Source organism: Phytopseudomonas flavescens (genome assembly GCF_900100535.1).
Lineage (GTDB): Bacteria > Pseudomonadota > Gammaproteobacteria > Pseudomonadales > Pseudomonadaceae > Aquipseudomonas > Aquipseudomonas flavescens.
Genome location: NZ_FNDG01000012.1, coordinates 1 through 56779, shown reverse-complemented (window position 1 = coordinate 56779; position 56779 = coordinate 1). Strand labels below are relative to the sequence as shown.

At 64.7% G+C, this 56779-nt stretch carries 49 protein-coding genes (1 of these 49 cut by a window edge); 17 read left to right on the top strand and 32 right to left on the bottom strand.

Annotation, left to right across the window (positions count from 1 at the left end):
- Together BLR94_RS16110 and BLR94_RS16105 are read left to right on the top strand one after the other, a co-directional pair.
- Positions 1-3083, top strand: the 3' end of a protein-coding gene (locus BLR94_RS16110; RefSeq protein ID WP_084307221.1) for a non-ribosomal peptide synthetase. The gene continues 8662 nt to the left of window position 1, outside the view; 3083 of the gene's 11745 nt are visible here — the last part of the coding sequence; its start codon lies off the left edge, out of view; its stop codon occupies positions 3081-3083.
- 70 nt (positions 3084-3153) lie between these two features.
- A complete protein-coding gene (locus BLR94_RS16105; protein ID WP_084307222.1) occupies positions 3154-4119 on the top strand; it encodes an alpha/beta hydrolase in 966 nt (321 codons plus the stop codon).
- Between the two features lie 144 nt (positions 4120-4263).
- On the opposite strand, the gene BLR94_RS16100 is transcribed toward BLR94_RS16105, so the two are convergent.
- The 9 genes from BLR94_RS16100 to azu form a co-directional block, all read right to left on the bottom strand.
- Positions 4264-6612, bottom strand: a complete 2349-nt coding sequence (locus BLR94_RS16100; protein ID WP_244158196.1) for a TonB-dependent siderophore receptor — start codon at positions 6610-6612, stop codon at positions 4264-4266.
- Between the two features lie 249 nt (positions 6613-6861).
- On the bottom strand, positions 6862-8535 hold the full coding sequence (locus BLR94_RS16095; RefSeq protein WP_084307224.1) for a cyclic peptide export ABC transporter: 1674 nt from the start codon (positions 8533-8535) through the stop codon (positions 6862-6864).
- Positions 8536-8553: 18 nt separating this feature from the next.
- Entirely contained in the window at positions 8554-9879 is a 1326-nt protein-coding gene (locus BLR94_RS16090) for a lysine N(6)-hydroxylase/L-ornithine N(5)-oxygenase family protein (RefSeq protein WP_084307225.1), read from the bottom strand.
- On the bottom strand, positions 9876-10952 hold the full coding sequence (locus BLR94_RS16085) for a GNAT family N-acetyltransferase (RefSeq protein ID WP_084307226.1): 1077 nt from the start codon (positions 10950-10952) through the stop codon (positions 9876-9878). Before BLR94_RS16085 ends, BLR94_RS16090 begins: the two co-directional genes overlap by 4 nt.
- Positions 10953-11548: 596 nt before the next feature.
- Positions 11549-12412 (bottom strand): dihydropyoverdine dehydrogenase, encoded by an 864-nt coding sequence (pvdO, locus tag BLR94_RS16080; protein WP_090423723.1) that lies wholly within the window; start codon positions 12410-12412, stop codon positions 11549-11551.
- 79 nt (positions 12413-12491) lie between these two features.
- Positions 12492-13838, bottom strand: coding sequence for a dipeptidase (locus BLR94_RS16075; protein WP_175154239.1), 1347 nt, complete (start codon positions 13836-13838; stop codon positions 12492-12494).
- A gap of 209 nt (positions 13839-14047) precedes the next feature.
- The gene (locus BLR94_RS16070; RefSeq protein WP_084307227.1) at positions 14048-15241 is read right to left on the bottom strand and encodes a hypothetical protein; all 1194 of its coding nucleotides are present in this window, start codon (positions 15239-15241) and stop codon (positions 14048-14050) included.
- Between the two features lie 17 nt (positions 15242-15258).
- Positions 15259-16962: a gamma-glutamyltransferase gene (gene ggt / locus BLR94_RS16065; protein ID WP_084307228.1), complete on the bottom strand. Its 1704-nt coding sequence runs from the start codon at positions 16960-16962 to the stop codon at positions 15259-15261.
- 352 nt (positions 16963-17314) lie between these two features.
- Positions 17315-17779, bottom strand: coding sequence for an azurin (gene azu, locus BLR94_RS16060; protein WP_084307229.1), 465 nt, complete (start codon positions 17777-17779; stop codon positions 17315-17317).
- 143 nt (positions 17780-17922) lie between these two features.
- Between azu and pvdP the strand changes: the two genes are divergently transcribed.
- Complete coding sequence (gene pvdP, locus BLR94_RS16055) at positions 17923-19539, top strand: pyoverdine maturation tyrosinase PvdP (RefSeq protein ID WP_090423722.1); 1617 nt, start codon at positions 17923-17925, stop codon at positions 19537-19539.
- A gap of 191 nt (positions 19540-19730) precedes the next feature.
- Here the strand turns inward: pvdP and BLR94_RS16050 are convergent, their stop codons facing one another.
- The gene (locus tag BLR94_RS16050) at positions 19731-20693 is read right to left on the bottom strand and encodes a FecR family protein (RefSeq protein ID WP_084307230.1); all 963 of its coding nucleotides are present in this window, start codon (positions 20691-20693) and stop codon (positions 19731-19733) included.
- A 54-nt stretch (positions 20694-20747) separates the two neighbouring features.
- Here BLR94_RS16050 and BLR94_RS16045 point away from each other — a divergent pair, with 54 nt between their 5' ends.
- Positions 20748-21416, top strand: a complete 669-nt coding sequence (locus tag BLR94_RS16045; RefSeq protein ID WP_084307231.1) for a sigma-70 family RNA polymerase sigma factor — start codon at positions 20748-20750, stop codon at positions 21414-21416.
- A gap of 188 nt (positions 21417-21604) precedes the next feature.
- Positions 21605-23848 (top strand): bifunctional acylase PvdQ, encoded by a 2244-nt coding sequence (gene pvdQ, locus BLR94_RS16040; RefSeq protein WP_084307232.1) that lies wholly within the window; start codon positions 21605-21607, stop codon positions 23846-23848.
- 68 nt (positions 23849-23916) lie between these two features.
- Here pvdQ and BLR94_RS16035 read toward each other — a convergent pair whose 3' ends face one another.
- The 3 genes from BLR94_RS16035 to BLR94_RS16025 form a co-directional block, all read right to left on the bottom strand.
- Positions 23917-24468, bottom strand: a complete 552-nt coding sequence (locus BLR94_RS16035; RefSeq protein ID WP_084307233.1) for a flavin reductase family protein — start codon at positions 24466-24468, stop codon at positions 23917-23919.
- 99 nt (positions 24469-24567) lie between these two features.
- A complete protein-coding gene (locus BLR94_RS16030) occupies positions 24568-25374 on the bottom strand; it encodes a hypothetical protein (RefSeq protein WP_084307234.1) in 807 nt (268 codons plus the stop codon).
- A 27-nt stretch (positions 25375-25401) separates the two neighbouring features.
- Positions 25402-26295 (bottom strand): LysR family transcriptional regulator, encoded by an 894-nt coding sequence (locus BLR94_RS16025; protein WP_084307267.1) that lies wholly within the window; start codon positions 26293-26295, stop codon positions 25402-25404.
- A 156-nt stretch (positions 26296-26451) separates the two neighbouring features.
- On the opposite strand from BLR94_RS16025, the gene BLR94_RS16020 reads away from it, so the two are divergent.
- Positions 26452-27654, top strand: coding sequence for an MFS transporter (locus tag BLR94_RS16020; RefSeq protein ID WP_084307235.1), 1203 nt, complete (start codon positions 26452-26454; stop codon positions 27652-27654).
- A 31-nt stretch (positions 27655-27685) separates the two neighbouring features.
- Here the strand turns inward: BLR94_RS16020 and BLR94_RS16015 are convergent, their stop codons facing one another.
- From BLR94_RS16015 to BLR94_RS15995, 5 genes are read right to left on the bottom strand one after another with little or no spacing between them, the layout of a single operon-like run.
- Complete coding sequence (locus BLR94_RS16015) at positions 27686-28117, bottom strand: hypothetical protein (RefSeq protein WP_084307236.1); 432 nt, start codon at positions 28115-28117, stop codon at positions 27686-27688.
- A 1-nt stretch (position 28118) separates the two neighbouring features.
- Complete coding sequence (locus BLR94_RS16010; RefSeq protein ID WP_084307237.1) at positions 28119-28718, bottom strand: hypothetical protein; 600 nt, start codon at positions 28716-28718, stop codon at positions 28119-28121.
- A gap of 29 nt (positions 28719-28747) precedes the next feature.
- Positions 28748-29260, bottom strand: a complete 513-nt coding sequence (locus BLR94_RS16005; protein ID WP_084307238.1) for an O-acetyl-ADP-ribose deacetylase — start codon at positions 29258-29260, stop codon at positions 28748-28750.
- A gap of 47 nt (positions 29261-29307) precedes the next feature.
- Positions 29308-30624: a WD40 repeat domain-containing protein gene (locus BLR94_RS16000; protein ID WP_084307239.1), complete on the bottom strand. Its 1317-nt coding sequence runs from the start codon at positions 30622-30624 to the stop codon at positions 29308-29310.
- Between the two features lie 24 nt (positions 30625-30648).
- Positions 30649-31131, bottom strand: a complete 483-nt coding sequence (locus tag BLR94_RS15995; RefSeq protein ID WP_084307240.1) for a L,D-transpeptidase family protein — start codon at positions 31129-31131, stop codon at positions 30649-30651.
- Between the two features lie 415 nt (positions 31132-31546).
- Between BLR94_RS15995 and BLR94_RS15990 the strand changes: the two genes are divergently transcribed.
- Complete coding sequence (locus tag BLR94_RS15990; protein ID WP_084307241.1) at positions 31547-32242, top strand: GntR family transcriptional regulator; 696 nt, start codon at positions 31547-31549, stop codon at positions 32240-32242.
- 70 nt (positions 32243-32312) lie between these two features.
- Here BLR94_RS15990 and BLR94_RS15985 read toward each other — a convergent pair whose 3' ends face one another.
- From BLR94_RS15985 to BLR94_RS15955, 7 genes are all read right to left on the bottom strand, one after another.
- Positions 32313-33134 carry an ABC transporter ATP-binding protein gene (locus tag BLR94_RS15985; RefSeq protein ID WP_084307242.1) on the bottom strand — a complete coding sequence of 274 codons (822 nt, stop codon included), beginning with the start codon at positions 33132-33134 and terminating at the stop codon, positions 32313-32315.
- The gene (locus BLR94_RS15980; RefSeq protein WP_042552718.1) at positions 33131-33895 is read right to left on the bottom strand and encodes an ABC transporter permease; all 765 of its coding nucleotides are present in this window, start codon (positions 33893-33895) and stop codon (positions 33131-33133) included. Before BLR94_RS15980 ends, BLR94_RS15985 begins: the two co-directional genes overlap by 4 nt.
- An 11-nt stretch (positions 33896-33906) precedes the next feature.
- Complete coding sequence (locus BLR94_RS15975; protein WP_084307243.1) at positions 33907-34929, bottom strand: ABC transporter substrate-binding protein; 1023 nt, start codon at positions 34927-34929, stop codon at positions 33907-33909.
- A gap of 169 nt (positions 34930-35098) precedes the next feature.
- Positions 35099-36316 carry an amidohydrolase family protein gene (locus BLR94_RS15970; RefSeq protein WP_084307244.1) on the bottom strand — a complete coding sequence of 406 codons (1218 nt, stop codon included), beginning with the start codon at positions 36314-36316 and terminating at the stop codon, positions 35099-35101.
- A complete protein-coding gene (locus BLR94_RS15965; RefSeq protein ID WP_084307245.1) occupies positions 36313-38805 on the bottom strand; it encodes a branched-chain amino acid ABC transporter ATP-binding protein/permease in 2493 nt (830 codons plus the stop codon). Before BLR94_RS15965 ends, BLR94_RS15970 begins: the two co-directional genes overlap by 4 nt.
- Complete coding sequence (locus tag BLR94_RS15960) at positions 38802-39671, bottom strand: branched-chain amino acid ABC transporter permease (protein WP_084307246.1); 870 nt, start codon at positions 39669-39671, stop codon at positions 38802-38804. The genes BLR94_RS15965 and BLR94_RS15960 overlap by 4 nt, the downstream gene beginning before the upstream one ends.
- 47 nt (positions 39672-39718) lie before the next feature.
- Complete coding sequence (locus BLR94_RS15955) at positions 39719-40903, bottom strand: ABC transporter substrate-binding protein (RefSeq protein WP_084307247.1); 1185 nt, start codon at positions 40901-40903, stop codon at positions 39719-39721.
- Between the two features lie 187 nt (positions 40904-41090).
- Between BLR94_RS15955 and BLR94_RS15950 the strand changes: the two genes are divergently transcribed.
- The 3 genes from BLR94_RS15950 to BLR94_RS15940 all read left to right on the top strand — a co-directional run bounded on the left by BLR94_RS15950 (position 41091) and on the right by BLR94_RS15940 (position 43015).
- Entirely contained in the window at positions 41091-41489 is a 399-nt protein-coding gene (locus BLR94_RS15950) for a nuclear transport factor 2 family protein (RefSeq protein WP_084307248.1), read from the top strand.
- Positions 41490-41738: 249 nt separating this feature from the next.
- Positions 41739-42617, top strand: a complete 879-nt coding sequence (pdxY, locus tag BLR94_RS15945; RefSeq protein WP_084307249.1) for a pyridoxal kinase PdxY — start codon at positions 41739-41741, stop codon at positions 42615-42617.
- Complete coding sequence (locus tag BLR94_RS15940; RefSeq protein WP_084307250.1) at positions 42614-43015, top strand: hypothetical protein; 402 nt, start codon at positions 42614-42616, stop codon at positions 43013-43015. The genes pdxY and BLR94_RS15940 overlap by 4 nt, the downstream gene beginning before the upstream one ends.
- Before the next feature lie 18 nt (positions 43016-43033).
- Here BLR94_RS15940 and BLR94_RS15935 read toward each other — a convergent pair whose 3' ends face one another.
- Positions 43034-43288 carry a hypothetical protein gene (locus tag BLR94_RS15935; RefSeq protein ID WP_084307268.1) on the bottom strand — a complete coding sequence of 85 codons (255 nt, stop codon included), beginning with the start codon at positions 43286-43288 and terminating at the stop codon, positions 43034-43036.
- A gap of 275 nt (positions 43289-43563) precedes the next feature.
- Here BLR94_RS15935 and BLR94_RS15930 point away from each other — a divergent pair, with 275 nt between their 5' ends.
- From BLR94_RS15930 to rbsD, 6 genes are read left to right on the top strand one after another with little or no spacing between them, the layout of a single operon-like run.
- Entirely contained in the window at positions 43564-44520 is a 957-nt protein-coding gene (locus tag BLR94_RS15930) for a sugar ABC transporter substrate-binding protein (protein WP_084307251.1), read from the top strand.
- Entirely contained in the window at positions 44517-46085 is a 1569-nt protein-coding gene (locus tag BLR94_RS15925; RefSeq protein WP_420895750.1) for a sugar ABC transporter ATP-binding protein, read from the top strand. The genes BLR94_RS15930 and BLR94_RS15925 overlap by 4 nt, the downstream gene beginning before the upstream one ends.
- Positions 46082-47062 (top strand): ABC transporter permease, encoded by a 981-nt coding sequence (locus tag BLR94_RS15920; protein WP_084307252.1) that lies wholly within the window; start codon positions 46082-46084, stop codon positions 47060-47062. Before BLR94_RS15925 ends, BLR94_RS15920 begins: the two co-directional genes overlap by 4 nt.
- 6 nt (positions 47063-47068) lie before the next feature.
- Positions 47069-48067, top strand: coding sequence for a LacI family DNA-binding transcriptional regulator (locus BLR94_RS15915; protein WP_084307253.1), 999 nt, complete (start codon positions 47069-47071; stop codon positions 48065-48067).
- A gap of 44 nt (positions 48068-48111) precedes the next feature.
- A complete protein-coding gene (gene rbsK, locus BLR94_RS15910) occupies positions 48112-49020 on the top strand; it encodes a ribokinase (RefSeq protein WP_084307254.1) in 909 nt (302 codons plus the stop codon).
- Positions 49017-49421 carry a D-ribose pyranase gene (gene rbsD / locus BLR94_RS15905; RefSeq protein WP_084307255.1) on the top strand — a complete coding sequence of 135 codons (405 nt, stop codon included), beginning with the start codon at positions 49017-49019 and terminating at the stop codon, positions 49419-49421. The genes rbsK and rbsD overlap by 4 nt, the downstream gene beginning before the upstream one ends.
- 231 nt (positions 49422-49652) lie before the next feature.
- Here rbsD and BLR94_RS15900 read toward each other — a convergent pair whose 3' ends face one another.
- The 6 genes from BLR94_RS15900 to BLR94_RS15875 all read right to left on the bottom strand — a co-directional run bounded on the left by BLR94_RS15900 (position 49653) and on the right by BLR94_RS15875 (position 55300).
- On the bottom strand, positions 49653-50306 hold the full coding sequence (locus BLR94_RS15900) for an HAD family hydrolase (protein WP_084307256.1): 654 nt from the start codon (positions 50304-50306) through the stop codon (positions 49653-49655).
- 262 nt (positions 50307-50568) lie between these two features.
- The gene (locus BLR94_RS15895) at positions 50569-51555 is read right to left on the bottom strand and encodes an ABC transporter ATP-binding protein (RefSeq protein WP_084307257.1); all 987 of its coding nucleotides are present in this window, start codon (positions 51553-51555) and stop codon (positions 50569-50571) included.
- Positions 51552-52340: an ABC transporter permease gene (locus tag BLR94_RS15890; RefSeq protein ID WP_084307258.1), complete on the bottom strand. Its 789-nt coding sequence runs from the start codon at positions 52338-52340 to the stop codon at positions 51552-51554. The genes BLR94_RS15895 and BLR94_RS15890 overlap by 4 nt, the downstream gene beginning before the upstream one ends.
- Positions 52341-52461: 121 nt before the next feature.
- Positions 52462-53310 (bottom strand): ABC transporter permease, encoded by an 849-nt coding sequence (locus BLR94_RS15885; RefSeq protein WP_084307259.1) that lies wholly within the window; start codon positions 53308-53310, stop codon positions 52462-52464.
- A complete protein-coding gene (locus tag BLR94_RS15880) occupies positions 53307-54113 on the bottom strand; it encodes an alkaline phosphatase family protein (protein ID WP_084307260.1) in 807 nt (268 codons plus the stop codon). The genes BLR94_RS15885 and BLR94_RS15880 overlap by 4 nt, the downstream gene beginning before the upstream one ends.
- Positions 54114-54241: 128 nt before the next feature.
- Positions 54242-55300: an ABC transporter substrate-binding protein gene (locus BLR94_RS15875; RefSeq protein ID WP_084307261.1), complete on the bottom strand. Its 1059-nt coding sequence runs from the start codon at positions 55298-55300 to the stop codon at positions 54242-54244.
- A 314-nt stretch (positions 55301-55614) separates the two neighbouring features.
- Between BLR94_RS15875 and BLR94_RS15870 the strand changes: the two genes are divergently transcribed.
- On the top strand, positions 55615-56331 hold the full coding sequence (locus tag BLR94_RS15870; protein ID WP_084307262.1) for a UTRA domain-containing protein: 717 nt from the start codon (positions 55615-55617) through the stop codon (positions 56329-56331).
- The last annotated feature ends 448 nt before the right edge of the window (positions 56332-56779 follow it).

The window sequence follows — 56779 nt, the reverse complement described above, 5'->3', positions numbered from 1 at the left end:
TGGCGGGGCGTCCAGCCGGGCTGGCCGGCAGCCAGGAGATGCTTGGCCTGTTCATCAATACGCTGCCGGTGATCCAGACCCTGGAGCCGCAACGGCCGCTGGGCGACTGGCTGCGCGCCTTGCAGGACTACAACCTGGCGATCCGCGACTACGAGCACACGCCGCTGGCGGACATCCAGCGCTGGGCCGGGCAGAGCGGCCAGGGGCTGTTCGACAGCATCATCGTATTCGAGAACCATCCGCTGGACAGCGCGCTGCGCGGTGAACAGGACGGTGAACTGCGCTTCGCCGAAGTGGGAAGCGGCGGCGTCACCAACTTCCCCATGGACTTGATGGTCAGTGTCAGCGAGCAAGGCCTGGAGATCGAGTATCTGTACTTGCGTGAGCACTTCGGCGACGTCGAGGTGGAGCGCATCCGTGCCCAGCTGGAAGGCCTGCTGGCCGAGTTGCCCGGGAATGCTGCACGCACCATCGGTACGTTGGGGCTGCCCGGTGCGCGTGTCACTCTGCCCAGCGCAGGACAGCAGGAAAACGAACTTCTGTGCACCTTCGACCGCCATGTTCGGGAACGGCCACAGGCGCTGGCCGTGCTCTGTGACGAGCGCCAGTTGAGCTATGGCGAGTTGGATCGCCAAGCGAACCGTTTGGCCGGGCGGCTGCGTGAGCGTGGCATCGGCCCGGAATGCCTGGTGGCGGTCGCCTTGCCGCGTTCGGAGCAGGTGCTGGTGGCGTTTCTCGCCGTGCTCAAGGCCGGTGCGGCGTACCTGCCGCTGGACCTGGACTACCCGGCGCAGCGCCTGGCCTATATGCTCGACGATTCCCGGGCCAGCCTGCTGCTCTGTGACGGGGAGCTGGAGCGACGTGCTGTCCTGGACGCTGGTATACCTCGCCTGCTTATAGACCAGGTACAGGCGTCGGAACATCCCGATTTTCCTGTACAGGCCCATTTACCGGGGCACCTGGCTTATCTGATCTACACCTCTGGTTCCACCGGCCAGCCCAAGGGGGTGGCCGTGGCACGGGGAGCGATCACCCGGCACTGTCACGCCATCATCGAGCGCTACGGGCTGGACGCGACGAGCCGCGAGCTGCACTTCATGTCCTTCGCCTTCGACGGCGCCCAGGAGCGCTGGCTCAGCGTTTTGCTGGCCGGTGGCAGCCTGGTGCTGCGCGATGACGTGCTGTGGACGCCGGAGCAGACCCTGGCCGCGCTACACCACTACCAGGTGACCGTGGCCTGCTTTCCACCGGCCTACTTGCAGCAGTTGGCCGAAGTGGCCGAGAGTCAGGGCGAAGCGCCACCCGTACAGACCTACTGTTTTGGCGGCGATGCGGTGCCGCAGGCCAGCTTCGAGCGGGTCAGGCGTGCGCTGCGGCCGCACTGCTTGGTCAATGGCTATGGTCCCACCGAAGCGGTAGTGACGCCGCTGCTGTGGAGGGCCGAGGCTCGCGATGTTTGCGCGGCGGCCTATGCACCAATCGGCTATGGCGTGGCCGGGCGAGGCCTGTATGTCCTGGATGCTGATCTCAACCCGTTGCCGCCAGGTGTTGCAGGCGAACTGTACCTTGGCGGGGAGTGCCTGGCGCGGGGTTACCACCGGCGCCCTGGGCTCAGCGCCGAGCGTTTCATCGCCGATCCTTTCGAGGCGGCCGGGGGGCGCATGTACCGTACAGGCGATCTGGTGCGCCAGCGCGAGGATGGCCTGATCGATTACCTCGGCCGTCTCGACCAACAGGTGAAGATTCGCGGTTTCCGCATCGAGCTGGGCGAGATCGAGGCGTGCCTGCGTGCCTGCGTTGGCGTTCGCGATGCCGCGGTAGTCGTGCGTGAAGCTGCCGGCGGCAAGCAACTGATCGGCTATGTGGTCGGAGGGCGGGAGAGTGCGCTCAGGACAGCGCTGCAGGATCGCCTGCCCGACTATATGGTGCCGGCGCAGATCGTTGAGCTGGAACGCCTGCCTCTGTCCGCCAACGGCAAGCTGGATCGCAGTGCGCTGCCCGAGCCGCAATGGCGCGCCGAAGGTTATCGGGCTCCGCGCAATGCACTGGAGCAGGCACTGGCTGTCATCTGGCAGGAGGTGCTGGGAATACCTCGGGTGGGTATCGACGACAACTTCTTCGAACTGGGCGGCGACTCGCTGCAGGTGTTGAAGGTCATCTCTCGGGTGCGCGGCCAGTCGCAACTGGGTTTCGAACTGAAGCTGCGGGATCTGATGCAGAAGCCCAGCATCGCTGAACTGTGTGCCGAGCGGCCTGCGGCGTCCGCGCCGGATCCGCTGTTGGCGCTCAATGCCCCTATCACCGGTGTGCCGCCGCTGTTCTGTCTGCATGCCGGTTTCGGCACGGTGTTCGACTACGAACCGCTGGCCCGCCGTTTGGAGGGGAAGCGCACGGTCTACGGTGTGCAATGCCGTATGTTGCTCGACCCTGACTGGCGCGATGAAGCGCTGACGACCATGGCCGAGGATTATGCCCGGCGCATTCGCCAACAGCAGCCCCAGGGGCCATACCACTTGCTGGGCTGGTCCCTGGGCGGTGCCCTGGCCCTTCTGGTAGCGAAGGCCCTGGAGGCACAGGGGCAATCCGTGGCGTTCACCGGACTGGTGGACAGCTATGTGGCGGGCGTCGCCCGGGCTGGTGACTGGCGTGAGGATCTGCGCGACTTCCTGGTGTTCGTTCTCGGCCTGTCCGTGGAGTGTGCCCATTCGCTGAGCGTCGATTTGGCCGTGGGCCTTGACGAAGCCGAAGCCGCTCGACAGGCGATTGCGGCGGCCATGGCCATGCCACGTGGGGATCAGGTCGATCTGGCATTGCCGGCAGCTGTCGAGCTGGGCCAGATTTTCGCCGTGGGCGTTCGTCTCAAGCGCTTGGCGTTTGCCCAGCAGCGCCTGCCGACAACCCAGGTGGCCAGCCATTGCTGGTGGGTGGCGGGCCGCGAAGACGAGCGACTGCAGTTCGACGCGCAGGTCATCCGGCGCAGCCGGGATCGGCTGCTGAGCGCTGGGCACTATGAAGTGTTGCGCAGCGCCGAGCTGCTGGACGAGCTGGAGGCGCTGCTGCGGCCCAGCCTGGAAACCGCATGACCCATTGACCCATCACCCGGTCGGGCGCGTTTGCGCCCGGCCTTGCGAACACTCCTGGCAAGGACAGACCATGGCCGTACTCCCCGAACTCGAAGCCTTTCTCCAACTCGTCGAACTGGGCCGTTTCACTGGCAAAAGCCGCCCCATGCACGAGCAAACCCCGGCCCAGGCCCGAACTGATTTCGAAATGGCCTCGCTGGCGCTCGATCAGCCGTCGGACGATGGTGTCGTCTGCGTTCAGGCGAGTATCGCCGCGCGCGACGGCTGGATGCTGCAGACACGGCTCTACCGTGGAGCGGAGCTGGGGCCGGCACCCCATCCGACGTTGCTGTATTTCCATGGCGGCGGCTATGTGGTAGGTAGTCTTGACTCCCACGACGCCTTATGTCGCCGGTTGGCGGCACAGGGACGTTTTGCGTTGCTGGCGGTGGATTATCGCCTGGCGCCTGAATGGCGCTTTCCGACCGCGCTGCACGATGCTCTGGATACGACCGACTGGTTACTGCGCGAGGGCGCCGGGCAAGGACTGGACCCGTCTCGAGTGGCCTTCGCTGGCGACAGCGTAGGTGCCAGCCTGGCTGCGGTACTATCGATCATGGCTGCCCGAGAGCCGCAGAGTCTGGCGCTGCGTCCCAGGGCACAGGTACTGGTCTATCCGGTAACCGACGCTAGCAGCAAACGTGCTTCGCACCAGGACTTCGCCGAAGGCTACCTGCTGGAGACCGCTACCCTGGACTGGTTCTACCGGCATTATGCGCGTACCCCCGCTGATCTTGCCGACTGGCGCTGTTCGCCCTTGCTGGCCGGGGATCTGTCCGGCCAGGCCCCAGCCCTGGTCTATCTCGCCGGGCACGATCCGCTGCATGACGAGGGCCTGGCCTACGCGCAGCGGCTACAGCGAGAGGGCAACGAGGTTCGTGTGGTGACGCAGCATGGCATGACCCACGACTTCCTGCGCATGGCTGGGCTGCTCGATGAGGTCGGTGCCATCCATGTCGAGTTGGCGCAATGGTTGGGCGAACGATTGAGTGCGTAAGCCTGGCGGGAAGTGCCTGGAGGTGCCCGTATTGTCATGAATAGGGGCGTTTCCTGAGTCAAGGCCGTTCTCGCAAGCGCGCTTTGCTCGGCCCTGAACACAAATGCCCCGAACGGGTCGGGGCATTTGCGCAACCGAGGATTTCTAGAAGTCCCAGCGAGTGGTCAGCATCATATTGCGTGGCTCACCGTAGTAAGTGGTGTCGAAGTTGCCGAGACCTACCAGGTACTTTTTGTCGAATACGTTGTTGGCGTTGAGGGTAAAGCTCAGGTGTTCGTTGTGCTGGTAGCGGGTCATCAGGTCGACCAGCGTGTATGAACTTTGCTTGATGAGGGTGTTGTCGTCGATGGTGGCGTTATAAATGTTGCCGTAGAAGACACTCTGCCATTTCACTCCGCCGCCGATGGTCACCCGGTTCAATTCGCCTGGCAGACGGTAGGTGGTGAACAGGCGCACCAGGTGTTCGGGTTGGTTGGTGGCCAATGGAAAACCGAAGATCCGCTGCTCGTCGGCATCGCGACTACGGGCGTAGGTGTAGCCCGCCGAAACATTCCAGCCTTCCTGCAGTTCGCCGCTCAGCTCCAGCTCCACGCCCTTGGTGGTGGCGCCCTCTATGGCACGGTAGATACCCTCGCCGGTAACGGGGTTGGTCCCTATGTTTTCCGCAACGTTATCCTCTTCGATACGGAACAAGGCCAGGGTGGCATTCAGCCTGTTGTCCAGGTACGCGGCTTTCAGACCGACCTCGTAGCTGTCGCCTTCAACCGGCGGCAAGGTCGAACCGCTGATGTCCTTGTTGATCTGTGGCTGGTAGATCGAGGTATAGCTGGCGTAGACCGAGTAGCTGTCGTCAAGGTCATACACTATGCCGGCGTAGGGTGTGACGACGCCGTGTTCCTTGTAGCCGGTGCGGACGTCCTGCTGGCTGGAGGTGGCGAAATAGTCTTCGTCATTGTCGTACTTGAAGGTGCTGACCCGGGTGCCAAGGATCAGACTCAGATCGTCGGTCGGGCGCAGGCGGGTGGCCAGGTAGACGCCATTCTGGCTCTGGGTGGTCTCATAGTCGCCGTTCACCGGGAAGTTCTGCTCCGGCAGGTTGCCGTCCCAGTCGAAAATACTGCCCGGCACCATGCTGAAGGCGCTGCCGTCGAAGGTGTCGCCGGTCAGTTTCGAATGGGAAGCCATGAAGCCTGCGACCAGTTCATGCTCGCGACCGAACAGATTGAAGGGCCCGGAAAGGTTGAGGTCGGCAGTGTTCTGTACGCGATGACCTTCCCAGCGCCCCCAATACAGGAACATGCCTTCGCCAGTCACGGGGTCAGGATTACCACCCCCGGCCGAAGCCAGGCGGGTATCGTGATCGGTTTCCAGGTGGTTGACACTGACCTTGAGGTTCCAGTCATTGGCCAGGGCCTGTTCCAAGGTGGCGAAGTACGTCGTGGCCTCAAAGTCGCGGCGACTCCAATCGGCCCCTGGGTTGTGCGATCGCGAAAAATTGGTGCGCGAACCATCGGCGAAGTACACCGGGTTGCCGGTCCAGGACACGCCACGTGGTGTCTTGGTATATCTGTCGATGCCTACGGTCAGCAAGGTATCCGGGGTCAGATCGGCCTCAAGGACGCCGTAGAGCGCGTCGTTCTTCTGCTGGTAATGATCCAGGTAGGATTTGCGATCCTGATAGGCACCCACGAGGCGGCCTCGCACGGTACCTGTGTCGTTCAACGGTCCGGAGATATCACCTTCAGTTCGGTAGTTGTCCCAGGAGCCAGCGATGCCGGTGATCGACGCCTTGAAATCGGAGGTCGGTTTTTTGCGTATCAGGTTGACGGTCGCCGACGGGTCCCCCGAGCCGGTCATCAGACCGGTAGCCCCCTTGATCACTTCCATCCGGTCATAGGCGACCGTATCGCCGAGCGGGGAACCTTCGTAGATGTTGTCGACGATGGTGTTGACGCCATCGTATTGGTAATTGGTGATGTCGGAGCCGCGGGTGAAATACAGCATTCGGTCGCTGTCAAAGGCCTGCACCGAGATGCCTGGCGTGTTACGCAGTGCATCGCCGATGTTGATGACACCCTGATCGTCCATTTGCTGCCGGGTGACCACGGTAACCGATTGTGGCGTTTCTCTGATGGTCAATGGGAGTTTGGTCGCCGTGGTGGTCGCTCCTGTTGTGTAAGAGCCGGTGCCTTCTGTAATCAGTCCCAGGCGCTCGCCAGATATGGTAGTGGCACCCAGGTTGAGGCTTTGAGGGGTAGCCTGCGCCAGGATTACGCTGTTTCCACTCACTTGAAAGCTTATGCCACTGCCTTGCAGCAGTATCGCCAACGCCTGTTCGGGCTCCAGAGAACCGGAGACCTGGCGAGATTGCAAACCGGCGACCTGGTCCGGGCTATAGAGTATTTGCAGATTGGCTTGCTTGCCGAACTCGGTTAAGGCACTGCCCAGTGGTTGAGGGGCAATGTTCACGGTTACTGGCACTGCGTGCGCCATCGAACTCCCCAGTACGGCCGCGCTCAGCAAGCTGCGCAAAAAAAAGTGGGTGCGTATGGTGGTCTTGACAAGGGAGGAAATACCTGGATTCGTTTGCATCGCTTGTAGGTGCTCCTGAGAACAAGTGGCAGCGTCTTGTTAATAAAAATTATTACTCTTTAGACGTGTGTCGATTGAAACCCGGAAACAGATTTTTTGGCGACTCTGCACAATGTTGCGAGTCGCGGGCAAATGATAGAAGAGCAACGGTCAACTGAATGGTTGGGCAAGGGCATTAGCCTGAGCCGATTCGGCTGAGAGCCGGCCTGCGTCGAGCCGCACCAACTGATCAGCCATATCGAAGTAACGATCATCGTGGGAGATGACGATGATCGTCTTGCCCAGTCGCTTCAGATCGGGCAGCAGTTCGGTATAGAAAATCCGCCGGAAGGTCGGGTCCTGGTCGGCGGCCCATTCGTCGAACACCAGCACCGGACGTTCTTCCAGCCAGGCGTTGATCAGCGCCAGCCGCTTGCGCTGGCCGGTGGACAGGTCGGTGGTGGTGAAGGCGCCGTCCTGCACGCTCACCTTGTGGGCGATCTCCAGGCGCTTGAGGTAGCGATTGGCATCGTCCGGAATATGGGTGTCGCCTTGGACTACCTCGTCGAACAGGTAGTAATCGGCGAATACGGTGGTGAACAACTGGCGGTAGTCATCGCGGTTTTCGGCGTCGACGGCCTGGCCGTTGAGCAGGATCAGCCCTTGCTGTGGCGTGTACAGACCCAGCAGCAGCTTGATCAGGGTCGTCTTGCCGCAGCCGTTCTCGCCGACGATGAACACGATGTCGCCCTGCTTGATTCGCAGGTTGACCGGGCCCAGTCGGAAGGGCGGTGCATCGCCCACCGCAGGAAACGCGTAGCTGACGTCTTTCAGGGTCAACTCGTGCACGTCGGGTGCCGGGGCACCTCTGTCATCGAGAAGCAGGTGGGGCTCGGGCGATGAGAACTGCTCCGACAGTTGCGCAATGCGGCGGAAGGCGATCTGCGCGCGGCTGACGATCGGCAGTGTGCCCACCAAGTGCTCGAGAGGGCCTTTCATGTACAGCAATACCAGCACGAAGCCGCTCATCGCCGCCGGGTTCGTGTTGGGCCATAGCGCGTGCAGGGCGAGGGCAAGACCGATGACCACGAAGAACAGCATCGAGCCGAGGCTCTTGGCGATCACGAAGGTATTGATCGAGCGAATCTGGGTGTCACGAATCAGCTCGGCCGTCTGCTGTATGCCTTGGGTGAACATGCGTTTACGCCGCGGACGGTGGATACGCAACTCTTTGGCGCCTTCGGCGATGGCGTTGTAATGCTTCTGCAACTGGTCTTCTGCATCCCGGGCCTGCAGGAAACCCTGTATGCCGCGGGCTTGTGCGATGTACTGGATCACCGTGCCGATCCCTATCGCTATCACTATCAATAGGAACATCGGCCAGGACAGGACGGCGAGATAGCCGAGGCAGCCCAGGGTGACCGTCAGCGAAATCGCCAGCGGCGTGAAGGCGAACGCGAAATCGCTGATGGTGTCGACGTCGTGGGTCAGCACCGGGATGAGCCGATGGCTGCGGTAGCGCTCGATCTGTTCGATCGGCGCGGACAGCACCTTCTCGCCCAGTTCCTTGCGCAGCGCCGCGATGATGCTCTGGCCGACCCGGTTGCTGCCGATGTCGGACAGGATCGAGCAGCAGAGCGCCAGCAGGCAAAGCCCGGCAAATCCCCAGACCAGGCCCTGGCTGAGGCCATTCTCGGCGTGCAATGCGTCGTTGATGGTGGCCAGCAGCAGGGTGATGCTGAGACCGCCGACCATGCCCAGTACGATGGAACCCGCCACGATGAACTTGAACGGTCGTAACAGAATGAACAATTCGTGCAGCGGGCCTTTTTCGGGCTGGGACATGATCGCTCCTCGGGGCAGTCAGACGCTGGCCAGTGCGCTGGCCTTGGATGGTTTGGCGGCGGTAGAGATGTTCAGCGCCTCGTAGAGGGCTCTGCCGATTTCCTCGCTGCGCATGGGCAGTACCGACAGCAAGGTATCGCTGAGGCCGTGGGTCGTCTCGCAGAAGCCTTGCAGGAACACCGGGGCCAGGAGTGGCGGGGTGGCCAGGGCACGGTAGTTGCGATCGACCTCGAGACCCGGCAGGTAGGCCTGCAGCGGGGCGAGCAGGCGCTGGTGGCTCTGGCGTTCGTAGCCGGTGGCGAGGATGACCGCGTCGTAGCGATGGGTGCGCCGTTGCTGGGTCGCCAGGTCCAGCAGGGTGAGTTCGATACCGTTCTCGCTGGCCAGCGCCTCTTCGACCTGCTGCCGGCAGAGCACGGCGTGGCGGAATTGGCGGGCGACCTTCTGGCGATAGAGCACGCCGTAGATGCGCTCGATCAACTCCGGGTCGACCACCGAGTAGTTGGTGTTGTGGTATTCCCGGATCAGTTTCTCGCGGTCAGGCGCGGCCTGCTGGAAGACCAGGTCGGTGTATTGCGGGGCGAAGATCTCGTTGACGAACGGCGTATCGTCGGCCGGTTTGAGTGCGGTGCTGCGCAGGATCATGTCGACCTTCACCGAAGGGAAGCTGTCGTTGAGGTCGATGAAGGCCTCCGCTGCACTCTGGCCTGAGCCGATGATGGCAATGCGCATCGGCTTGCCTGCGCTGCAGGGCAGTGTCTTGAGGGCGCTCAGGTACTGGGAGTGGTGGAACACACGCGGATCGTCGCGGAAGGCGGCGAACAACTCGGGAATCTTCGGTGATCCACCGGTGCTGATCACCACCGAGCGAGCCCGCCGTACCTGTTCCTGGCCCTGGGCAGTGCGGGAGACGAGTTTCAAGTGGTGGATGGTGCCATTGTCGAGTTCCGGTTCCACGCGAACCACTTCTTCCCCATAGGCCGCTTGGTCGGCGAATCGCTCGGCGACCCAGCCGAGGTAGTCGTTGAATTCCAGGCGGCAGGGATAGAAGGTGCCGAGGTTGATGAAGTCGATCAGGCGATCCTGTTGCTTCAGGTAGTTGACGAAGCTGTAGGGACTGGTCGGGTTGCGCAGCGACACCAGGTCCTTGAGAAAGGAGATCTGCAATTCGCTCTGGGAGGAGAGCGTGTCGCCATGCCAGCGGTAGTGCAATTGCTTGTCGATGAACAACGCTTCCAGGCTCTTGCCGCTGTGCTGGGCGATTTCCTCGAGGGCGATGGCCAGGGCCAGGTTGGAGGGGCCGAAGCCCACACCGATGACGTCATGAATCTTGCTGGTGCTCATGCGATGGTTCCTTCATGCGATGACTGGACGACGTCCAGGGGCGTGTACAAACGGTCGAAAAAGAAGCGCTCGCGGGACAGCATCACCAGCAGCGCACGTTTGTGGGGGAAGTCGAAGTGCTTGACCTTGGCGAAGCCGCTGCGATCGAAGTTGGCGATCTGCCGCTGATTGTCGTGCCGCGGCTCGCAGACGATGCGCTGGGTACGCGGATCGTCGAGGAACAGGTAGTGGCAGATCGAGGAAAACCAGGCGGTGTAGAAGCGCTTGCCACGAAAGGCTTCTTCGCCTACCAGCAGGTGCAGGCCCCGGTCGTAGTCATGTGCCTCGTAGAAAGGTGCGATACGGTCCTCCTTGGCCCAATAGACCTCGAAGTAGCCGAAGGCCTGGCCATCGAAACGACCGATCACAGGGAGCGTATGGGGAGCATCCAGCTGCTTTTGCAGGTAGGCGCCGTGCGCTTCCAGGCTGCCTTGCTCTTCCCAGAAGCGGGCGACGCGCGGGTCGTTCATCCAGCGATTGAACGCTGACAGGTCGCGTTGCGGGTCGGCCAGCTCCAGGGTCAGGGTTTGCCCCAGCCAGGGGATGAAGCGGCTGTAGAGTGTGCCCGGCAGTACGGCAGGTCGTCGCGGATGGCGGGCACAACCGCTCTGTACGAAGTGTTGGGGATAGGCCGCGGCATTACCCTTGTTTAACCAGGGAAGGGGCTGTTGCCACAGCGCATGGGCCGAGCAGACGACCGTATCCACCGCAACGCGCTGGAACAGACCCTCGGCCACCAGGCTGTCGATCGCCGCGTGGGGGGGCGCTACCGCCAAGCGCAGCTGATCGAGGGCCGGCCAGTGGACGAATGCCGCCTCGCAGGCAGCCAGGATCACGTGCTTCTGTAGCGCTTCGTCTCCCGAAAGGTGGTCGAGGGTGCCCGACAGCGACCGCCCGGATGCAGGCTCCAGCAGAAGCTCCAGGTGGGACACGTCATTCAGCGACACACCAATGCGTTGGTCCGTGCAGTGCGCTCGCAACTGGCGATCGGGGTATAGGCTGGTGAGGACCGGAAGGGGGGTATGAGCGTTCATCTGCACGTCCGCACGATAGGGCTTTAGCTGTCAGACGAGGACGGAAAGGGTGGATTTAAAGGGGCGATAACTTTCTCGGAGTCCATCATGGTCGTTTGACGGGGTTCCGCCTGCCCTGTCATGACGGCCAGAGCGGATATCCGATGGTCCTCATGAAATGCTAGAGGGGGCGCCTTCGGCCCGGATTACGCCGTCGGCTAATCCAGGCTACGGTCTGTTCACGATGTTCAGAAAAAAGACGAATAGATGGCAGTAAGGCGTTAGCGGTCATTTGTAGGGTGGACGACGCTTCACCTACGCGGCCCGACCCGTCCACCGCTCTGCGATCGCGATGGTGGATGAAAAGAGCGCCAGCTACGCGCCCCGATCCACCCTACGGCTGCTTACGCCTCTATGCGGCCATGGCAAAAAAACCTATTGCCTGAAGGTCGTGAGCACGCTCCAAGGCTGAATACGGCCTGGAGCGTGCCTGAGGTTGACCCTGGCTTGTGGTCTTTCTGCGAGTTGACTGTCCAGCGTAGCCAGGCGGCAGTCGGGTTCACTGAGGCCGCGGTGGTTCACCTGTGGATACCGACCGCCGATCGCACGATGGCCGATCACAGCTCGCGCGCCACCCTGAAGCCCAGCCAGTCGCCGCGCGTGCTCCTGTAGGCGTTGTTGCGGTTACCCGAGCGGGAGAAGATCGGCGGTTCGCCCCAGTCGTTGCCGCGAATCTGCACCAGTTGGCACTGGTCGTCGTCGATCCAGGCGCTGCCATCCTGGGGGGCGCCGTTGTAGTGCTCGTGCCAGCAATCGGCCACCCATTCGTATACGTTGCCATGCATGTCGTAGACGCCGAAGGCATTCGCCGGGTAGCTGCCGACGGGCGAGCTGTAGGCATGGCCATCCTTGGGGCCGTAGGTATTGGCGTGTTTGCTGATCTGGTACTCGCCTTCTGCGTCGAAGGGGAACGGGAAGGGGCCGGTCGAGCCAGCACGGGCGCCGTACTCGCGTTCGGCCTCACTGAGCATGCGATAGGATTTGCCGGTCTTCTTCGACAGCCATTGGGTATAGGCCCGTACCTCGTCGTAGTCGATGCAAACGGCTGGCTGTCTCGGCCCTTGCTCGTAGCTGGGCTTGCCCGCTTCGCACCAGCGTCCGGGGCGCTCGTCACCGCTCTTGAGGGTCACGCCTGAGGCCTTGAGGTAGGCATCCAGCTCTCCGGCGGTCACCGGGTAGCGGCTGATGGCGAAGGGTTTGGCGAAGGTCACGCTATGCTGTGGACCTTCGTCGGGCTGGCGCCCCAGCTCGTCGTCCGGTGTGCCCATCACGAAGCTGCCGGCCGGCAGCATGACCATTTCCGGGCAGTCCTGGCAATCCTTGAAGACGCTTGCGGGGGTGGTGGTCTGTTCCGCTGCCTGGGCGGACGAGGCAGCGGTCAGGCAAAGCAGCAGGTGGCCAAGGAGGTAGGTGGAGCGCATCTGGTTTGATCCTTGATGAGGGTGGATTTTCCTGGTCGCGGTGGATGGGTGAAACCTCGGCAAGGCGCCCCGATCCATCCTACGGCTGGCCGCCTTTGCCGGCATGTGCCTGCACCGCTTCCCAGGCCCGCAGGAAATTGCCGCCCCAGAGTTTGGCGATGTCCTCGTCCGAGTAGCCGCGCTGGATGAGTTCGGCGGTGACGTTGCGGGTGTCGGCGACGTTTTCCCAGCCGATGATGCCGCCGCCATCGTTGAAGTCCGAGCTGATGCCCACGTGGTCGATGCCGATCTTCTTCACCGCATAGTCGATGCTGTCTCCGAGCGCTTTCAGCGAGGCACGCGGGTCGGCTTCGAGGATCGGATAGAGGCGGCTGGCGTATTCGCCGAAGCGTTGTTCCGGCCAGATCGAGAAGACCGGGTCGGCAGGCATGCTGGCCTGGGACAGGTTCTGCACCTCGGGCAGGTCGAACTCGGCGCGCATGCGGTTGACCTTGTCCAGGGTCTCGCGGGAAAAGGCTTTGAGCTGGGAGGTGAAACCGACGATGTGCACCACGCCGCCTGTATCGCGGATCAGGCGCATTTCCTTGTCGGTGAGGTTGCGCTGCAGGTCCACCAGGCCGCGTACGCCGGAGTGTGAGGCGATGATGGGGGCGCGGCTGAGCTGGGCCGTCTGCTCCAGCGCGGCGGTGGACATCTGCGACACGTCGATGACCACGCCAAGCTCGTTGAGGCGGCCCACCGCCTGGCGGCCCAGGTCGGAAAGGCCGCCCAGTTCGTCGGGCGAGTCGCCGAAGAACGGCATGGGCCGCGACGAGTCGGCCCAGGCATTGTTGGCGACGTAGCTGAAGCCGAAGATCCGCATGCCCCGGGCGGCCCAATCGTCCAGCCGCGACACGTCGTTGCCCAGCGGGTAGGCATTGAGCATGCTGATGACGATGGCGAACTTGCCTTCGTGGGCCAGGCGGCGGAAATCGGCCGGGGTGTAGGCGATGCCCGCGCGCTCGGGGAAATCGCGGGCGATACCGGTAATGATGCGGTAACGGGTTTCCTGCTCGTGGCGCGCCGCCTCGACGAAGCCGGCGTTGGGGCGGTGCGGGCTGTTGGCGCCGGTCCAGAACTCGGGCCAGGCGAACACCGCCAGGGCGGCGCCGCTCAGGCGTCCACGCTCGGCCTTGATCAGGTCGAACTGCCCGGAGCCGTCGCGGTTCGCCTCCGCGCCCTCGCTGCCGAAATCGGGTGGGATATCCAGATGGGCGTCGAACGACAGAATGCGCTCCTGCAGTGCATGGGCACGGGCGATGACGTCCTTCGGGTAAGGCGCGGTCTCGCGGACCAGGAACCACCAGGCCAGCACTGCCGCTGCCGTCAGGAGCAACAGCGACAGAATCAGCAGTGGCCATTTCCAGATGGTGCGGCTCGTACTCATGGGGCTCCTCAGGGGCGTCGTGGTGCCGACAGCGGTGCCGGCGACTGTTGGGAGAACGAGCAGGGTTAGCGGAAATTTACCCAACCCGCTGGCGTGCAGCGGCCGATGGCACGGTGCCGGAGGGCCGCCGGCCGCGCACGATGGCCTGTGCGATCCGGCGGCCGGCGGGTGTCGCTAGGTGTCTATCGTGACTGTGCACGACACGTTGCTCACAGCGAGTAGAGCCAGTTGAGGTTCCTGTAGCTCAAGTCCGAGGTGAAAGGCCCCAGCGCCAGGCCGAAGCCGATGGCGAAGACGATGAACCACTTGTAGCGATTGACCACCGCGGTCATGGCGCCCGCCAGTACCGGGTCGCGCATCAGCAAGGTCAGGGCGATGGCCGTGTTGCTGACGGCGATGCTCCACCAGCGGGTGTAGTCCGATGCGATCAGGTACAGGGCCAGCGGCGATACGGCGCTGGCGAGCAGGAACGACTCGTAGGAGATCAGCCTGATGTGGCCCGCCAGGGCCTTGAACAGTTTCGCGCCGATGAAGAAGGTTGGGATCAGTCCGAACAACATGTTCAGGTGGAAGTTGAGGTACAGCACGCTGAGCATGACGCTGGCCGTTTCCGACGAGTTTCCATGCAGGGTGTTGAACAGGATGCCGACGGCTTCGATGTCGATGGGTTGGGTGGTCGAGAGCAGGTGTTCGTAGTAGTGCTGCAGGGAAATCCGCGATCCGGGATTACTCGTGCCGATGGTGACCACCTCGGCCACCAGCACCGCGAAGACGATCAGGATCAGGACACTGTCGACACTCACCACCTTCGGCCGGTGGGTATAGGACCAGATGCCGATGAGCAGGGGAACGAACATCACGAAGCTGGCTTCATGGATGGGGATGATCAGGCCACCGGCCAGCAGCACGGCAAGGGCGCCGAGCTTGGGCGGAGCCTTGAGAATGGCGGCGATGCCGAGGATGACGATCAGGTAATTGATGTTGTCCAGGAATCCGGATGCCTGGGCGAAGTGCAGGACGATCAGCGGGTGGCAGATGAAGAACAGCGCCAGCAAAAAGGCCGCCGTGCTCTGTTTGCGGTAGGAGAGTGCTGCACGGCTCAGCAGCCAGAACAGCGCGCTGCACACGGCAAGCGAGAAAAGAAAGGCGGCGACCATGTAGAAGTGAGGGCTCGGCACATAGCCGAATGCTTTGAGCAGGCCGCCGACCAGGCCTCTTCTGACCAGGCCGAAGTCATAGTTGAGAACCCATTGGGTGTACACCCATTCATCGAAATGGTGCTCGTAGGAAGTGAAGAAAACCACCACGAAGGTCAGCAACAGAATGCAGAATTTCTGCGTGTGGTTGTCCGAATATTCCTGATCCAGCCAGTGGCTGTCAGGTGTTATCTGTCCTGCTGACATTGGTTATCTCCAGTGTTTTAGCGAGGTGAGTGCTGTGTCGCCGGTACTGTCTCGGTCGTGCCCATGCCGCGAGGGTCGCTGGCCCCTTCGACCTTGCCGCTCGACTTGTGCCAGTGGATGGATTGCTGGTTGCCGTAGGTGGGCTCCTCTTCGAGGGTGTAGCCACGCGCGGTCAGTGCATCGCGTTCGGCCTGGCTGAAGGCTTCCGCTTCGTGGCTGATCACGTCCGGCAGGTACTGGTGGTGGTAGCGCGGCAGGCTCACCCAGCGTGAGGCCGGCTGGCCTTGTTGGTGGGCGAGCAGGGAAAGCAGCAGCATGCTGGGGATCTGGCTGCCACCGGGGGTGCCGAAGGTCACGAAGTCCCGATCGGATTCGACGAAGGTGGGCGCCATGCTGGAGATCGGGCGCTTGCCGCCGGCCAGGGCGTTGGCGGCGGTGCCCTGGAGACCGTAGGCGTTGCTGCCGCCGACGTCGATGGCGAAATCGTCCATTTCGTTGTTCAGCAGGATGCCGGTGCCCGGCACGCTGAAGGCGGCGCCGAACATGCTGTTCAGCGAAAGGGTGGCGGCGACCGCATTGCCTTGTGCATCGAGCACCGTGAAGTGGGTGGTGTGGTCACCCTCGCGCCAGGGTTGTGCTGGGGGCAGGCTGCTGCTGGGGGTGGCGCGTTCGGGGTCGATGCTGATCGCCTGTTGCTGCAGGTAATCCGCGGCAGTCAGTCGCTTCAGGGGCATTTCGACGAAATCCGGATCTCCCAGTGCGCCGCGGTCGCGGTAGGCACGGCGCAGCACTTCCACCACGTAGTGGGTGCGCTGCACGGGTTCTGCCTGTTGCCACGGCAGCGCGTGCAGCATGCCAAGGCTCTGCAACAGGACCAGGCCGCCAGCCGAGGGTGGCGGTGAGGTGATCAGCTCTTCGCCGTCGGGAAGTTTCGAGCGTAGCGGTTCGCGTTCGACGACCTGATAGCCGTTCAGGTCCTCCAGGGTCCAGGCGCCTCCACCCTTGCGTACGCCGTCGACCAATTGCCTGGCCAGTTCGCCGCCATAGAAGCCTTCGCGGCCTTGATCCGCCAGGCGTTGCAGGCTGGCCGCCAATTCCGGGTACTTTATCCGTTGGCCTTGGGCAGGCAGTTCGCCGTCGTCGAGAAACAGCCGGGCGCTGCCCGCATCCTGGCGCAGGGCCTGCAGCCGGTAGCCCGCCCACTTGCGAAAGTGCTGGTCGACCTCGACGCCATCGCGGGCCAGGCGGATGGCCGGTTGCAGGCTCGCCCCGAGGGGCAGGCGGCCGTACTGCTCGGCCAGTTTGACCATGGCCGCGGGTTGGCCGGGTATGGCACTGGCCAGGGCACCGTCGACCGAGAGGTCGGCCTGTATCTTGCCGTCGCGCAGGTAATGCGCCGGCGTGATGCCCTGGGGCGCACGTTCGCGGGCATCGAGGAAACGATAGCCAGGCGAATCGCCTGCGATGCGCAGGAGGAAGAAGCCGCCGCCGCCGAGGCCGGAGCCATAGGGCTCCACCACGGCCAGTACGCCGGCGATCGCCACGGCGGCGTCGAAGGCATTGCCACCGGCCTCGATGATCTGGCGTCCCGCTGCAGTGGCCAGCGGGTGAGGGGTGGTGACTGCACTCTGCTCGGGCGCCTTGGCCTGGGCAGCGGGCGCCAGTGCCCATAAACCGAGGGCGAACAGCGGCCATGCGCGGATGAATCGGTTGGTCTTCATAGGGTTTCCTGTGGCTGCACCTGCTGCGGCGCAACGCCGCCGACTCAGGGGAGAACGAGCTGCGCAGCGGTGAATTTACGCTGGCTGTGCTGCCTGATCTGCGCGGGCAGCACGCAGCTGCTCGACGACCAGGGGAGGTGAAAGGGGATGGCCGTCAGTCAGGTGCTCGGCTGCGCAAAACGGCCACTGGTGCGGGTCTTGTCGGAGCCCCGTCGATGCGATTGCGATGCTTGCCGGCCCGAAGGTCTGGGGTGCATCCGCCGCAAGGTCACGGCGCCTACGGCATCGAGGTGGCCGTAGAGGCTCGTCTGAAGCCATTCGTACAGGCGCCGCGCCCCGGAGTGAATCCCGCTTACCCACCGACCTTGAGACGACCCTTCATCAGCGCCGAGTGGGCAGGGAAGGAGCAGAAGAACTGGTAATCGCCATCTGCCTTCAGTGCGCTCGTATCGAAGGTCACGCTGTCTTCTTCGCCGCCGCCGAGCAGGCGGGTGTGGGCGATGACGCGAGCGTCGTCGGGTTTCAGGTAGCCCTGTTCGACGCCGGCTGCGCTGCCGTCGGCGAGGATGGCTGGCATGTCGCTGGCCGTGCTCAAGACCCAGTTGTGCCCCATGACTTGCTTGGGCAGGGTGCCAGGGTGTTTCAGGGTGATGGTGAATTGTTTGCAGCTGGTCGGTACCACTATTTCGTTCTTGTCGAAGGTCATCTGGTCGGTGCCATGGATGTCGATGGCGCAATCGTCGGCCGACCAGGCAAGGCCGGGGAGGCCGGGGAGGCCAAGGCCAAGGCCAAGGGCCAGAAGCAGGGCTCGTTGCATGGGGTTCTCCGCTGGGGGGATCAAGGGTTCAGCCGAATGAACGAGTGGTGCCGGCACGGCTTTAGGCCAGTGCATAAATTCCATGCCGAGGCATTCGTTCTTGGGGCATACGCTCATGGGAGCGGACAAGCGGATGGGTGCAGATGAAGGTTTCTCGGCGTGGATTGCTGGCGGGCGCGGCCGCCGTGGCTGCGACGGCGGGTGGGATAGGGTTGCCGATCGCCGGCTACCGGCACTATCGCGCCGTCGAGGAAGCTGCGCTGGACGAGGAGCCCGCCCTGGATCCGCCGACCCTCGAACAGAACCTGTTGGCCGGGCGCCTGGTGGGTATCTGGGATTTCCGCCTGCTCGACGGGCACTCGGATTATGCGGGTTTCGCCGGTGACGGGCTGCAACTGCTGCTCGATGTCGGGCCGTCCGGTCGTGCGCTGCGCGGGCATCTCGGGCAGCGGCCCTTTTCCGCAGGCGGCTTCGAGCTGTTCGGCCAGCTGTCCACCGACCAGGGTGCCAACCTGCGCTGGAAACTGGTCGATGAGGCTGGCCAGGCCTACGAATGCACGGCGATCTTCGACGAGATCTGGGATGTCTGGAGCACGGGTGGAGGGGAGGCGACGCTCACCGGCAAGCTGCGCCGGCGTGGCAGTCAGCCGGGCTGGTCGGCATTGCAGGCCGGCTTTCTCGCCAAGCGGCGTCCCTTCGTCCAGGCTCGCGAGCGCTTGCCCTACGTGCCCGAATTGCACGCCTGGCTGGTGTCGCCCCGGCACCGCCTGTTCCACCAGCTGTGGCACGCCAGCCGCGATCGCTGGCATCGCCTCGATGAACAGCGACGTCAGTCGCTGCGCGGCCTGGGCTGGCAGCCGGGGCCGCTGGGTCGGGAACGCGATGCCCGTGGCAAGCGACGGCACCGCAATGGCTCGGGTGAGGATTTCCTGTTCATGCACCGGCAGATGCTGGGGCACGCACGCAGTTTCCAGGATTTGAAACCCTGGAAATGCCTGCCGCCGCCCAGGCCGTTCATCGGCCACGGTATCCAGCCGTTCGTGGACTACCTGGAGAACAAGGATGGCTACTCGGTGCCGCCGGCCTGGGAGGCGCCGGGCGACGACGCCTTCAATCAATGGCTCAGGAACGTGAAGAGCAGCGAGGGGTTCTACGGCAATTTCCAGCTCTGGGAAGCGCAGTACCAGGATCCGGATTACCTGGCCACCCTGTGCCTGGGGGAGCTGGGCAGCCGTATCGAACTGGGGCTGCACGACTGGCTGCACATGTGCTGGGCGGCGGTGGGCCGCGATCCGAACAGCCTGTACCCGATGATCTACGACCGGGCGCCCAACGATTTTTCCGAACGCTGGTTCCGCCCGCAGAACGACTACCTGGCCGACGCGTTCTCGTCCCATGTCAATCCGGTGTTCTGGGCCTTCCACGGTTGGATCGACGATCGTATCGAGGACTGGTTCCAGGCCCATGAGCAGGCTCATCCGGGGCAGGTTCAGCGCCGCGTGATCGACGGTGTCGCGTGGTTCGCCAAAGGGCGCTGGGTGGAGATCGACGCACCCTGGCTGGGGCCGGCCGAGGCTGGATGCGGCGCCTGGGGGCGGGGCAACGGTGGCGGTGGCGGCGAGCTGGATATCGAGACCATGAAGCTGGCGCTGCACGTCATCCACGATGCCGACGAGGAGGCCAGGCGTCTGGCCGGACGCATCCCGCGCCGGCCCTGGTACGCGCGCCACCTGGCGGCGGGGCCCAAGGTGTCTGGTTGATGACGGGCATTAGAACCTGTTCACGGTATTCCGACGTAGTTCCCTGTGCGATGACCGCAACGGGGGGGCGAAAGCGGCCGCTCACCCCGTAGGGTGGATCGGGGCGCGTTGTCCACCCTACGAACAGCCGCCTCCGCCTTATTTCCCGTCGATCCGCAAGAACAGGGGCCACCCGCCAGGCCAGGCGCTGTTCAGCGGCGGCGGATCACGGTATCGCCGGCGTCATTCTGGCTCAGGGCGATGGGCAGCACCTTCGGCAGCATACGAACCAGCCCGGCCACGTCATTGGTGTTGTAGATACCGCCGATACGCATCTCGGCCACTGCGCTGTCGGCCAGCACCACCGGTTTGTCCAGGTAGCGGTTGATCTGCGGGAGCGCCTCGGCCAGGGTCAGGTTGTCGAGGATCAGCTTGCCGTCTCGCCAGGCCAGGGCAGACGCGCTGGCCGCGGCAAGTGTCGGCAGCTTGCCGTCGGCCCCGTAGCGGGCCTGCAAACCCGGTGTCAGGTAGGTGGTCTGGTCGCTGCGATCGGAGCGACTCTGTACTTTGACCGAACCTTCGCTCAGGGTCACCACCACCTGGTCCTGGTATTTCCACACGTTGAAGCGCGTGCCGGTCACCGTGACACTGCCGGCCCCGGCATGCACCACGAAGGGGTGCTCGGCGTCGTGGCGGACCTCGAAGAACGCCTCGCCTTCCTTCAGCGTGACGCTGCGCTGGTCGCGAAAGTTGGCGAACCACAGTGTGGTACCCCGGTTCAGCTCGACCCGGGAACCATCCGCCAGGGTTACCTGCTGAACCTGGGTATCGGCTTGCAGGCGTTGCACGTGGTCGGGCAGCAAGCCCTGTTGCCAGCCCAGCAGGCCAGCCACGGCCAGGCAGAGTACGGCGGCGCAGGCCATGGCCGGGCGGCCGAGCCGCTGGCGACGAGGCGGTGCCGCACGGTGGTATTGCCTTGGCAGGTGTTCGCTGACTTGCCAGATTTCCAGCATGGCACGGTATTCCGCGGCATGGCGCGGGTCGCTGTGCAGCCACTTGTCGAAGTCCGCGCATTCCTCTGGCGTGCGGTCATCGGCGTGCATGCGCGTGCACCAGTGAGCCGCCTCATCGATCAGGGGCTCGCTCGCAAGGACAGTGGAGGGCGGGAGGGTCATCGGGCTACCGGGAATGGAGAGTGGGCAGGTGGATCCAGGGGCCTATCGCTGCTGATGATAATTATTATGATTTGGCCCTTCGCCAGTATAGAATGCGGGGCGCACCGGCTCAAGGTGCGGTTCGAGGGTAGGTTACAGGCATGTTGGCCTGAGGGTGAGCACGGATACGGGCGCAGGATCATGGAAAAATACTACCAGCAGTTGGTGCGCTACCTTACGGCTCGTCTGCGCGACAGCCACCTGGCTGCGGATGTGGCCCACGATGCCTATGTCAAGGTACTGGAGGGCAGGCGTGGCGATACCCTCGACTATCCACAGGCGTATCTGTACCGCACAGCGCTGAACCTGGTCGTCGACGTTCACCGCCGTGCGGCGGTACGCCGCAGCCAGTCGATCGATGACCTGCAGCCCGAGGCACAGGCGACGGAAGGTCGGCACGCGCCCCATGAGTCCCTGTACCTGCAGGAACGCGTCGAGCTGGTCGGCAAGGCACTGAGCGAGCTGTCCGAGCCTTGCCGCAAGGCATTCCTGTTGCGCAAGCTCGATGGTCTGGCGCACCCCGAGATCGCCGCACGCATGGGGATTTCCAGGGACATGGTGGAAAAGCACATCGTCAACGCCATGCGCCACTGCCGTATCCGGGTCAGGGAAATGGAATACTCCATCGCCGACTCCGATGACGCCAAACACCGCTACAGCCGCGTCTGCGCCAAAAGAACCTGACAGCTTCCCTGCGCCGGCCCGCTCCGGCACTGCTGGCCACTGCCTCGCGCGGCCTTTTTCAGGTGTCGGCTTAAATTTTCTCGCCACCTCCGCGTTTTCCTTGTGCCGCGCTTCGGCGCGTTCCTGCACTGCGGTAACGGGGGGTGAACGTGTACAAAGCAATTGCGCTGGGCATTGGCTGCCTGGCAATGGCGAACCTGGCGGGCGCCGCCGGGGCGGCAAAGGGCGCCCAGTCGGTGGAGATTCGCTGGACGTCGTTCGGCGTTCCGCATATCCGCGCGGCCGACGAGCGTGGCCTCGGCTATGGCATCGGTTATGCCTATGCCCGTGACAATCTGTGCCTGCTGGCCGACGAAGTGCTCACCGTACGAGGCGAGCGCGCCCGCTTCCTGGGGCGTGAAGGGCATTCGTCGAGCGGCCTGGATAACCTGTCGTCGGACCTGTTCTTTCGCTGGCTCAATGGTGATCAGGCCCTGGCCGAGTTCCGCGCGGCGCAGAGCCCGGCGGTGCGCCAGTTGCTGTCCGGTTACGTCAAGGGATTCAACCGTTACCTGGCGGACGCCGACCAGCCGGCAAGCTGCCGCGGCGCCGCCTGGCTGCGGCCTCTGCAGGAGGACGACCTGGTGCGCCTGGTGCGCCGCCTGTTGGTCGAGGGCGGGCTGGGGCAGTTCGCCGAGGCGGTTGTGAGTGCCGCACCGCCAGGCGCATCAGCGGCCCGCGTCGGTGAGTCACCCAGCCTGGCGCGCCTCGCCGACTTCCGCCTGGAGCGTGGCAGCAATGCCATCGCCGTAGGGGGCCAGCGCACCGAGAATGGCAAGGGCCGGTTGCTGGCCAATCCGCATTTTCCCTGGTCCGGTGGCCTGCGCTTCTACCAGATGCACCTGACCATACCGGGGCGCCTGGATGTCATGGGCGCCGCTTTGCCGGGCCTGCCGGTGGTCAACATCGGCTTCAACCGTCACCTGGCCTGGACTCACACCGTGGACAGCTCCAGCCATTTCACCTTGCATCGCCTGGCGCTCGACCCCAAGGATCCGACCCGCTACCAGTTCGATGGGCGCAGCCTGCCGCTGACCAGGACCAGGCTGCAGGTCGAGGTACGCGAGGCCGACGGCAGCCTGTCGATCGAGCACCGTGATCTCTACGAGTCGCGCTTCGGCCCGCTGCTGAACTGGCCAGGCAAGCTCGACTGGAACCATGAGCAGGCGTTCGCCCTGCAGGATGTCAACCTGGCCAACAGCGCTGTCCTCGAGCAATGGCTGGCGATGAACCGCGCCACCGACGTGGATGGCCTGCGCACCAGCATCCAGGGGCACCAGGGGATTCCCTGGGTCAATACCCTGGCAGTCGATGATCAGGGGCAGGCCCTGTATTTCAACGGTTCGCGCATTCCGTACATACCGCTGCAGCGCCTGCCCGCCTGCGCGTTGCCGGCTCTGGTCGCCGAAGGGCTGCCGGGCCTGGACGGCAGCCGCAGCGAGTGCGACTGGCAGAACGATCCGGGCGCCGCAGCCCCCGGCGTGGTCGCCGGGCGTCATCTGCCGCTGCTGCAGCGAAAGGACTTCGTGCAGAGCTCCAACGACAGCGCCTGGCTGAGCAATCCGGCACAGCCCTTGAGCGGCTTCTCGCCGCTGATCAGCCGGGATGCCCGCCCGCTCGGATTGCGTGCCCGTTATGCCCTGGAGCAGTTGGCCGGGCGTGGCGAGCAGCCGTTCAGCGAAGCCTTTCTCAAGCACCTGGTGGACGACAACCGGGTCTATCAGGCCGATCTGCTGCTCGACGACCTGCTCGCGTTCTGCGCGGACCATGCGCGCGATGCGCAACTGGCACCGGGCTGCACCGCCCTGGCCACCTGGAACCGCCGGGCGTCACTGGATGCGGGCAGGGGATGGCTGTACTTCCAGCGCTTCATGGCTGCCCTGGGAGCGGACGGGGTGCCCTGGCGCGTGCCGTTCGATCCCGCGGATCCGCTGAATACGCCTCGCGGACTGGCCTGGCAACAAGCGGGGGTCGCCAGCCGCCTGGCCGACGCCCTGCGCCAGGCCAGCCATGAGGTTGCCGATGCCGGCCTGGCCGCGCAGGCGACCTGGGGACAGGTTCAAGGGGTGCAGCGTGGCAGCACGTGGATCCCGATCCCCGGCGGCGATGGGCGCCTCGGCATCTACAACGCGATCCAGAGCGAACCCCAGGCGGATGGCCGCCTGGCCGTGGTCAGCGGCAGCAGCTACCTGCAACTGGTCAGTTTCGATGACCAGGGGCCGGTGGCCCAGGGCCTGCTGGCGTTCTCCCAGTCCAGCGATCCGGCATCGGCGCACTTCAAGGACCAGACCGAGCTGTTCAGCCAGCAGGCCTGGCGGCCCCTGCCGTTCACCCGTGGGCAGATCGACGCCGATCCTGAGCTGCAGGTGCTCGAACTGCGCGTGGATGACTGAGCGGCCGGGCGGGGCCGTGTCGGTCGCACGCGACGCGCCGGGCGCCGCTGAGGGCATCGCCTCAGGCCCTAAAGCATCTCTGGTTTGAAGCGACCACGGCGGCTGACCCAGTCGCCGGCCACCATGAATTCGCCGTCGCCACGATAGTGCACGGTTTTCGGCCGCCGGGGTGTATGGGCCACATGGGCCTTGACGATGTCCCAGATGAACAGGCCGTGGCGGTCGACCTGGCTGGCATCGGCCAGGCGGCATTCGAAGCTGGCGTAGCACTCGGCGATCAGGGGGGCATCGACCTGCGTGGCGGGCTGCGCGGTGAGGCCGAAGTGCGCGAACTTGTCGACCTCGGCACCGCTGCAATTGCCGATGTCGACCAGGGTGTCGAGCAGCTCCAGGGTCGGCAGGTTGACCACGCAGGCTTCGCTGTTTCGGATCATCTCGAAGCTGTGGTTGGCTTCCCAGATGTAGCAGGCGAACGCTTGAAAGCCGATCATCATGTGCCAGCCCAGGGTCATCACGTTGTGCCGGCCCTGCCAGCTCGAGCTGACCAGTACGATGGGGCCGGGCTCGAGGTAGCGGCGTACGTCGTCCAGCGGATGATCGGTCTTGCGGTAGCGTTTCATCGGTCGGCTCCCAGGTGCCATGCAGGCCGTCGAGACAGTGGACCCGCGAGCGGCCCTGGCGTTCGGCCGAACGCCGGGCCACCCGGCTGGCTGGCGGTCTCAGCGCGGCCCCGTCGCGTCGGCGAAGGTACGCGGATCGACAGCGCTCCCCAGGGCGTGCTGCAGCGATTCATACAGGCGCCCGGTAAGCGTTTCGTAGCGCAGCAGGGCGTCCGGGTCGCGCAGTGCCACGTCGTTCCAGGAGCCCATGCCGCCGAACACCCAGGCCTGCCGGCAGGCGTTGATAAGGCGTTCGGCGCGCGGGTCGAGCAGGCCAGGCGGGGCGATGCCAGTGTCTGCCACGGGGCAGGAGCCGCGCAGCGTCGCAGCGGCTCTGGCGAAGCAGCGGGCGAAATTGGCGTAGCCCTGTTGGTCGGCGAAGGCGGCGATGTCGACGAGCTGGCCGGTCAGTTCGTCGAACAACACCGGGATCTGCAGTTGGGCGTCGCCCAGCGGTGCGGCATCCCGTGCCACGCGCCGGTAGTCCACCTGCCAGGGCCGCTCGCGCGGAGCGCCGGCAGGCTGTTCCCAGTGCCCGATCCAATGATCCGCCGTGGCGCTCTTGCGGCATTCGATCAGCCAGCGGCTACCGCCGCCGAGGTAGGGCAGGCTCAGGCGCTCGTCCCGGGATTGCTGCGCCACGGGCAGGTAGCAGGCATGCAGTTGCCGGACTCCGTCCCTGGCCAGGGCCTCGAACCAGCCTGCCGGGTCGTTGGCCAGGACGACCCGGTCGCCGCCCCGCCGTTCGCTGAAATGGATCGCCAGGCAGGTGGTGAAGACCGGCTGTGCTGGCATGACGCGGCGGCCGGCGAGGGCAGCGTTGCCCTGGCAGACCAGGGCCAGCAATTGCAGCAGGGTGCTGGGCATTGAACGTCTCCGTGGCGAGGGCCGGGCTCAGCCCCGGGCGGGGAAGAGGCCGCTGCTCATATGGTCGATGAATGCCCTGAGCTTGGGCAGGGCGTACTTGCTGTTGGGCCAGAGCAGCCAGAAGGCCCCACGCTGCTCCATGTGGTCGCTCAACAGGGGATGCAGGCGGCCGGCCGCGATATCCTCGGCGATCAGGAAGTCCGGCAGGCAGGCGATGCCAAGCCCTGCCCGGGTGACGCGCAGCAGGCTGTCCAGGGTATTGCAGATCGCCCTTTGGCGCAGCGCGCCTTCCAGGTCGGCAGGGGCCTGGCGCAACGGCCAGCGTTCGAGTTTGCCGCTGGCATGGAAGCGGTACAGCAGGCAGGCATGCCCGAGCAGGTCGACGGGCAGGTCAGGGGTGCCGTGGCGCTGCAGGTAGTCGGGGCTGGCGACCAAGCGCTGGCCGAAGGTGCCGAGCGGGCGTGCGCTGAGTCGCGAGTCCTGCATGGGGCCGGTGCGGATCACCGCGTCGAAGCCCTCTTCGAACACGTCCACCATGCGATTGGACAGGTCGATGTCCAGCTCGATCTGCGGATGGCGTTGCATGAAGTCGATCAGCACCGGCATCACCAGTTCGCCGACCCGCGGCATGCTGATGCGCAGGCGCCCGGCGGGCCCCTGGGCGGCCTGGGTCAGTTCCAGCTGCGCCGCCTCGAGTTCGCAGAGCACCCGGCGGCAGCGCTCGAGAAAGCGCTGGCCTTCGGCCGTCAGCGTCATGCTACGGGTGCTGCGATGCAGCAGGCGTACCGCCAGGCGCTGTTCCAGGCGGGCGATGCTCTTGCCGACCGCCGAGGCAGAAACGCCGAGCAGGCGGCCCGCCGTCGTGAAGCTGCGGGTATTGGCCACCTGGACGAATACCGCGATACCACTGAGGTTGTCGATCCTGCTGTCGATCATGGGGGCGCTCGCGATGGATTGAGGACATCCAAGTCCGCTAAGTCGCGAACTCTAGCCTGTTTTTCTCAAGCGTGTCGCTGCCTACCCTGTTCGCGTCGATCGGCCGCCTCCCGCCACGCCGAGATGCCCACGGATGCCCCCATGCCTGCAGAACAACCGCTTTCCTGCCGTGCCGAACCAGACGGCGATAGCCGGCGATTGCCCTTCAATGGCCTGCTGGTGCTGGCCGGCGCGGGCTTCATCACCATCCTCACCGAAGCGTTGCCGGCCGGGCTGCTGCCGCCGTTGAGCGCAGACCTGGGGGTCAGCCAGGCCATGGCCGGGCAGTTGGTGACCCTCTACGCGCTGGGCTCGCTGTTGACGGCCATTCCCCTGGTGGTGCTGACCCGCCACTGGCGCCGGCGGCCACTGCTGCTGCTCGCCATCGGCGGTTTCGCCGTGGTCAACCTGGTCACTGCGCTGTCCAGCCACTATCCGCTGACCCTCGTCGCTCGCTTCTTCGCCGGTGTCTGCGCCGGGCTGCTCTGGGCGCTGCTCGCCGGGTACGCGGCGCGTATGGTCGCGCCTGGTCAGCAGGGGCGGGCGATCGCCGTGGCGATGGTAGGGACGCCGCTGGCACTGTCCCTCGGCATACCGGCAGGGACCTTTCTTGGCGGTCTGCTTGGCTGGCGCGGCACCTTCGTGTTGATGAGCCTTTTGACGCTGGTGTTGCTGTGCTGGGGGCGCGGTACCTTGCCGGATTTTCCCGGGCAGCGGGCTGCCGGCCCGCTGCCCATCGGCCGGGTGTTGCGCCTGCCCGGGGTGCGCCCGGTGCTGCTCACCATCCTCACCTATGTGATGGCCCACAACCTGTTCTACACCTATATCGCGGCCTTTCTGACCCCCCTCGGCCTGCTCGCGCAGGTGCAATGGGTGCTGCTGGCATTCGGCCTGGCAGCGCTGCTGGGGATCTGCCTGACCGGCCTGCTGATCGACCGCTGGCTACGCTGGTTGAGCCTGTCGAGTGCGGCTGTGCTGGCGCTGGCGTGCGCGCTGCTGGCCGTGGGTGGCGCCTGCGCGCCGCTGGTCTATGCCGCCGTGGCCGCTTGGGGCCTGGCGTTCGGCGGCGTGGCCACGTTGTTCCAGACCGCCTCCATGCGTGCGGCGGGGGAGCAGGCGGACGTGGCGCAGTCGATGTGCGTGACTGCCTGGAACCTGGGTATCGCCGCAGGTGGCCTGGGGGGCGGGGTGGTGCTCGATCGCCTTGGTGTCGCGGGGTTGCCCTGGGCGGCGGCGGCCGGTGCTCTGGTGGCCCTGGCAATCATCGGTACGGCCCGGCGGCATGGCTTTGCCGGCAGCCCTTGAAGGGCCCGTTCGCCGGCCTCGTCCAGATCGGTCAGTCGGTCAGGGGCAATGCGTCGCCGAGCAGCCGGCGGGCGTCGAACACGGCCTGGCCGGTGACGAACACTCGATGGCGCAAGTCCTGCTTTCCACCGTAGGGAATCTGGTCGCAGTGCGGCGACAGGCCAGCCTCCAGCAGGCGCTGCGCCAATGCCTCGGCGCGTTGCGTGCTGCGCAAGAAACCCACGCAGTGCAGGTGCTGCATGGCCATCACCGCGTCGAAGAAGAACTGGCAGGCCTGCGCTTCGTCAGCCGTTCTCAGCAGCGGCGCGGCATCCTGGCCGCGTTCGCTGTATTGCACCGTCCAGCGCCGGCCGTCATGGCGCAGCGTCAGGGCGTCGTTGGCCGGGTGGGCGGTGCCGATCGCATAGTTGATCGGGTTGCAGCCGGCTTCCTCGAGGCGGCGAGCCAGTTCGCCCGCGTCCACGTCAGGCGATCCGCTCGAGCCGGCAGCGCTGGCACAGCGGGTAGTTGCCGAGGAAATCGCTGATCGATTCGCGCATCCGGTCGTGGGACGTGCCATACAGGTACAGCGCCGTTTCGGTCGGCCCCTGCCAGTAACTGAAGATCTGCCCCTGGCCCTCGATCAGGCGCTGCAGTTCGTCGTACACCACATTGATGTCGCAATCGGCGTAGACCTCGTCGGGCAACTCGGTGCCGTTCAGGTAGATGGCCAGCCCCTCGAGGGTGCCGAATGGCACTTCGCGCCGCTCGCTTTCGATGATCAGGCTGGAGCCGTTCGGTGCACCGAGGCGTTCCAGCTCGGCGATGATCGGCGCGACCTTGTCGGCCGTGTCGCCGTTCACCGCGATCTCGATATCGCACCATTCGACCTCGCCCTCTTCGCCCTGCGCCGTGCCGCCACCGCTGACCCGGCCCAGGGCCGCCCGGCCGAGGGCATCGTCGAGCGGATCCTCGAACAGTTCGCCGCGGTGCAGGGGCTGCAGGCGTGCATTGAGCCTGGCGCGCAGGTACTGCGGCGGCGTGGTTTCGCTGGCTGTCTGGGCGGTGGCCGGTGTACTGGACATGGGGCTCCTGAAGGTCATGATGGCAGGGATCAGGCTAGTGCCAGCAGGCGCTGGTAGACCGCCAGATCGTTGTCGGAAAAACAGCAGAACAGCACCGTCTCGATACCCGGGTAAGCGGGAGACTCCGTTCGCACCGTGGCGATCGCCAGCGCCGCCGCCTGCTCGATGGGATAGCCGTAGATGCCGGTGCTGATGCTGGGAAAGGCGAGGCTGGCGAGCCCGTTCTCGGCGGCCAGGCGCAGGGCGTTGCGGTAGCAGGACGCGAGCAGCTGCGCCTCGCCCTGACCGCCGGAGCGCCATACCGGGCCGACCGTATGGATGACGAAGCGGGCGGGCAGGCGATAACCCCTGGTCAGTTTGGCTTCACCGGTCTTGCAGCCACCGAGTAGCCGGCACTCGTGCACCAGCTCGCTGCCTGCGGCGCGATGGATCGCACCATCGACGCCGCCGCCACCGAGCAACGAGGAGTTGGCGGCGTTGACGATGGCATCCACGTCCAGTCGGGTGATGTCGCCCAGCAGGGCAGTAAGGGTGGCGGGCATGGTGTGGCTCCCAGGTTGACGTGCAAGCGGTCGTGGCGCGCGCCGGTTCACCAGCGCAGCGGTTTGCTCTGGCCTTTCCAGAACAGCCAGCGTTGCCGTTCGTGGTGCTCGCCGGTACCGATCTGCCAGGCCGGGCGACCGGCGTCCAGGTCGATCAGGCAGACGAAACCGGCATGGCTGGACACCGCCAGGGTGTTGCCGTCGGCCGACAGGTCCATGGCGCAGATGGTCGAGCCGATGTGATGCTGCCAGCGCTCGTTGCCCTGTTCGTCGAAGGCCCGCAGGTAGCCGTAGGCATCGCCGACGATGAAGGTATCGCCACGGGAAACGCCAGCGTACACGCGGGCGCCGTCCTGCACGACGGGGGTGCGTTGGTCTTCGCTGTAGAAATCGGTCTGCATGCCCGGCAGGTCGGCGACCGCGACGCACAGCGTCGCACCGCTGTAGAAATGGCAGGCATTGAGTATCAGGCGGTCACTGCGGCGGTTGAACAGGGCGAAATGCGGATACTCGCCTGCCGGGCCTACATCGGCGACCTGTTGCAAGGTGCTGTCGAACACCAGATGACTGCCACATTGCTCGCCCACCGCGAGCCAGCGGCCATCCGCGGAGACGGCGCCGTGTTCCATGGACAGCCCCAGGGCGATGTCGTCGACGGGGGTGCCTTTGTGCAGGTCCTTGCAGATCTCCGCCGGGCGTGGCAGCAGGCGTGTGGTGGCGTCCTCGGCGAGCACGAAGATGCCGTCCGGGCTGACCAGCAGCACACGTTGGCCATCCGGGAAGGGGATCAGCGCGGTCGGCGTCGCAGGCTGTTCCAGCGCCTCGAACCCGGCATCCTCCGGCAAGCCTTCCAGCCCCGTTGGCCAGTCGAACCGGGCGACCTGCGGGCCGTCCCAGCCATCATGGACGCTGATGCCCGAGGCCCTGGCCAAGGCGAAATAACGGCGTGCCGGGCAGCGCCCGAAAAAGTCGATACCGATCACCTCGTGCCACTGGTCGCCTTGAATGCGCACCAGGCGTCCTCGCTCGTAGGAGCTGCCGATGCGTGCCAGCAGGCTGCCGTCGTCGAGAAGCGCGAGTGCGCTGATGGCCTGCGCCTGTTCGTCGAGCAGCGGCACCAGCGGCAGATGGGCCGGTGGCCAGTCGGTACGCAAGGTGGCGTGGCTGGCGTCATCCGCATTCGTTTCATTAGCGGCCTGCAGCGCCTCCAGCAGGGCCGGCAGCAGGTGCTCGGTCGCTGCCAGTTGCGGTTCCTCCAGGCCGTCCCAGCCCTGGCTCTGGCCTTGCTCGACGTAGCGATTGACCTGCCGGGCATAGTCGAGCACGGCGGCTTGCCATTGCTGTTGGGGAGTTAGCGTCGTCATAAAGCGCTCCTTCGGCTGCCAAGCTCAGGGCAGAATTTCAATCGGTGTGCCGGGCTCGACGGCCTGCCAGATGGTTTCCATCGAGGCATCGTCGACGGCGATGCAGCCATTGGTCCAGTCGAACTGCTGGGTCAGCCAGGACAGCCAGCCCATGCCGTTGCGTTGGCCGTGGATCATGATCAGGCCACCTGGGTCCACCCCCCGGGAGCGGGCGTTGGCTACGTCCGCAGCGTTCGGATAGGACACATGAATGGCCTTGTAGTAACCCGAGTCGGCTTTCTTGTAATCCAGGGTATAGCGTCCTTCCGGGGTGCGCTCATCGCCTTCCTGCTGTTTGTGGCCATCGGGATTGGCGCCGAATACCACATCGAAGGTCGCGAAAGGCTTGCCCTCGGCGATCAATTGCAGGGTGCGTGCGCTCTTGTCGACGCGCACGGCATCGGTCTTGGGCATGGCGAGAACGGTGCCGCCGTACAGCAGCAGACAGAGAAACAGAACAGCTTTCATGGGGGCCTGTGGTGAATGGGGGGAGGGTCATTCTCGCGTTGCCGGAGGGCTTTGTGCGCTAATCCAGTCAGTAGTCTACCTGGCCAGGAATCTGCAGGGCGCCAACTGCATCGCGTTCGCGCCAAGGTAGAGCATAGCGGCAGGCATTCGTTCCAGGCGGATGCCGTAACACTGCAGGCCTTGTTGTTAGCATGGGGCTTGCCTATCGCTAGCAACGTTCCGCCTTGAACACTCCAGCGGCCCATTCGGCCTGGGCGTTACCCCTCTTTTTCACCAGCCGGCGGCAATTTGCACAGCGCTAGCGAATCGGTCGCCGTGGCGTATTTACCCCACCCATGTGGCTGGCGGATAATGCGCCAGTGGAAGCGCTCGCGACGGGCCATCAGGGCTCGTCGAGGTTGGATCAGAGGACAGGATGGCTGCGAAGACCGTCACCAGCAAGCAAGCCGAAGTGCAGCGCATCGTCGATGTCCTGTTCAAGGCCATCGCCCAGCATCGCCTGCCCCCCGGGACGCGTCTGATCGAAGCGCAGATCGTCGAGACCCTGCAGGCCAACCGCAACCATGTGCAGGTGGCGCTGCAGCGCCTGGCCTTGCAGCGGGTCGTCAGCATCGAGCCGAACCGTGGCGCGATGGTCGCCCAGCCCAGCGCCAGGGAGGCACGGGAGGTGTTCGTGGCACGGCGCGCCATCGAGCGGGCGATCGTCGAAAGCATCACGCCGGCGATCATGCACAAGCAGCGCCAGCGGGTGGCCACGCACATGAGCAACGAGCGCAAGGCCACCAGCGCGACCGATCGCCGCGCCATCGTTCGCGAGCTGAGCGAGTTTCACCTGATGCTCGGCGAGATCAGCGGCAACTCGGTACTCAGCGAGATGCTCGCCAACCTGATGGTGCGCAGCTCACTGATCGTCGCCCTCTACCAGCGCAATGACGTACCGTCCTGCGCATCGGACGAGCACCAGCAGATCATCACCGCGCTGGAGAACGGCGACCATGAGCGGGCTGCCGCCGTGATGATCGAACACCTGGGCGAGCTCGAGGGGCAGCTGGATCTGGACGACCAGACCGAGCCCGAGATCAACCTGCGTCAGGCCCTGGCAGGGCTTTGACGCGGCCGTCCATGGCGCTGCCCTGAGTGCGGCAGATCGGCGCCTTCGCCGTTGCGCGATGGGCTGCGACTCAGAGCGCCATCTCCCGCCTGAACACCTCCAGCGTATGCGCCTTGACCCGCACGAACTCCGGGTGGCTCATGATCTCCGCCCCCCGTGGCCGGGGCAGGTCGAAGGGGACGATTTCGGCAATCTGGGTGGGGCGCCGGGTCAGCAGCAGGATCTCATCGGCCAGAAACACCGCGTCTTCCAGATCGTGAGACACGATCAGCATGGTGACGCCGGTCGCCAGTTGCACCTCCTGCAATTTGTCGCGGATGAACAAGGTCATCTCGAAGTCCAGCGCGGAAAACGGCTCGTCGAGGAACATCACTTCCGGGCGCGGGGCCAGCGCCCGCATGATGCACACGGTCTGTTGCTGGCCACCTGAAAGCTCGTACGGATAACGGTTCAGATCGAAGCGGATATCGAACATCTGTGTCAGCTCATCGACACGTGCGGCCACATCCGCCTTGCGCATGCCCTGACGAACCAGCGGGTAGGCGATGTTGGCGCGGGCACTCATCCACGGGAACAGCGCATCGCGGTAGTTTTGGAACACGTAGCCGATCCTGGTCTGGGCGAGCGTCTTGCCATCGAAGAGAATTTCGCCTTTATCCATCGGCATCAGCCCGGCGATCATGTTCATCAGTGTCGACTTGCCGCAGCCGTTGGGGCCGAAGATCGAGACGATCTTGCCGCGCGGCAGGTCGAGATCCAGATCGGTATACAACGGCTGGCCGGCAAAGGCTTTGCTCAGGCCGCGAAGGGTGACATGGGTGTCGGCACGCGGTGCCGCACCGGGTACCTGTGGTTGGTCGAGGGCTGGGGCGAGGGAAAGCGCGTGCGTCATGCCTGGCTACTCCAGTGGACGGTTTTTTTCTCGATCAGCAGGAACGCCAGGTTCAGCAGATAGCCGAGGGCGCCGGTGATCAGGATCGAGGCATACATGTCTTTGATGTTGAATACCTGTTGCGCATCGATGATCCGGTGCCCCAGGCCGTTTTCCGAGCCGATGAACATTTCCGCGACGATCACGATCACCAGGGCGATGGACACCCCGGTACGCAAGCCGACGAAGGTTTGCGCGAGGCTTTCCATCAGCAGGATGTCCTTGAAAATGTGCCAGCGGGAAATGCCCATTACCTTGGCGGCCATCAGCCGGGTTTTCTTGGCGTTCATCACGCCGTAGGCGCTGTTGAACAGAATCACCAGCACGGCGGCGAACGCGGCGATGGCGATCTTGTTCGCATCGCTGATGCCGAAGATCAGCATGAACAGCGGGATCAGCGCCGAGGAGGGCGTCGAGCGGAAGAAGTCGATCAAAAATTCCAGGCTGCGGTAGACCTTTTCGCTACTGCCCAGAATGACGCCCAACGGTACCCCCACCGCGGCCGCGAAAGCGAACGCGGCCAGGGTTCGGTACAGCGTCGAAGCGATGTCGGTACGCATGGACGGCTCGGCGAACGACTGGAACATGAAGCCCAGCGTCTCGAGCGGCGAGGGCAGCAGAACCGGATTCAGCCACTGCGCACTGACCGCCAGCTGCCACAACAGAAACAGCAGCAGCGGGCCGATCAGCGGCAGCAGGCGCGAAGACCAGTGTGACGTCATGACGATTCTCCTCAGCCCTGATAGATCAGCGCAGCCACGTCGATCGGTTTGCTGAAGATTTTCCGCTCTGTGAACACGTCATAGAACTTTTGGAACCACTTCAGGTTGTCGCCCTGCAAGTCGGAATACATGACGAAGCCCGGCAGTGGCACCTCGTTCACCAGGTCCGATTCGATGCTGGTGTAGCCGGCGATGTTCTTGCGTGCCTGCTGCGGCTGCGAGGCGATGAACGCCACGGCCTTCTGGTAGGCGGCGATAAAGGCTTTGGTCTGTTGCGGCTTGCTGTCGATGAAGCTGCTGTTCAGTGCGGCGGCACCGCCGAACCAGGGTGCGTCGGCATTGCCGAGCACGTATTTGGAGATGACGCCGGTTTCCAGCGTGCGCGACAGGTTCTTCATGCGCCCCACGGTGCCGGTCGGCTCCAGGGTATAGACCCCGTCGATCTGGCCGGCCGCCAGGGCTGGCGCGTGCTGGCCGACAGGCAGTTCGATGACCGAAGGATCGCTGAAGCCGTTTTTTTCCAGAATGATCTTGGCCATGGTGACGTTCTGGATGCCCGGGCCGCAGGCGATTTTCTTGCCTTGCAGATCGCTGATGCGCTGCGCGGTGCTATCGAGCGGAACCAGAAACTCATCCAGAACCAGTCGATGGTTCGACGGGTTGGAGCAGATGATCTTGAACAATCCCGGCATGGTGATCGCCCCCAGGCCGAGGGCGCCGGTCGCGGTGCCGTTTGCACAGCCGTGGATTCGGCCAGTGATCATGCCCTCGACGATTTGCTGCGGGCTGGAGAACTTGACGCCTTTGACGTTCAGCCCCGCTTCCTTGAAAAAACCTTGCTCCAGGGCGACATACAGGGGCAGGCCGCCAACGATGGGCCAATAGCCGATACGGATTTCCTCGTCATCGGCGGCAAACGCGCCAGCAGGAAGCAGGCTGCCAAGCGTCATGGCGCTCCCCGTCACGGCCAGCCACTTCATCAATTGGCGACGATCCGGATTGAGTGGAGGGTTTTCAGGTTTGACGTCTTTCATCGGTTTTTCCTGTTCTCGGATTGGCAAGGTGGCGTGTACATCGCTGCAAGCACATGCCGTTCCAGGTTGATAACTCTTTTTAAATCAGTGACTTAATGTATTCTTTGGCGAGTGAGCGGGGCGATATCCGCGCAGCGCTGATAAACAGGCTCCAGGTTGGAGCGGGTGGTCACGGCCTGAGCAATCGTGCCTGTGCGCGCTCGAAGGTCTTGCGCCCGGCCTTGTAGCCCATCAGCGGCGGGCTGATCTCGGCCACCACGGCGGCCGGCGAGGGCGCATCGAAGACGATGAAGTCAGCGCGGCAGCCGGGTGCCAGGCCATAGTCGGGCAGGCGCAACAGGCGTGCCGACTCACTCGACACCCAGCTCAGGCAACGCAGCAATTCGGCCTCGGTAGCCAGTTGGGCGACGTTGGCGAACAGGTTGGCCTGGCGCACCAGCGACGCGTCTCCGTAGGGGGTGAAGGGGTTGCCGATGTTGTTGGTCGACAGCGAACAGGTCACGCCACAGGCGTGCAGGTGCTGCAGGGGCGCCAGGCCACGGGGCCGGTTGTGGAAGTGCTCGCGCCCGGTGAGGAACAGATCGGTACTCGGCAGGCAGGTGACCTGCACGCCGGCTTCGGCCAGCGATTCGGCAACCGCCAGCAAGGTGTCCCTGGGCAATGCCGACAGCTTGGTCACATGGCCGATGGTTACCCGGCCAGCCCAGCGGTGCTGGTGAGTGCAGCGGATCACCTCGCCGATGGTCATGCCCTCCGGGTTCAGGTCGAAGTCCAGATGCAAGTCCAGGTCACGGTCGAACGCCACCGCCAGTTCGAACAGCCGGCGAATCTGCGCGCCAGGATCGCTATCGGTGTAGGGGCAGCCGCCAAGCACCTCGGCGCCCCGCGCCAGCGCCTCGCACAACAGGGCTTCGGTGCCCGGGTTGTTGAGCAAGCCTTCCTGGGGGAACACGCAGATTTCCAGGCTGATGGCCCAGGCGTAGTCCGCCTGCAGGCGGCGCACCGCGTCGAAACCGATCAGGCCGATCTGCGGGTCGATCTCGACGTGGGTGCGCATGTGCGTGGTGCCCTGGGCGATGGCCTTGTCCAGCACCTGGGCGCCGCGCTGGTAGACGTCCGCTTCGCTGAAGTCAGCCTTGGCCGAGCGGGTCTGGGCGATGGCCTCGGCCAGGGTGCCCTCGCTGAGTTGACAGCGCTGCATGATGCAGGCCTTGTCCAGGTGGATGTGGGTCTCCACCAGGCCGGGCAGCAGCAGTTTGCCATTCAGGTCGAGGATCACGGCGGTGGCACCGGGCGCACTGACGAAGCGGCCATCCTTCACGTACAGGGTCTGCAGCGCCTGGGTGTCATCGCCGAGGCGGGCGTTGATGAGGGTCAGCGCACTCATGCCGCGGCTCCTCCCAGGTAGGCCGCTTCCAGTTCCGGGTCGCCGCGCAACGCTTCGGCACTGCCGGATTTGACGATGCGCCCGGTCTCCAGCACGTAGGCGCGGTCGGCCACCTGCAGGGCGAGGTTGGCCATCTGGTCGACCAGCAGCAAGGTCACGCCTTCGTCGCGCAGGGCAGCCAGGGCGTCGTACAGTTCACCGATCATGGCTGGCGACAGGCCCAGGGAGGGCTCGTCGAGCAGCAGGATCTTCGGCTTGGCCATCAGCCCGCGACCCACCGCCACCATCTGCTGTTCGCCGCCCGAAAGCAGGCCGGCGGGGCTGTCGATACGCTCGCGCAGGCGTGGGAAGCGGCGCAGGATGGCTTCGATTTCCGCGTCGGCATCGAAGGCCTCCTTGCGTGAGTAACCGCCGAGCAGCAGGTTGTCACGCACGCTGAGCTGGCCGAACACCTGACGGCCCTCCGGCACCAGGGCCAGGCCCCGGGCGGCGATGGTGCTGGCATCGGCGTGCTCGATGCTCTCGTTGTCGAGCAGGATGCTGCCGCCACTGGCTGTGTGCAGCCCGGCCAGGCATTGCAGGATGCTCGACTTGCCAGCGCCGTTGGCGCCCAGAATGGCGACCAGCTCGCCAGGGTTGACCACGATATTGACCCTGTCGACCACCGGTGCGGCACCGTAGTCGATGACCAGATCCTTGATGTACAGACGTGCATCGCGCGAACCGTCCCAGGCTTCGGCCCGTGGCGTGGCCTGGTAGCGGGTGCCGCCCAGATAGGCGGCGATGACCCGTTCGTCCTTGCGCACGTCGTCCGGTAGGCCCCAGGCGATGGGCTTGCCGGCGTCGAGCACCAGCAGGCGCTCGGACACGGCCATCACCAGGCCCATGTCGTGCTCGACCAGGATGACCGCGATGCCGAACCCGGCGAGGGCTCTGAACAGGCTGGCCAGGCGGTCGGTGTCGCTGCGGCTGAGCCCGGCCGCCGGCTCGTCGAGCAGCAGTACGCTGGGCCGGGTGGCCAGGGCGCGGGCGATTTCCACCAGGCGCCGGTCGACGTGGGCCAGGTCATCGGCCGGGGTGTTCACCGAGCCCTGGTAGCCGACCAGGGTCAGCAACTGCAGCGCCAACTGGCGTCGGGTATCGCTGGCACAACTGAAGGGTAGGCCGAGGCGCCCCTGTTGCATGGCCACCAGCAGGTTTTCCAGCACCGACAGCTCGCCGAACAGCTGGGTGGTCTGGTAGGTACGGGCGATGCCGGCTCGGGCGATTTTCCAGGCGGGCAGGCCCGCCAGTGGGCGACCCAGGTCGATGCTGCCGCTGTCCGGCGCATAGAAGCCGCTGATCATGTTCAGCACCGTGGTCTTGCCCGCGCCGTTGGGGCCGATGATGCTGGTGATGCTGCCCGGTGGCGCCTGCAGGCTGACGTGCTGTGCCGCCTGGACGCCGCCGAAGCGAATGCCGATGTCCTTGACCTGCAGGCCGTCGCGGGCGGCGGCGTCCTGCTGGAAGAACGCGCTCAATTGCGCCGGGTCGTAGGCCGCCGGGGCGCCCTGGTGGGCTGGCCGCAGCCACAGGCCGGCCAGGGTGCCGAGCAGACCCCGTGGCGCTGCCCAGAGCACGCAGAGCAGCAGCACCGAGAAGATCAGCAGGCGGTACTCGGCGAAATCCGAGAGCATTTCCGGCAGCAGCACGATCAACAGGGCGCCGAGCAGTGGGCCGAACAGGGTGCCGCTGCCGCCGACGATCACCGCCAGCACGAACAGGATCGACTGCGAGAAGGGGAAGGAGGCCGGGTTGATGAACATCATCAGTGGCGCCACCAGCGAACCGGCCAGGCCGGTAAGCAGGGCGGACAGGGCGAAGGCCAGGGTCTTGGTCTGCACCGGGTTGAAACCGAGCGAGCGGGCAGCGATCTCGGTGGATTTCACCGCGCGCATGGCCAGGCCCCAGCCGCTGTGGCGCAGACGCTGGAACAGGGCCAGGGCGGCGATCATCAGGCCGGTGGCGATCAGCGCCATGCTCACGCTCGGATCGAGGCTGCCGATTTCCGGCATGGGAATGCCCATCAGGCCGTTGGCCCCACCGGTCAGCGAGCGCCATTCGATCAGACCGTGGTGCACCACCAGGGCAAAGGCAATGGTGATCATCGCCAGGTACGGGCCGCTGACGCGCAGAGCCGGGATCGCCAGCAGCGCGCCAATGGCGCCACAGGCCAGGCCAGCGGCGATCATCGCCAGGCCCAGGGGCAGGCCGGCCAGGGTCAGCAGCGCCGAGACATAGGCGCCGATGGCGTAGAAGGCGATATGGCCGAAGGAGATCTGCCCGCTCAGGCCGATCAGGATGTTCAGGCCCACGCCGACTACCACGGCCAACGCGCAGAAGGTGAAGACCAGCAGCGAGTAGCTGTCGAGCAGCAGCGTGGCGGCGATGCAGGCCAGCGTCAGCAGGGCGAGGGAAACGGGGGCGAACAGCGAATGCTTCAGGGTCATACTTTCACCAGGGTCTTGCTGCCGAACAGGCCATTGGGGCGCAGCGCCAGGGCCAGAATGACCAGGGCGAAGGTGAACAACTGGGTGAAGGCCGAACCGAAATAGAGGGTCACCAGCGCCTCGACCAGACCGAACAGCAGGCCGGCGGCGAATACCCCGCCCGCGCTGGCGATACCGCCAAGAATCGCCACGGCGAAGGCCTTGAGGCCGAACAGCATGCCCATCTCGGCATTCACGCTGAACAGCGGCGCGATCAACAGACCGGCTATGGCGGCGAACACGGTCGACACGGCAAAGGCCACCGCCACCACACGGTTGACCCGGATACCCATCAGCATCGCCGCCTTGGGATTCTGCACGCAGGCCTCCAGCACCTTGCCCAGACGCGTGTAGCGGCGCACCAGAAACAGCGCCAGGGCGATGCCGCCACCTACCAGCGGAATCAGCAGTTGCAGCACGCCGACGTTGTTGCCGAACAGTTCCAGGTGCTGGTTGGCCAGTGCCGAAGTGAACTGTCGTGGCTCCTTGCCGAAGGTGAACAGCGCCAGGTTGTCGACCAGGATGCCCGCTGCCACCGTTGCCATCAGCCAGGCTTCGGAGCCGCGCGAATGGAAGGGGCGTACCAGAAAACGCTCGATGATCAGCCCATAAAGGGCGCACAGCGTCAGGGTCGCCGGAAGCGCCAGCCACAATGGCCAGCCCCAGGTGATGGTGAAGCTGTAGCCGAGTACGGCGCCAACCATCATGGCGCTGCCCTGGGCGAAATTGACCGTACGCGAAACCACGTAGGTGATATGGAAACCCAGGGCCAGCAGTGCATACATGCTGCCCAGTCCGAGCCCGGTGATGATGGCGGCGGTGATCATGACGATAATCCTCCGGGCGGGCCGCCAGGGCCCGTCCGTTCACGACTTCAAGGGGCGAGCGGAACGATGCGGCCGTCGACGAAATGGGTGAAGACGTAGTCGTCCGGGCCCAGGGCGTCGTGCTTGGTCGGGGTGAAGGGCTGGGTGTAGTCCTTGATCAGCCCCTGGTAGCTGTCGATCGCATAGAAGCCATCGCGCACCTTGCTGCCCTGGGTGTCGCCGGCCTTCTCGATGGCGGCGGCGGCCAGGTGCATGGCGTCGTAGGCGTTGGCGATGCCCACTGCCGGGGTCACGTCGGCCAGGCCCTTGATCTCCGGGAAGCGCTGCTTGAGGGCAGCCAGCACGCTGTCGCCCTTGGCGCTGTTGTGCTCGGTGAACACGTAGGTCTGGATGAAGTGCACGCGGCTGGCGTTGGGGCCGGCCAGTTCGCTGAAGCGGCCACCTGCCGGGCCCCAGTGGGAAACCACCGGCACCTCCCAGCCCATGCGATCGAGGGACTTGACCACCTGGGCCGAGGGGCCGACGTTGCCGACCATCAGCAGGGTGTCGGTGCCGGCATTCTTCAGGCGGGTGAGTTGCGGCACCACGTCGAGGTCACTGTCTTCGATGCGTTCGATGCCGGCGTAGTCCATGCCACGTTTGGCAAGGGCATCCTTGAAGCCGATTTCATTGGATTCGCCCCAGGGATTGTTGATCAGGATCATCCCGGGCTTCTTCATGCCCTTCTTGATGCCGTGCTCGACCAGCGCTTCGTCGACCAGCTCGTCCACCGCCGACACGCGGAATACGTAATTGTCCTTGGCGCCGTTCTCGGTGATCTTGGTGCCAGCGGCCCAGATGCCCATGAACGGCACCTTCAACTGATTGGCCAATGGCACGATGGCCAGGGAAACCGGTGTATCGAGGCCACCGAACAGCACGCTGACTTTTTCCCGCTGCGCCAGTTCGCGGGCGGCCAGCATGCCTTTGGCCGGGTTGCTTTCATCGTCACGACGGATCAGCTGCACCGGACGACCGAGGATGCCGCCCTTGGTATTGATCTCGTCGATGGCCACGGTGAGCCCGCGGGTCAGGGCCTCGCCGGACTTCGCCGACTGCCCGGACAGGGCGGCGACCAGGCCGACCTTGATCGGCTCTTCGGCGTGCGCCGCCGCGCTCAGTGCCATGCCGAGGCAGGCGACGACCGCCGCGCCTGGCAGCAGGCAGCGTAGTGGGGATAACAGGGTGCGCATGGTTGGTCTCCTGATTGCTAGCATTTGTAAGTAATTTGCTAGCAAGCCTGGTGCCATAACGTGCAGACTGCGGTTTGCGCGGTTTTTCCGGGCCGGTTGCATGAAACGTGCACGAATAGCGTGCATGCCGCACCACATGCAGGCACGGTGAGTGCCTTCAGACGATCAACGAATGGGAGAACAGGGTATGAACGAGATGAACAAGGCGGTCCGGATTGTTAGCGATTTTCTGGCAGCGTCAATGGCGCCTGATCCCGTCAAGGCCGCCACCTACATGAGTGACGAGGTGCGCATCACCTTCACCGGTGGCCGCCACATGCCCACGCCACAGGACATCACCGCATTCAACGGCGCGCGCTACGCCTGGGTGAAAAAGGCCCTCGGTCAGTTCGACTGGACCGAGCGCGACGACCACACCGTCGTCTATTCCAATGGCACGCTGTATGGCGAATGGCCGGACGGCCGCAGTTTTTCCGGTAACCGCTATCTGGATCGCTTCGAAGTGCGCGGCGGCAAGATCACCCGCATGGACGTCTGGAACGACAGTGCCGAATGGCTGCTGGCACCGGAAATCGCCAAGGCCTGAGAGCCTGTTCACGATCGTTGTCAGCATACCGCCCGTGGGAACGGGCCATGCCCGCGATTTCGCGCGCATGGCGCGCGCTCAAAAACCTGGGCAAGTGCAGGCCATGGTGGGAGCCCGCTGCGGCCGGCAGCGACCTGCCGGGTGCAGCGCCGGCGCGTGGCCGAGGATGCCATCGCGCTTCGGCCATGGTATCCCGGGGAGGATTTGGGAATAATGTCCGTTCGCCCACGACCGGAATCCCTCGTCCCCATGAGCGCTACCTCGCCCGCGTTGGTTCTCTCCATCCAGTCCCATGTCGCCCTGGGCCATGTCGGCAACGACGCCGCCGTATTCCCGTTGCAGCGCCTCGGTTTCGAGGTGTTGCCGGTACACACGGTGCAGTTCTCCAACCACACCGGCTACGGCCAGTTCCGCGGCCAGGTGTTCGATGCCGAGCACATTCGCGAGGTGCTCGCCGGCCTGCGCGATCGTGGCGTGCTGTCGCGGGTCTCGGCGGTGCTCTCCGGCTACCTGGGCGATGCGGCCATCGGTGCGGTGATCCTCGACGCGGTGGACGAGATCCGCCGCGACAACCCGGGCGTGCGCTACCTCTGCGATCCGGTGATGGGCGACGTCGGCCGCGGGGTATTCGTCAATGCGGCGATCCCGGATTTCCTGCGTAACCTGGCGATTCCCTGCGCCAACATCATCACCCCCAACCAGTTCGAGTTCGAGCTGCTCACCGGCAGCAAGCTCGACAGCGTCGACGAGGCCGTGCGCACCGCCCGCCAGCTGCGCGGCCGAGGCCCGGACGTGGTGGTGATCACCAGCCTGGCCACCCCGGATCTGCCGGCCGATCGGCTCGGTACGCTGGCGGTCGACGGTGAGGGCGCCTGGCTGGTGAGTACCCCGCGTCTGGCGCTGCATCCGCTGCCCAACGGCATGGGCGACGTGTTCTCGGCGACGCTGCTGGCCCGGCTGCTGTCCGGGCAGACACTGGCGCAGGCGCTGGAACTGGCCACGGCGACGCTGTACGCCCTGGTGCAGAAAACCGCCGAGGGATCCCGTGACCTGCCGCTGGTGGTGGCCCAGGAGCAGATCGTCGAGCCTGACCAACGTTACCCCGCCCAACAGGTGCAACCGCTATGAAGACCTCATTGACTGCTGGCCTGGTCGCGCTGGCGCTGGTCGCCTCGGCCCAGGCCTGCGAGGTGGACACGGCCGCCGCTGCCCGCGATCCGCAGTTCGGCAACCGGGTGATTCCGGTACGGGTCGCCCCGGGCGAACGCTGCGTGATTATCGACCATCTCTCCGCAGAGGGGGCCCGAACCTACCGCGAACTCTGGTTGCGCGTGGAGAAGATGGGACCGAGCAAAACCCGTCTGGGCCGCCTGAAGCGTGACTATCGTCTCGAGGGCGAGAACCCGCGGCTCGACCGCTACGTCTATGTGGCTGGAAACCAGCGGGGCGAGGATTCGCTGGTGTTCGCCTCCTTCCGCGATGGCCAGGAGCGCCGGGCAGTGGAGTACCGCATCAGCGTCGAATGACCGGCCGCAACCGACACATCAGCATTGGTAGGGGCTTTGGCTTTTCAGCTCTGCGTCGCTCTCGGCATCCTTGATGATGACGGTGGCGCCGGGGTGAGCCGAACACATCGCATTGCGCATGCTGTAGATGCCGCTGCCCTGGGCCACCACGCGCGTGTTGTGGCCCGGCGGCTTGCCATCCTTGTCCTGCAGCGACAGCTCGTAGATGCCGGAAAGGGTCATGCAGCCGCTGACAAGGACGGTAGTGGCGAGTGCTGCGGCGATGGTCTTCATCATCCTGTCATCCTCGAGTTGGGGCACTACCACGTTGTTGCCGTAGCGCCCTGAGTGGCCGGCTTACTGGGAAGTCGCCAGTATCGAGTCACCACCGCCCTTCAAACCGGCGGCATCCTCGACCATTTCGAGGCCTCTGTCACATGCTCGCATCCCCCGGAATGGACACGGTCGATCCTGCCGATAGATTTGACAAAAAACGGGCCTTTTCATAGTTTTGTATTGCGCAAACGTTTGCGCGCCCATAAAAATGACAATAACCACGGAGTTCGCCCATGTCCGGTTTCCGTCCTGCCCGTCTCTGCGCCGCCATCGCTCTCGGTGCCGCCGCCCTCGTCAGCTTTTCCACTGCCCATGCCGCCGAAGGCGAAACGCCTCGCGTCGCGCTGGTCATGAAGTCCCTCGCCAACGAGTTCTTCCGCACCATGGAAGACGGCGCCAAGGCCTATCAGAAAGAACACCCGGACCAGTTCGAGTTGATCGCCAACGGCATCAAGGACGAGACCGATACCTCCGCGCAGATTCGGATCGTCGAGCAGATGATCGTCGCCAAGGTCGATGCGCTGGTGATCGCGCCAGCCGACTCCAAGGCCCTGGTGCCGGTGATCAAGAAAGCCAGCGATGCCGGCATCAAGATCGTCAATATCGATAACCGCCTCGACCCCGAGGTGGTGAAGAGCAAGGGCCTGGACGTGCCGTTCGTGGGCCCGGACAACCGCAAGGGTGCACGCCTGGTCGGTGAGTACCTGGCCCAGAACAAACTCAAGGCGGGTGATGAGGTCGGCATCATCGAAGGCGTTTCCACCACCACCAATGCTCAGCAACGTACCGCGGGCTTCAAGGATGCGATGGAAGCAGCCGGCATGAAGATCGTCGGCGTGCAGTCGGGCAACTGGGAGATCGACCGTGGCAACGCCGTGGCCTCCGCCATGCTCAACGAATACCCGGATCTGAAAGCGCTGCTGGCCGGCAATGACAGTATGGCGCTCGGCGCGGTATCCGCCGTGCGCGCTGCTGGCAAGAAAGATCAGGTGCAGGTGGTCGGTTACGACAACATCAACGCCATCAAACCGATGCTCAAGGATGGCCGCGTGCTTGCCACTGCCGATCAGTTCGCCGCTCGCCAGGCGGTGTTCGGCATCGAGGCGGCGCTCAAGCTGGTCAAGGGCGAAGCCACCGATGCCAAGGACGGTGTAATCGAAACTCCGGTCGAACTCGTGACCAAACCGTGACCACGGCGGTAGTGGCCGGCGAGACCGTTCTCGCCGCCAGCGGTATCGGCAAGACCTACGCCCAGCCGGTGCTGGGTGGGGTCGAGCTGGAGTTGCGCGCCGGTGAAGTGCTGGCGCTGACCGGTGAGAACGGCGCCGGCAAGAGCACGCTATCGAAGATTTTCTGTGGGTTGGAGCAGCCGACTACCGGCTCGCTGACTTTCCTGGGCCAGCCCTACGCGCCTGCCAGTCGCCGCGAGGCCGAGCGCCTTGGCGTGCGCATGGTGTTGCAGGAGCTCAATCTGCTGCCGACCCTGACCGTGGCCGAGAACCTGTTTCTCGACAACCTGCCCAGCCGTGGTGGCTGGATTTCCCGTGGCCGCCTGCGGGAGATGGCGCGTCAGGCCATGGCTCAGGTCGGCCTGGAAGCGGTGGACCCGGATACACCGGTAGCTGCCCTGGGCGTCGGCCATCAGCAGATGGTCGAGATCGCCCGCAACCTGATCGGCGATTGTCGGGTGCTGATCCTCGACGAGCCGACGGCGATGCTCACCGCCCGCGAGGTGGATCTGCTGTTCGAGCAGATCCAGCGGCTGCGCGCCGCGGGCGTGGCCATCCTGTACATCTCCCATCGTCTGGAGGAACTGGCGAAGGTCGCGCAGCGCGTCGCCGTGCTGCGCGACGGTCAGCTGGTGGCAGTGGAACCCATCGACCGTTACCGCAGCGATGAACTGGTCACCCTGATGGTCGGCCGCGAGGTCGGCGAAGCCATCGACCTGGGTGAGCGAAATATCGGCGCGCCGCTGTTGCAGGTGACCAGTCTCAGCCGCCGCGGCAAGGTCGACGACGTTTCCTTCAGCGTGCGGGCAGGGGAGATCTACGGTATTTCCGGCTTGATCGGTGCCGGCCGCACCGAGTTGCTGCGGCTGATCTATGGCGCCGACCGCGCCGACAGCGGCCAGGTGGCAATCGGCAACCCGCCGGTTCCGGTGCGTGTCCGCTCGCCTGCCGAAGCGGTGCGTCATGGCATCGCGCTGATTACCGAAGATCGCAAGGGAGAAGGGCTGCTGCTCGGCCAGCCGATTGCCGCCAACCTGGCGCTGGGCAACATGCCGGCCGTTTCCAGGCATGGCGTGATGCGCCCGGCTGCCGAGCAGGCGCTGGCGCAGCGGCAGATCGATGCCATGCGCATTCGTTGCAACGGGCCCCATCAGGCCGTGGTCGAGCTGTCCGGTGGCAACCAGCAGAAGGTGGTCATCGGCCGCTGGCTGGAGCGCGACTGTCGCGTGCTGCTGTTCGACGAGCCGACCCGCGGCATCGATGTCGGTGCCAAGTTCGAGATCTACGGCCTGCTCGGCGAACTGGCGCGACAGGGCAAGGCGCTCGTGGTGGTGTCCAGTGACCTGCGCGAGCTGATGCTGATCTGCGACCGTATCGGCGTGCTGTCTGCCGGCCGCCTCATCGAAACGTTCGACCGCGATGACTGGAGTCAGGATCGCCTGCTGGCCGCCGCGTTCGCCGGCTACCGCAGCCGCGAAGCCATGCTCGGCGAGGTCGCCCCCCCGTTACAGGAGCTTTGCCAATGACCACTCCATCCGCCACGCCCACCAAGCGCAGTGGTACCCATCAGGGCCTGGGCACCTACCTGGGGCTGGCGGGCGCGCTGCTGGCGATGATCGTGCTGTTTTCCTCGCTGAGCAGCCATTTTCTTTCCTACGCCACCTTCACCACCCTGGCCAACCAGATCCCCGATCTGATGGTGCTGGCGGTGGGCATGACGCTGATCCTGATCATCGGCGGCATCGACCTCTCGGTGGGGTCGGTGCTGGCCCTGGCGGCTGCCGTGGTCAGCGTGGCGACGCTCGGCTTCGGCTGGGGCATCGTGCCCGCCGCGCTACTGGGCATGGCCTGCGCGGCGCTGGCGGGCAGCGTGACCGGGCTCATCACCGTGGCCTGGGGCATTCCGTCGTTCATCGTCTCCCTCGGCGTGCTGGAGATGGCCCGCGGCCTGGCCTACCAGCTCACCGACTCGCGCACCGCTTATATCGGCGACGCCTACGCCTGGCTGTCGACGCCGTTCGCTGCAGGTATTTCGCCGTCGTTCGTCATCGCGCTGCTGGTGATCCTCGCTGCGCACCTGCTGCTGACGCGCAGCGTGTTCGGCCGCTATCTGGTGGCCATCGGCACCAACGAAGAGGCGGTGCGCCTGGCCGGCATCAACCCGAAACCCTACAAGGTCTCGGTGTTCGCGCTGATGGGCCTGCTCGCCGGGCTGGCGGCCCTGTTCCAGATTTCGCGCCTGGAGGCGGCCGACCCGAATGCCGGTTCCGGCCTGGAGCTGCAAGTGATCGCAGCCGTGGTGATCGGTGGCACCAGCCTGATGGGCGGCCGTGGTTCGGTGATCAGCACCTTTTTCGGTGTGCTGATCATTTCCGTGCTGGCCGCCGGGCTGGCGCAGATCGGCGCCAGCGAGCCCAGCAAACGGATCATCACCGGTGCGGTGATCGTGGTGGCGGTGATCCTCGACACCTATCGCAGCTATCGCGCCACGCGTAGGGCCTGATCGTTCATGGCTACCATCAAGGACGTCGCCGCACGCGCCGGTATTTCCTACACCACGGTTTCCCACGTGGTGAACGGCACGCGCCCGGTCAGCGACAGCGTACGCGACAAGGTGCAGGCGGCGATCGCCGAGCTGGGCTATGTGCCCAGTGGCGTGGCGCGGTCGCTGAGAGTCCGTGCCACCGGTACCCTGGGGCTGCTGGTACCGAATGCCAGCAACCCCTATTTCGCCGAGTTGGCGCGGGGCATCGAGGATCACGCCGAGCGCAACGGCTACAGCGTGATCCTGTGCAATTCCGACGACGACGGTGCCAAGCAGTTGCGTTACCTGCGGGTGTTGCTGGAGCGCCGTATCGATGGCCTGATCGTCGCCACCGTGACCCGCGACGCCGCCTTCGCCCAGGCCCTGGCAGCGGTCAAGCTGCCGCTGATGCTGGTCGACCGCTCCCTCGACGGGGTCAGTGCGGATCGCCTGCAGATCGATCACGAACAGGGCGGTTACCTGGCAACCCGGCATCTGCTCGAACTCGGCCATCGGCGCATCGCCTGCATCGCCGGGCCCGTGGATACCCAGGTGGCGCAGTTGCGGGTGGCGGGCTATCAACGGGCGCTGCTCGAGGCAGGCTTGCCGGCTGCCGAGCCGAGCCATTGCGCCTTCACCAGCCCGGCGGGGCACGCCACGGCGCTTGGCCTGCTGAGCGGCGAGGCACGGCCGACGGCGATTTTCGCCGGTAACGACATGATCGCCCTCGGCGTGCTGCGCGCTGCCGCGGAGCGTGGTGTGCGGGTGCCCCAGGCGCTGTCACTGGTGGGGTTCGACGACATCGAAGTGAGTCGCTACTTGCACCCGGCCCTGACCACCGTCGGCCAGCACATCGGCCAGCTCGGCGAGCGCGCTGCCGAGCGCTTGCTGCAGCGGGTGCGCACCCCGGAACTCGATGCCGAACAATGGCTGCTCGAACCGACCCTGATAGTGCGCGAGTCCACCGCCGTCGCGGGCGGCTGAAGATTATCCAGTGGGCGCAGCGGCGCCCTGAGGAGCGGGAACAGATGCAAGGCAATCTGGTGGTAGTGGGCAGTTTGAACATGGACCTGATCGTGCGTGCGCCGCGTCTGCCGCGTGGTGGGGAAACCCTGGCCGGGCATGACTTCGCCACGGCTGCGGGCGGCAAGGGCGCCAACCAGGCGGTCGCTGCGGCACGCCTGGGCGCCCAGGTGGCGATGATCGGCTGCGTCGGTGCCGACGCCTACGGCGCACGCTTGCGCACCGCGCTGCTGGTGGAAGGTATCGATTGCACGGCGGTCAGCGAGATCGAGGGTGTGCCGACGGGGATCGCCTCGATTCTGGTGGATGACGCGGGCCAGAACGCGATCGTCATCGTCGCTGGCGGCAATGGTGCCCTGACGCCTGCTCACCTCGATGCGCAGGCGGCGCTGCTCGCTGCCGCCCAGGTGCTGGTGGTGCAACTGGAAGTGCCGCAAGCCACCGTCGAGGCGGCCATGATCCGTGGCCGCCAGGCCGGCTGCACGGTGATCCTCAATCCGGCGCCCGCCAGTGGGCCGCTGCCAGCCCACTGGTATGGGCTGGCCGATTACCTGATCCCCAATGAAAGCGAGGCCGCGGCGCTCACTGGCTTGCCGGTGGACTCACCCGAGTCGGCCCTGCTCGCGGCGCAGCGCTTGCTGCAGGCTGGTACTCGTCGGGTGCTGATCACCCTGGGCGCCCAGGGCGTGCTCTACGCCGATGCCGAGCGGCACGCGCATTTCGCCGTGGCCCCGGTGCTGGCCGTGGATACCACGGCCGCTGGCGATACCTTCGTCGGTGGTTTCGCCGCCGCCCTGGCTGCCGGGCAGTCGCTGGACGCGGCCATCGGCCTGGGCCAGCGAGCTGCCGCGCTGGCCGTTACCCGGCGCGGCGCACAACCCTCGATTCCCTACCGCCACGAGTTGCCTGCATGAAGAAGACGCCCCTGCTCAACGCTGCGCTTTCCGCCGCCATCGCCCGGCTCGGCCATGGCGACATCCTCGTCATCGGCGATGCCGGCATGCCGGTGCCGCCGGGTACGCCGTGCATCGACCTGGCCCTGACCGCCGGTGTGCCGGACTTCGTCACCACCCTGCGGGTGGTGCTCAGCGAGATGCAGGTGCAGGGCCATCTGCTGGCCCGGGAAACCCTCGAGGTGGCGCCACTGGCGCTTGAGGCCATCGAGTCTCTGACCGCCCAAGGCGAGCTGGGCGAGCGCCAATTGGTCAGCCACGACGAGCTCAAGGTCGCCTGTGCCAAGGCTCGGGTACAGATCCGTACGGGTGAGTGCCGGCCCTACAGCAACATTGCGCTGATCGCGGGTGTCACGTTCTAAGAGCCTGTTCACGATCTTTCGACGAGACTCCACGCGCAATGGCAGCAAAAAGGCGAAAGCGGCCGTAGGGTGGATGACGCTCTTTTCATCCACCATCGCGATCGCAGAGCGGTGGACGGATGAAAAGAGCGTCGTCCACCCTACAAATGTCCGCTAGCGCCTTATTGCGGCTATTGATCCGGGATGGCTGGAAAGCTGCCTCGAAAGATCATGAACAGCTTCCAAACGCGCTCAAGACCAGCTCAGGATCGGCCAGCCTTCGCGCTCGGCATGCTCGCGCAGTGCCGGATCGGGGTTCACCGCGTGGGGTTTGTCGACCCGTTGCAACAGCGGCAGGTCGTTGCGTGAGTCGGAGTAGAAGTAGGCGCCTTCCAGGCGCTCGTCCTGTTCTTCGAGCCAGGCGTGCAGGCGGGTGACCTTGCCCTCGCGGTAGGTCAGCACGCCGACGGTGTTGCCGCTGTAGTGGCCGTACTCCTCGTGCAGGTCGATGGCCAGCACCTCCTCGACCTTGAGCCGTTCGGCGATGGCGCTGACCAGAAAGTGCGCCGAGGCGGAGATGATCAGGATGCGGTCGCCGGCCGCGCGGTGGTGGGCCAGGCAGCGGGTGGCATCGCTGAAGAAGATCGGTTCGATCACGTCTTCCACGAAGGGCTCGACGACGAAGGCGACTTCTTCCGGCGTACGCCCCACCAGCGGCGACAGGCTGAAGGTCATGTAGTCCTCCATGGCCAGTTTGCCTTCGGCGTACAACGCCATCAGTTGATGATCCTTGGCGATGAAGCTTTCTCCGTCGACCCAGCCGAGCGCCGCCATGTGCGCGCTCCACAGGCTGGAACAGTCGCCATTGATCAGGGTTTCGTCGAGATCGAAAATTGCCAGGGCCATGAGGGTCTGTTTTCCTTTCAGTACGCCCGCGCCGGTGCCTGTTTTTTCGCGAGGCAAGGCGCGAGCTGCGAAGTTTGGCGGGCCGAATGAGTCAGCGAGAAACGCAGTATCGCGGAAAAACAGGCCCGTCCCAAGGGGTTGCGCGGGAAGTTTCACCCGCTGTCGTGACACGGTGTGGAGCCGGCTCAGGTATTTGCGTCTTGCGCCTAACCGGGTGAAGGTTCTTGCTGCAACGCGGCTTGTACTGAAAGGTGAACAGACCCTATCCCACCTCTTTTACGGCATTCGCCGCGATATCCAGTGAGATCGGATGGCCGTCGGCATGCAGGTCGTCGGCGCTGCGATTGAGCACGTCGACCAGCAGCTCCACGCCTGCGGCGTCCACCCGGTAGCGAATGATATTACCGAGCAGGCTGTGACTGCGAATCCGCGCTGCGATGGTGCCCTGGCCGAGCACGATGGCTTCCGGGCGGATGGCCACCTGGCTGCTGAGCGGATAGCCGAGCAGGCGGCTGGCGGTGGTCGCGTCGAGCAGGTTGTAGTTGCCGATGAAGCCTGCCGCGAAGGCGTTGGCGGGAGCGGTGTAGAGGGTTTCCGCGTCGCCGCTCTGGACGATGCGCCCGGCGTTCATCAGGAAGATACGGTCGCTCATCACCAGCGCTTCTTCCTGATCGTGGGTGACGAAGATCGTCGTCAGGCCCAGTTCCTGCTGGATGCTGCGGATCTGTTCGCGCAGGTGTTTGCGGATGCGTGCGTCGAGGGCCGACAGCGGCTCGTCGAGCAGCAGCAGGCGCGGGCGGGTGACCAGCGAGCGGGCCAGGGCGACGCGCTGGCACTGGCCACCGGAGAGCTGATGCGGGTAGCGGTCGGCGAAGTCGCCGAGTTCGACCATGGCCAGGGCTTCCTGCACGCGCCCGGCGGATTCGTCCTTGCCGGTCTTCTGCATGCGCAGCCCGAAGGCGACGTTCTGCGCGGCGGTCATGTTGGGGAACAGCGCGTAGCTCTGGAACACCATGCCGATGCCGCGCTTCTGCGGCGCCAGGGGCACCAGATCCTGGCCGGCGAGCAGGATCCTGCCACCGTTGACCTCGGTGAGGCCGGCGATGCAGCGCAGCAGGGTGGACTTGCCGCAGCCCGATGGGCCCAGCAGGGTGACGAATTCGCCCTGTTCGATCTCGGCGTTGATGTCGCTGAAGATCGAGGTGCCGCCGTAGCTTTTATGCAGGTTCTGGATGCTCAGGAAACTCATGCCTTGTCCCTGTTCAGTCGATTGGCCGCCCAGGTGAACACCAGGACGAAAAAGAAGTAGGAGATCACCAGGGCGCTGTTGAAGTGGCCACTGCTGTTCTTCATGTTGTTGAGGTAGACCTGCAGGGTCTCGTAGCGTGTGCCGACCAGCAGGTTGGCGAACACGAACTCACCGAACAGGAAACTGAAGGACAGGAACAAAGACACCATCAATCCCTTGCGCAGGTTGGGTAGCACCACCAGAAAGGCGGCTTTCCAGGTGCTGGCGCCGAGCAGATGGGCGGCGTCCATCAGGTCACGCAGGTTGATCGCCTGCAGGTTGTTGGTGATGGCCCGGTACATGAACGGCAGGGCGATGGTGAAGTAGCAGCCGATCAGGATCCACGGCGTACCGACCATGGCCAGCGGCCCGGAGCCATAGAGCTGCAGCAGGCCCACGGCGGACACCACCGGCGGCACGGCGAACGGCAGCAGGATCAGCACGTTCATCAGCGCATCGAGCTTGGGGAAGTGGTAATGCACGACGAACAGCAGCGGCAGGATCAACAGCACCGAGAGTGCCAGGGCGCCGAAGCAGACCAGCAGCGATTGGCCGAACGCCTTGAGAAAGCGCGGCTCTCCCCAGAGCTGCAGGTACCACTTGAACGTCAGGCCGTCCGGCAGGATGGTTGCCGACCAGCTGGTGGACAGCGAGTAGAGCAGGGTACCGGCCAGCGGCAGCAGCAGGATCAGGAACAGCACCCAGACCACCACGCGGTGGTAGAGGCTGGCAGCAGGCACTTTCACAGGCGGTTTTAAAACTACCTGCGTTGCCGCTGCTTCGTTAAAACCAGGCTCAAAGTGCTCATTTACTGTTCGTAAACTCCGCTTTGCATCGGCGGCCTCGCCTACGTTTTTGAACGGCCTGTTAGCGCGGGACATGGTAGCTCCTTCGCAGCAGCAACTGGTGGACGAGGGTGATCGCCGCCATCAGGCCGACCAGGATCATCGCCAGGGCGCTGGCCATGTTCGGATCGAGGGAAATGTCCCCGGAAATCATCGCGGCGATACGGATCGGCAGCACGTTGAAGTTGCCGGTGGTCAGGTAATACACCGTGGCGTAGGCGCCCAGGGCATTGGCCAGCAGGATCACGAAAGTGCCGAGCAGCGCCGGAGTCAATACCGGCAGGCCGATGTGCCGCCAGAAGTCCCAGGTGCCGGCGCCGAGCAGCGCTGCCGACTCGCGCCAGTCTTGACGCAGGGCATCGAAGGCGGGGTAGAGCAGCAGCACGCCGAGGGGGATCTGGAAGTAGGTGTAGAGCACGATCAGGCCATTCTTCGAGTACAGGTTGAAGCTCTCGATCAATCCGGCCTGGATCAGCAACAGGGTCAGCGCGCCGTTGAAACCGAGCAGGATGATGAAGGCGAAGGCCAGCGGCACCCCGGCGAAGTTGCTGGTCATGTTGGAAAAGGCGATGACGAAGTCACGCAGCTTCGAATCCACCTGGCGCAGCGAATAACTGCCGATGATGGCGATGAGCATGCCGAACAGGCTCGACCAGAAGGCGATCTGCAGGCTGTGCTTGACCGCTTGCATATAGAACTTCGAGGAAAACGCCTTCTCGAAATTGCCCAGGCCCCAGCCATCCGGCGTGTTCAGGCTATTGAGCGCCACCCATACCAGCGGGGCTATCTGAAAGGCGATGAAGAACACCGCGAAGGGCAGCAGGCACAGCGCTGCCAGCCATTTGCCCCGTGGTTTGCGGGTGGTGCTCATGTCAACAACTCCCGGCACAGAGGTTTGTCATGGGCCACGCCGAGTAGCTCGCAAAGGGTGCCGCAAAGCTCAAGCTGCGTCGGGGTCGCGGTCTCGTCGAGGCTGAAGGCATCGCCGAGCACGAACAGCGGCACTTCACGCTCCTCGGTCAGCAGACCATTGTGCGAGCGGTCGTCGTTCATGCCGTGGTCGGCGGTCACCAGTACCTGATAGCCGGCGTCCAGCCAGGCCTGCAGGTAGCCGGCCAGCAGGATGTCGGCGACCCGCGCCGCGTTGCGGTACTGGCTGCTGTCGAGGCCGTGCTTGTGGCCGGCATCGTCGATGTTCATCGGGTGCACCAGCAAGAAATCTGGCGTATGTGCGAGGCGCAGGCTCTCGGCATCGTCGAACAGGTGCGAGTCCGGGTAGTGATCGGCGTAATAGAAATGCCCGTGCTGGATCGGTAACTCGCTGTCGCTGGTATGGCGATCACGGGCCGCCACGAACGGCGCACGGTTGTACAGCTCGCTCATCCAGTGGTACGCGGCTGCCGCAGTGCTCAGGCCGGCGGCGCGGGCATAGTGGAACACGCTGCGCTGATGGCTCAGGCGCACCACGTTGTTGTGCACGATGCCGCTGTCGATCGGTGTCACGCCGGTGAGAATGCACTCGTAGAGCGGCCTGGACAGCGAAGGCAGCTCGCATTCGAGCTTGTACAGGGCGGCACGCCCGGCGGCGCGATAGGCCTGCAGATGACCGAGCGCATGCCGGGCGACCTCGTAGTTGAGGCCGTCGAGAATGACGAGGATGACCTTGGACGGCATGGGTGATCCTGGGTTTGATGGGTTGCGTAGGGTGGACGGCGCTTCACCCGTCCACCATTTCAAGATCGCAATGGTGGATGAGAGCGTCGGCTACGCGCCCCGATCCACCCTACGTGCTGCGGCCTCGCTTACTCCATATTGATGATCACGTTTTCCTGCCACAGCTGCGGCAGGGTTTTCGAGGTCGTTTCCCAGGCGGCGGCGTCCTTGATCGGCTTGACCTTGGCGTACTGCTCGTTGGGCAGCAGCTTGGCCTGCACCTCGGCCGGCAGGCTCAGGTGCTCGGCGCGGATCGGTCGGGCGTTGCCTTTGGCCAGGTTGATCTGCCCGGCGTCGCTGAGGATGTACTCGCGGGCCAGCTTGGCGGCGTTGGGGTGCTTGGCGTACTTGTTGATGATGGTGGTGTAACCGGAGATCACCGAGCCGTCGGAGGGGATCAGCACCTCGAAGCGGTTCGGGTCGATCTGGTCGCGGTAGCTCAGGCCGTTGAAGTCCCAGACGATGCCGACTTCCACTTCGCCTTTTTCCAGGGTCTGGATGGTCGGGTTGGCCAGCGACAGGCGACCCTGTTCGGCGATCTCGGCGAAGTAGTCCAGGCCCGGCTGGATGTTCTTCTCGTCGCCACCGTTGGCGATGGCTGCAGCCAGCACGCCGTTGACGGCCTGGGCGGCGGCGCTGACGTCGCCGATGGCCACGCGGTACTTGCCGGTTTTCAGGTCGGCCCAGCTTTTCGGGGTGTCCTTGACCAGTTGCTTGTTGATGATGAAGGCGATGGAGCCGGTGTAGGCGAGCATCCAGTGGCCGTCGGCGTCCTTGGCCCACTCGGGGATCTGGCTCCAGGTGGTCGGTTTGTAGGGCTGGGTCACGCCCTGTTGCACGGCGATGGGGCCGAAGGCGGCGCCCACGTCACCGATATCGGCGCTGGCGTTGTCTTTTTCGGCGGCGAACTTGGCGATTTCCTGGGCCGAGCTCATGTCGGTGTCCAGGTGCTTGAGGCCGTATTTGTCACTCAGGTCCTGCCAGGTGTCCTTCCAGTTGGCCCAACTGTCCGGCATGCCGACGCTGTTCACGGCGCCTTCTTTGCGTGCGGCCTGTTCCAGTGCAGTTATATCCGTCTCGGCGGCCATGGCCTGGGAAGCCAGGGCGATGGCGCCGCCCATCAGCGATGCCAGTAGCAGTTGTTTCATTGGAAACTCCTTTGCGTTGAGGGTTGGTCTAGATCAGCAAGACCCAAGCCAATGTAGGTGGCGCCAATGACAGTTTCGTGTCGGCCCGGCCGTCGCGCACACCCGGGACTGGCGGCGAGGCCCCGCTCAGCAAGCGTAGACCAGGTCAAGCCATTGAATTGGCTGGCTTGTCACTGGCATGGGGCGTGCTTGAAAGCAGCCTGTCATCTGCCGGTCATCCGGCATGCCTAGGCTTGCAGGCAAGCATTGCAGCCAGTCGATGGCTGTTGCCTGCCCCGTAATGGGGCTGGTCTAGTCCATAAGGAATCAGCGTGATGCGCGACGACACGCCACGGGCCGTCACCACCATTTGCCGGGCGTTGCAGGAGCAGATCGAGCACGGCCTGCTGCCCGCCGGTGGCAAGCTGCCGGCCGAGCGACGCCTGAGCGAGTTGTTCGACACCACCCGGATCACCCTGCGCGAGGCGCTGGGGCAGTTGGAGGCCCAGGGCCTGGTATACCGCGAGGAGCGCCGTGGCTGGTTCGTCTCTCCCGCGCGGGTCGCCTACAACCCCCTGTTGCGCACCCACTTTCACGCCATGGTCGCCGAGCAGGGCCGGGTGCCCGCCACCGAAGTACTGAGTGCGCGGTTGATGCCGGCCCACTCGCAGGTCTGCCAGTTGCTGGGCTTGTCAGGGCTGTCGAGCGTCTACCAGATCCGCCGGGCCCGGCGCATCGACGGGCGTCTGGTGCTGTATGTCGAGCATTACCTGAACCCCGACTATTTTCCCGGCATCCTCGACTACGACCTGACCCGCTCGCTGACCGAGCTGTATGCCCGCGAGTACGACGTGCACTACGGCCGGGTGCGCTTCGACATGCTGCCCACCGCGCTGCACGCCGATGCCGCCGCGGCACTCAAGGTGGCGCCCGGCAGCCCGGCGCTGCGCATCGTGCGGGTCAATCGCGACCAGCGCGGCCGCCTGATCGACTGCGACCTCGAGTACTGGCGCCATGACGCGATCCATATCAGCGTGGAAGTGCCGGACTGATGCCGGTAAAGGCGAAAGCAGCCGGAGGCTGGATCGGGGTGCGTAGCTGACGCTGTTTTCATCCACCATTGCGATCTCGTGGTGGTGGACGGATGAGGCGTCGTCCACCCTTGTATCTCGACTACTGCCTCACGAGAGGCGATAGTTCCCGACTGATCATCGGGGGAGGAGCTGCAAGCTGTGTCCACCCTTAAGCCTCGAGCTTGCGACGTAGATTGCGCTGCGCTCCTCCACACTCATCCTGATAAGTCCGAACGGTATCCAGAGCCTCGAGCTCGCATCAGCAAGGCTGGACGGATGCAGTGACGATCAGACTGAAAGAGGAGAAGACCATGTCTGTAGTCGGAATCGACATCGCTAAACACTCATTCGACATTGCCACGGTGCAGGCAAACGGCAAGCACCGCACTAAGGGCAAGCTCGCCAATGACCCGGCAGGGTTCGAGGC

Excerpts from the sequence above, each read along its gene's own strand:
- BLR94_RS16105 (WP_084307222.1), top strand. The coding sequence starts at position 3,154 with ATGGCCGTACTCCCCGAACTCGAAGCCTTTCTCCAACTCGTCGAACTG.
- BLR94_RS16100 (WP_244158196.1), bottom strand. The coding sequence starts at position 6,612 with ATGGCGCACGCAGTGCCAGTAACCGTGAACATTGCCCCTCAACCACTG.
- BLR94_RS16095 (WP_084307224.1), bottom strand. The coding sequence starts at position 8,535 with ATGTCCCAGCCCGAAAAAGGCCCGCTGCACGAATTGTTCATTCTGTTA.
- BLR94_RS16090 (WP_084307225.1), bottom strand. The coding sequence starts at position 9,879 with ATGAGCACCAGCAAGATTCATGACGTCATCGGTGTGGGCTTCGGCCCC.
- BLR94_RS16085 (WP_084307226.1), bottom strand. The coding sequence starts at position 10,952 with ATGAACGCTCATACCCCCCTTCCGGTCCTCACCAGCCTATACCCCGAT.
- pvdO (WP_090423723.1), bottom strand. The coding sequence starts at position 12,412 with ATGCGCTCCACCTACCTCCTTGGCCACCTGCTGCTTTGCCTGACCGCT.
- BLR94_RS16075 (WP_175154239.1), bottom strand. The coding sequence starts at position 13,838 with ATGAGTACGAGCCGCACCATCTGGAAATGGCCACTGCTGATTCTGTCG.
- BLR94_RS16070 (WP_084307227.1), bottom strand. The coding sequence starts at position 15,241 with ATGTCAGCAGGACAGATAACACCTGACAGCCACTGGCTGGATCAGGAA.
- ggt (WP_084307228.1), bottom strand. The coding sequence starts at position 16,962 with ATGAAGACCAACCGATTCATCCGCGCATGGCCGCTGTTCGCCCTCGGT.
- azu (WP_084307229.1), bottom strand. The coding sequence starts at position 17,779 with ATGCAACGAGCCCTGCTTCTGGCCCTTGGCCTTGGCCTTGGCCTCCCC.
- pvdP (WP_090423722.1), top strand. The coding sequence starts at position 17,923 with ATGAAGGTTTCTCGGCGTGGATTGCTGGCGGGCGCGGCCGCCGTGGCT.
- BLR94_RS16050 (WP_084307230.1), bottom strand. The coding sequence starts at position 20,693 with ATGACCCTCCCGCCCTCCACTGTCCTTGCGAGCGAGCCCCTGATCGAT.
- BLR94_RS16045 (WP_084307231.1), top strand. The coding sequence starts at position 20,748 with ATGATAATTATTATGATTTGGCCCTTCGCCAGTATAGAATGCGGGGCG.
- pvdQ (WP_084307232.1), top strand. The coding sequence starts at position 21,605 with ATGGCGAACCTGGCGGGCGCCGCCGGGGCGGCAAAGGGCGCCCAGTCG.
- BLR94_RS16035 (WP_084307233.1), bottom strand. The coding sequence starts at position 24,468 with ATGAAACGCTACCGCAAGACCGATCATCCGCTGGACGACGTACGCCGC.
- BLR94_RS16030 (WP_084307234.1), bottom strand. The coding sequence starts at position 25,374 with ATGCCCAGCACCCTGCTGCAATTGCTGGCCCTGGTCTGCCAGGGCAAC.
- BLR94_RS16020 (WP_084307235.1), top strand. The coding sequence starts at position 26,452 with ATGCCTGCAGAACAACCGCTTTCCTGCCGTGCCGAACCAGACGGCGAT.
- BLR94_RS16010 (WP_084307237.1), bottom strand. The coding sequence starts at position 28,718 with ATGTCCAGTACACCGGCCACCGCCCAGACAGCCAGCGAAACCACGCCG.
- BLR94_RS16005 (WP_084307238.1), bottom strand. The coding sequence starts at position 29,260 with ATGCCCGCCACCCTTACTGCCCTGCTGGGCGACATCACCCGACTGGAC.
- BLR94_RS16000 (WP_084307239.1), bottom strand. The coding sequence starts at position 30,624 with ATGACGACGCTAACTCCCCAACAGCAATGGCAAGCCGCCGTGCTCGAC.
- BLR94_RS15995 (WP_084307240.1), bottom strand. The coding sequence starts at position 31,131 with ATGAAAGCTGTTCTGTTTCTCTGTCTGCTGCTGTACGGCGGCACCGTT.
- BLR94_RS15990 (WP_084307241.1), top strand. The coding sequence starts at position 31,547 with ATGGCTGCGAAGACCGTCACCAGCAAGCAAGCCGAAGTGCAGCGCATC.
- BLR94_RS15985 (WP_084307242.1), bottom strand. The coding sequence starts at position 33,134 with ATGACGCACGCGCTTTCCCTCGCCCCAGCCCTCGACCAACCACAGGTA.
- BLR94_RS15980 (WP_042552718.1), bottom strand. The coding sequence starts at position 33,895 with ATGACGTCACACTGGTCTTCGCGCCTGCTGCCGCTGATCGGCCCGCTG.
- BLR94_RS15975 (WP_084307243.1), bottom strand. The coding sequence starts at position 34,929 with ATGAAAGACGTCAAACCTGAAAACCCTCCACTCAATCCGGATCGTCGC.
- BLR94_RS15970 (WP_084307244.1), bottom strand. The coding sequence starts at position 36,316 with ATGAGTGCGCTGACCCTCATCAACGCCCGCCTCGGCGATGACACCCAG.
- BLR94_RS15965 (WP_084307245.1), bottom strand. The coding sequence starts at position 38,805 with ATGACCCTGAAGCATTCGCTGTTCGCCCCCGTTTCCCTCGCCCTGCTG.
- BLR94_RS15960 (WP_084307246.1), bottom strand. The coding sequence starts at position 39,671 with ATGATCACCGCCGCCATCATCACCGGGCTCGGACTGGGCAGCATGTAT.
- BLR94_RS15955 (WP_084307247.1), bottom strand. The coding sequence starts at position 40,903 with ATGCGCACCCTGTTATCCCCACTACGCTGCCTGCTGCCAGGCGCGGCG.
- BLR94_RS15950 (WP_084307248.1), top strand. The coding sequence starts at position 41,091 with ATGAACGAGATGAACAAGGCGGTCCGGATTGTTAGCGATTTTCTGGCA.
- pdxY (WP_084307249.1), top strand. The coding sequence starts at position 41,739 with ATGAGCGCTACCTCGCCCGCGTTGGTTCTCTCCATCCAGTCCCATGTC.
- BLR94_RS15940 (WP_084307250.1), top strand. The coding sequence starts at position 42,614 with ATGAAGACCTCATTGACTGCTGGCCTGGTCGCGCTGGCGCTGGTCGCC.
- BLR94_RS15935 (WP_084307268.1), bottom strand. The coding sequence starts at position 43,288 with ATGAAGACCATCGCCGCAGCACTCGCCACTACCGTCCTTGTCAGCGGC.
- BLR94_RS15930 (WP_084307251.1), top strand. The coding sequence starts at position 43,564 with ATGTCCGGTTTCCGTCCTGCCCGTCTCTGCGCCGCCATCGCTCTCGGT.
- BLR94_RS15920 (WP_084307252.1), top strand. The coding sequence starts at position 46,082 with ATGACCACTCCATCCGCCACGCCCACCAAGCGCAGTGGTACCCATCAG.
- BLR94_RS15915 (WP_084307253.1), top strand. The coding sequence starts at position 47,069 with ATGGCTACCATCAAGGACGTCGCCGCACGCGCCGGTATTTCCTACACC.
- rbsK (WP_084307254.1), top strand. The coding sequence starts at position 48,112 with ATGCAAGGCAATCTGGTGGTAGTGGGCAGTTTGAACATGGACCTGATC.
- rbsD (WP_084307255.1), top strand. The coding sequence starts at position 49,017 with ATGAAGAAGACGCCCCTGCTCAACGCTGCGCTTTCCGCCGCCATCGCC.
- BLR94_RS15900 (WP_084307256.1), bottom strand. The coding sequence starts at position 50,306 with ATGGCCCTGGCAATTTTCGATCTCGACGAAACCCTGATCAATGGCGAC.
- BLR94_RS15895 (WP_084307257.1), bottom strand. The coding sequence starts at position 51,555 with ATGAGTTTCCTGAGCATCCAGAACCTGCATAAAAGCTACGGCGGCACC.
- BLR94_RS15885 (WP_084307259.1), bottom strand. The coding sequence starts at position 53,310 with ATGAGCACCACCCGCAAACCACGGGGCAAATGGCTGGCAGCGCTGTGC.
- BLR94_RS15880 (WP_084307260.1), bottom strand. The coding sequence starts at position 54,113 with ATGCCGTCCAAGGTCATCCTCGTCATTCTCGACGGCCTCAACTACGAG.
- BLR94_RS15875 (WP_084307261.1), bottom strand. The coding sequence starts at position 55,300 with ATGAAACAACTGCTACTGGCATCGCTGATGGGCGGCGCCATCGCCCTG.
- BLR94_RS15870 (WP_084307262.1), top strand. The coding sequence starts at position 55,615 with ATGCGCGACGACACGCCACGGGCCGTCACCACCATTTGCCGGGCGTTG.